Genomic DNA, 54,547 nt, shown 5'->3' on the forward strand with positions numbered 1-54,547 from the left:
GCAGGTTGTAGCCGTTCTGCTCCCAGAATCCCGGGTCGTCGTGCTTCTGCATGCTGAGCCCGCGCACCCACTTGGCGCTCTTCCAGAAGTACAGGTGCGGCACGAGCAGACGCGCGGGGCCGCCGTGCTCGGGATCGAGCGGCTTGCCGTCGAACGAGTAGGCGATCCACGCCTTGCCGCCACGCAGGTCCGCCATGGGCACGTTGGTCGTGTATCCGCCGTAGGAGTGCGCCATGGCGTACTCGTACGAGGTGTCGATGCCGGCGAACAGCGTGTCGATCGAGACGCCGCGCCAGGTCGTGTCGAGCTTGGACCACCTCGTCACACAGTGGATGTCGGTGTGGACGTCCTCGGCCGGCAGCGCGAGGAACTCGGACCAGCTCCAGGAGGTGACCTGGCCCGACTCGGTGCGGATCGAGAACGACCACTCGCTCTCCGGGATGCGCGGGGTGGGCCCGGCCGACAGGACGGGGAAGTCCGCCGTGAGGTACTGACCGGGTGGGAGTCTCGGGTCGGACTCCCGCCGCCGCCCGCCGAATCCGCGTGTGAACTCCGCCATGACCGTCTCCGTCTCGTCGTTGGCTCAGGCTAGCGCCGCCGCCCGCGGCGCAGAACCCTCTGCTCCCATCGAAGTCTGCCGCGTTCTGCCGAGCGCGCACGGCACCCGTGTCGAGGCGATGCTCGACACGGGTCGCACCCCGCGCATCCGCCCGGCTCTAGCCTGTGAGGGATGCGGCCGTGCAGACGGACGGCCGGGGAGACGGAGCATGTCGCAGGTACGCAGCAGCAGTCGGAAGGTGTCCCACGGGGCGGGATTCTGGATCGTCGCGGTCGCCTTCCTGCTGGTGATGGCGTACTCAACCGTGCCGACCCCGCTGTATCCGCTGTACCAGGAGCTCGATCACTTCCCCGTGTCGATCGTGACGGTGATCTTCGCCGCCTACGCCGTCGGTGTCGTCTTCAGCCTCTTCTTCCTCGGGCACATCAGCGACTGGACCGGGCGGCGACGGATGCTCGTGATCGCCGTGCTCGTGTCCGCCGTCTCTGCCGTCATGTTCCTCGCCGTGATGAGCGTGCCGGGCCTGATCGCCGCTCGGCTGGTCAACGGCGTCAGCGTCGGGATCCTCACCGCGACGGCGACAGCGCACCTCGGCGAGCTGCGCCAGGCGGCGCGGCCCGACGAGAACGCGATCATCGCGGCATCCGTCGCGGGGGCCGCGAACATCGGAGGCCTCGCACTGGGGCCGCTCATCGGCGGGCTGTTCGCCGAGTTCCTGCCCGATCCGCTCGTCCTGCCCCACGCCGTCTTCCTGGTCGTGCTGCTGCTCGCGGCGGTCGCCCTGCTCGCCGTCCCCGAGACTGTCGCGACGCCGGAACCGCGTCCCGCGTATCGTCCGCAGCGTCTGGCGGCGCCGCCCGCATCCCGCCGGATCTTCATCGCCGCGGGCTTCGGCGCCTTCGCCGGCTTCGCTCTGTTCGGCCTGTTCACCTCTCTCGCCCCGACCTTCCTCGCCGGCACCTTCGACCAGCACGATCACCTCGTCGCCGGAGCGACGACGTTCTCGGTGTTCGGTGCGGCGGCCGCGGCGCAGGTGCTGCTCGCACGCGTGCCGGTGCGCGTGCAGCTGGGCATCGCCCGCATCGCGTGCGCCGTAGGACTCGTTCTCGTCGCCGCGGGCGCCGTCCTGCCGAACCTCGCACTCTTCCTCGTCGGCGGCGTGGTGTCGGGTGTGGGCGTGGGGCTGCTGTTCAAGGCGTCGATCGCGACCGCGTCGGCCCTGGCAGACCCGTCGCGGCGCGGTGAGACGCTCGCGCTCATCTTCCTGATCGCCTACTGCGGGCTGGCGCTCCCGGTTCTCGCCGTCGGCGTCTTCTTGACCTTCGTCGATCAGACGGTGGTCCTTCTGATCTTCGCAGCGCTGGTGTTCATCGCTACGGTGGTGGCGGCCACGATGATGCGAGCGAGAAAGGCACAGGCATGAACGATCCGACTCAGATCAGAACGGATGTGCCGCCCAGCGGCACGGGATGCGTCGAGTGCGAGCAGACGGGCAGTTGGTGGCTGCATCTGCGCCGCTGTGCCGCCTGCGGCCATGTGGGGTGCTGCGATGATTCGCTCGGCAAACACGCCACAGCCCATTGGCGCGCCACCGGGCATCGCATCATGCAGAGCTTCGAGCCCGGTGAGGACTGGTTCTGGGACTACGAGTCCGAGACGATGGCCTCAGGTCCCGAGCTGGCACCCGCCCACTCGCACCCCGTGTCGCAGCCCGCGCCCGGCCCGGCCGATCGGGTACCCGCCGACTGGCAGTCGCTGCTGCAGGACTGACCGGCCCGCGCGCCGCGTTCAGGCGAGGTTCGCCGCCACACGCACGATGAGCGCGGTGACCTCGGCAGGGTGAGTGTGCATGAGCAGGTGCGGGCCCTCCAGTTCGAGGATCTGGCGGGCCCCCGCGCGCTCATACGCCCAGCGCAGAGCGTCGGGGTTGACGATCCGGTCGGCGAGCCCGATCACGCCCCAAGCGGGTGTCGTCCGCCACGCCGCTGCCTGAGCCGGCTCGCTGAGGACTGCGGCATCGAGCGGGCGCTGGGTCACGGCGAGTACGTCGGCTTCGTCGTCGGGCAGCCCGGCGGCGGCGAGGAAGGCGAACTCCCTCTCGTCCACCGAGATGTCGCGGCGCGTGCCGTCGCCGAGCTCGGGGTAGGCGACCTCACGGAAGAACTCGACCGCCGGCGCCGCGGGGAAACGCGCGTGGATCTCCGCCGCGCTCTCGCCCTCATCCAGCACGTATCCGCTCACGAAGACCACAGCGGCGACGTTGTCACTGCGCCCTGCCACTCCGACCACGGTTGCGCCGTAGGAGTGACCGACGAGGACGACGGGGCCAGGGATGCGGGAGACGAACGCGCTGACGTAATCGGCGTCGGCGGCGAGGCTCCGGTTGGAGATCGCGGGCACCCTCACCTCGAAACCGGCGCCCTGGAGCCGCAACGCGACGGGCGACCAGCTCGCCCCGTCCGCGAATGCACCGTGCACTAACACGATCGTCGGCATCTCGGCCACCACGATCACCTCGTCTCGCATCTGATGGCTTCGACGCTAGACGTGCACGGGTCGCGAGAGCTGCGTCCGGGTGTCCCCTCTTGTCTCGACGACTGTCGAAGCGTCACGCGCCACGCCGCCTAGGAAAGCATCGACGAGCCCGTTGAATGCGTCCGTCGCCTCGAGGAACGGGAAGTGCGACGACGCCGCATCCCGCTCGAACACGTGCACGAGGGCACCCGGGATGCGCGCGGCCAGGTCGCGCTGCGAGCGGACGTCGACATGGCTTCCCTCGCAGCCGATCACGAGCACCGGGACGTCGATGCGTTCGAGCACGTCCGTCCAGTCCTGTGCCGCGTGATCGACCAGCAGCGGGAGGGCGGCGTGCACGGGCGTGTGCCGGATCTGCTCCGACACCACGCGCCACACGCCCTCATCGACCGGTTCGCTGAACATGGATCTGACGAAGCCCTGCACGACGTCGCCCTTCTCATCCGCGGCGATGGATGCGGCGAGCTGGGTCAGCCCGTCGATAGGCAGGATCGCTCCGGTCTGGGCCGAGCGTTCCGCGGTGGTCCACGGCCACGCGATGACCGCGGCGGGCTGGTCGACGAGGACGAGCGAGCGCACGCGGGCGGAGCCGAACAGTTCGAGGTAGGACCAGATGACGGATGCGCCCATGGACCACCCGAGAAGGTCCGCCCGCTCGACCCCGAGCGCGTCCAGCACGTCGCGGAGGTCGGCCGCGAGGCGTGCGATGCGGTAGCCGTGATCAGGCTTGTCGGACAGCCCGTGACCGCGCATGTCGTAGGCGATCACCCGGCGCGAGTCGGCGAGTCCGGCGAGCTGACCCTCGAAGAGCGCCGCTGTCTGACCCCAGCCGTGCAACATGACGAGAGGGATGCCGTCCCCACCGGTGTCCGAGACACGCAGTCGCACGCCGTCCGAGGTCGTCACCACCGCGCCTGCCATCAGATCCTCCCCGAGTGCTCCCAGTAGGCGGCGAGTTTCAGCGCCAGATGGAGCGTGCTGCGCGACAGGCCGTCATCGAGCGCCTCGCGCACCGGTTCCGGCATGTTCTCGAGCCGGTAGTAGAGCGTGGTCCGGTGGATGTGCAGCACGTCGCAGACCTCGCGGACGCGGCCCGCGCCGTCGAGGAACGCCTCGATGGTCTGCCGACGCAGCGGATCGGTGTCGTTCAGCAGCACGTGCGCCGCCGGTGAGAACCGGGCGAGCCGGCTGGGATCGGCGATGATGTCGGAGATCAGCAACCACGGTCCGATCTCCTCCGCCGCGGCCCGACCGCCCAGCGAGGGAAGCACCTCGGCGACCGCCGCGGCGGCGATGGCCCGATCGGCGACCTCGCGCAGGTCGTTGTCCTCCCGCGTGAGGCTGGCGGAGCCGATGGCGCGAAGAAGCACATCCGCCGAGGCCGTCTCGGCAGCGATCGCCGCATCCGTCGCATCGGTGTCGGACGCGTGCCCGAGAAAGAGCAACGAGGCGCCGTCCTCTCCCAAGAACGTGAGGCGCACCCCGGGAAGGCTCTCCAGCGCGCGCCCGAGCGCCGCCCGCTGCACCACGCCGGTGTCGTACCCGACCGCCACCGCACGCACGACGCTGCCGGGTCCCCGTTCCACGCCGTAGGAACGTACCGCCGCCGTCAGTGCGTCCCGGCGGGCGAGCACGTCCGCAGCGAGCAGATCGCGCATGACGGCGGTGCGTACCGACACCGTCGCCGTGCGCGAGTGGGTGATCAACAGGTCGCGTGAGACGGCGACGGCCGCGTCGATCGCGCGGTAGTCGTGCTCGGTGAGGGCGGGCATCCCGCCCGTGATGAGCCACAGAACGCCGACCGGCTCGTCATCCGTCCAGATCGGGATGGCCAAGCGCTCGCGGGCGTTGAAGCGGGTCAGGTCGATCGTGAGCGGGCGTCGCGACTGCAGCAGCCGCAGGCTCTCGAGGTACGCCCGCTCATTCGGAGCGGTCTGGCGACGAAGCAGGGCACGTGCCCGAACCTCGTCGATCTCGTCGCCCTGCGCGGACGCCGCGACCGGACGGTAGGCAAGGTCGTTGATCACGACGGAACGTCCGAGGGTCTCGGCCAGTTCGTCGACGACGTCTTGCAGGTTCATCGCGGAAGGTCCGCACGGACAGGGGAAGACGCGGGGGGATACGTCATGGGTGCTCCTTCGTGAGGATCGACACCGGGAACGCTACCGAGGGAGCTCAAAGGGCTGGGAGGCCCGCGTAGTACCACTTTCCGTCGCAGTCAACCGCTCGACGAGCCGTGAGAAGACAGTCGCCGCCAGCGACTGCGGCGGCGCTGCCATGACGGTCATGATGTAGCCAGGGAGCGAACGCACGCCGAAGTTCTGAATCTCGACCTCCAGCGTGCCGAGCCCTTCGACGATGATCGAGATCTGCGCATCCTCCGGCCCCGACACGTCGTGACGTTCCCAGATACGCACGAAGTCCTCGTCGTGCGAGAGCTCCTCGATGATCTCCTTCAGACGGGGCGAGCCCGGATCCGCATCGCGCCGGAGTGTCGCCACGGCGGCCCTGGTCATGGTCTCCCACTGAACGAGAGTGCGCTTCATCCGGTCGTTGAAGAGGTTGATGACGACGTTCTGTCCCGCCGCCAATCCCCCGAAGCCGAACGCCGTGGCCAGCGGGTTGGCCACGACGACGTCGCGGTGCCGGTCCGACATATACGCGGGCGTGTGCGTCCACTGCGCCAGGACGCGCGCGATCTGGTCGGCGACCGCCGCATCCTCCGGCACGGGCAGCGCGGGGGTTCCGGCGGCGAGGCGTCCGAGGTATGCGCGGGATTCCGCATCCAGGCCGAGAACGCCCGCGAGCGCGCGCAGCACCTGGTCGGAAGGACGAGCGCCACGCCCCTGCTCGAGGCGGAGGTAGTACTCGGCACTGATGCCGGCCAGCTGCGCGACCTCGTCGCGACGCAGTCCCGGCACGCGCCGGCCTGGAGCGCGGTCCAGGCCCACCTCTTCGGGCTGGCGGACATTGCGTCGGGCGCGTAGATAGTCGCCTAGCGCGACGCGTTCTCGTTCCATGGCTCTCCTCCCCGCAGAGAAGAATGTACGTGATGGAGCGGGCGCTCCACATCCCCTGTGCGATCCGCCCGTATCCCCCGATACCGACGAAACCCTCACCAGGTGTCGGGCGGACGTTCGTCCGGTGTCGGAGCGCTCCCACGCCAGGTCGCGCCATACTGGCGACGACGGCGCTCCCGCGACCGTCGGAAGGGAACCCGATGGCCGAGAGCGTGCGCCGCGCCGATCCCTCCTCGTTCGTGCCGGGAGCGGTTCAGCAATTCGGCTCACCGTTGTCGACGCACGCCGTGTTCCTGGTCCTGCGCGTCGCGCCAGGAGCGGATGCGCTCGCACGTGTGCGAGGAGTGCTCGCGGACCTCTCGGGCACGATCAAGGCGGTCGCCTTCCGCGATCCCTCGGCGACGCTGACCTGCACTGTCGGGATCGGAAGTGAGATCTGGCCGCGCCTCGTGGGAACGCCACGCCCCTCGCAGCTCCGCCCCTTCATCCCGATCGTCGGCGAAGCGCACACCGCACCGGCGACGGCGGGCGACCTGCTCTTCCACATCCGCGCCGACCGCGCCGACATCTGCTTCGAGTTCGAGCGGCAACTCATGGACGCGCTCGGCGACGCGGTCACAACAGAGGACGAGACGGCCTGCTTCCGCTACTTCGACCGACGAGACGTGCTCGGATTCGTCGACGGGACGGCCAACCCGGTCGGCGACGACATCGCCGGCACCGTGCTCGTCGGCGATGAGGACCCCGACCACGCGGGCGGCACGTACATCGTGACGCAGAAGTATCTGCATCCCCTCTCCGCCTGGCGCGCGCTGCCGACCGAGGCGCAGGAGGCGATCATGGGCAGGTCGAAGGCCGACAACATCGAGCTCGACGATGCGGCGAGCGGGCAGAAGGCCCACAAGACGCTCGCGACGATCGTCGACGACGAGGGCGTCGAGCACGACATCCTCCGCGACAACATGCCGTTCGGCCGCCCCGGCGCCGCCGAGTTCGGCACATACTTCATCGGGTGCTGCCGGGACCTCTGGGTGATCCAGCGGATGCTCGAGCGGATGTTCATCGGCGACCCGCCCGGTCTGCACGATCGGCTGCTCGACTTCTCCTCCGCCGTGACCGGCAGCGTGTTCTTCGCGCCGCGCCCCGACGTGCTGGACGGGCTCGACGACGACCCCGTGGACACCCCCGCCGCGACGACACCTCCCCCGCGCGCCGCGGACTCCTCGCTCGGCATCGGCGGGCGCTCCTGACGATCGGAAGGACTCTCTCATGGATCACCTCTATCGCGACCTCGCGCCCATCACGGACGCGACCTGGGACACACTGGACGACGAGGCGCGCACGCGGCTGCAGCCGGCCCTCGGCGCCCGACGCCTCGTCGACTTCGTCGGCCCGCTCGGCTGGCAGCACTCGGCGACCACCCTCGGCCGCGTCGGAACAAGCTTCTCGACGCCGTTCGCGGGCGTGACAGGGCGCTCACGCCAGGTTCTGCCGCTCGCCGAACTGCGCGCGGACTTCGCACTGTCGCGCAGCGAACTCGACGATGACGCCCGCGGTGCCGTCGACACGGACTTGACGCCCCTGGACGAAGGGGCCGTCGCACTCGCGAGCGCGGAGAACGCCGCGGTCTTCCACGGCTGGGATGCAGCGGGGTTCGTCGGCATCGTCCCGTCGTCACCGCATGCGCCGCTCAGCGGCGCCGGAGAACCGGGTCGGCTCGCTCCCCTGGTCGCCGAGGCGATCGCGACGCTGTCGGGCGCCGGGGTCGGCGGACCGTACGGCCTCGCCGTCGACACGGCGACGTGGACCGAGATCTCCGGCGGGAGCGACGCGGGTGGCGCCGTGCTGCAGCGTCACCTGGAACGCGTCCTCGGCGGTCCGGTGGCATGGACGCCCGGCATCACGGGTGCGGTCGTAGTGAGCCTGCGCGGCGGCGACTTCATCCTGGAGTCCGGTCAGGACATCTCGCTCGGATACACGGCGCACAGCCGGGACGCGGTCGAGCTGTACCTGATCGAGAGCCTGAGCTTCCGCGTCGCGACGCCGGAGGCGGCGATCGCGATCCGCTGATCCGATCAGGCGGCGAGCACTCCCGACGCGGCGAAGGCCGCCTGCTCGCTCATGCGGGCGAGCTCCCCCTCGTCGCGGCCGATGCGCCAGAGCTGGATCAGCGACTGGGACAGCGCGACGACGTTGGCCGCGGCGGCGGCGACATCCTGGTCGGACCGGTCGCGCCCCGCCGCCTCGGCCAGAGCATCGGCCATGCGCTGCTCCATCTGCGTGAGCGTGTCGGCGGCGATCCGTGCGACCTCATCGTCGGATCCGAGCTCGGCGATCGTGTTCAGCATGAGGCAGCCGCGACGATCCGGGTGCGCCGCACAATCGGCGCGCACGGCGGCGAGGTAGGCGCGGACGGTGTCGGCCACGTCCCGTCCGGGAGCGAGGGCGGCCTCGACGAAGTCGACGCGTCCGGCGCAGTAGCGCCGGAAGATCACCAGGAACAGCGCCCATTTGCTGCCGTACGCCTGATAGAGACTCCCGTTGGCCACACCGGTCGCGGCTGAGAGATCGGTCAGCGCGGAGCCCCGATACCCGCGGGTCCAGAACTGTTCGGTGACCGCGTCGAGGAAGAGCTCTTCGTCGAAGGATCGGGCGCGGGGCATGGCCCCCACCGTATCGTGCGTCGAGCGGTGGTCGGTTCAGCGTTTGCCGAACCAGCCGGCCAGCACGACGTGTCCGAGCGGCAGCAGGGAGAGCAGCATGAGGACCGATCCGAGCACCTCGTCGGAGGGACGCAGGAGGACGCCCGCGATGAGGGTGCCGGAGAAGATCACACCGCTCACGGCGCGCGCCGCCAGCTTCTCGGTGCGCGCGAAGCGTCGCTCGAGACGCGAGAAGTCGACCGTGAGGCGCCCCTCCTCGAGGCGCGTGATGAGAGCGTCCGCGCGCCGCGGCAGGCGCGCGGTGATCGCGGCGACCGAGGCCATCTCACCGAGCATGTCGCGCATCAGGTTGCCGCTCTCGGCCCGCAACAGCTCGGATGCGTACGGTTCGACCGCGTCCCACACGTTGAACGCCGGGTCGAGCGTGCTGCACACCCCCGAGGTGATCGACATCGAACGGATGATGAGCAGGAAGTTCTCGGGCAACTGGAACGGCATCTCGCGGGTGACATCGCCGAACTGCTCGGCGAACTCGCGGAACTCCCTCGGGTCGACGTCGCGCAACTCGGCGAATCCCATGCCGCCGAACCGCGCGAACAGCGTGGTCATCGCGCGTTCGAGTTCGACCGTGTCGGCGTCGGGCAGGAGCACGCCGACCTTGCCGATCCCCTCGACCAGGCGCTTGCTGTCGCGTGCAGCGACGGCGATCAGGAGGCCGCGAAGGCCGTCGCGCAGAGTGTCGGGCACCTCCCCCATCATCCCGAAGTCGATGAACGTCAGGCGGAACCCGCCCTCCACGGCGGCATCCGGCGTGACGAAGACGTTGCCGGGGTGAGGATCCGCGTGGAAGAACCCGCGGCGGAACAGCTGATCGAACATGACGCGGGCGAAGAGCTTCGCCACCTGCGCCGGGTCGATGCCCGCCGCCCGGAGGGCGTGCGCATCCGAGATCTTGATGGCCGTGACGTCCGCCAGGGTGAGGACGCGGCGTGTGACGCGCTCCCACACGACGACGGGGGCGTCGACGCGCGGCTCCTCGGCGACGTCGGCGGAGAAGCGCTCCGCCCAGGCCGCCTCGTGGAGGTAGTCGGTCTCGGCCAGGCTGGTGGCGGCGAACTCCTCGACCAGCGCCGGCGCGTCGACACGCTCGGACACCACGCGGATGCGCCGCAGCCAGCCGCCCACGCGGCGGAGCGCAGCAAGGTCGACCGCGACGATATCGTCGATGCCGGGGCGCTGCACCTTCACCACGACCTCGGCGAAGCCGACGTCTGCCGCCAGAGCGTCGTGCAGTCGGGCGCGGTGAGCCTGTCCGAGCGAGGCCGCGGCGACCGGCGCCTCGTCGAAACGCGCGTAGGCGCGTTCGAGCGGCATGCCCAGCTCCGCTTCGGCCGCGGCGCGGATCGCCGTGAACGGGAGGGGCGGCACTTCGTCCTGCAGCCCCTCGAGCTCCTTCGTGATCTCGGGCGGCAGGACGTCCAGTCGAGACGACAGGAACTGCCCGACCTTGATCATGAGACCGCCGAGTTCGAGTGCGAGCGCGTGGAAGCGACGGGCCAGCCGCGTCATCCGCCGCGGCTGGCCGCGCATCGCAAGGCGCGTCAGACCCAGGCGCGGCAGCACGAGTTCGAACCACCACACCTGGACGAGGGCGCGTGCGGCGAAGCGGATGATCCGGTTGTAGCGTGCCCGAGTATCGGTCACGACCGGGTCCGCTCCGCCGTCACCTGCCGGCGGCACCGGGTTCAGTCCTCGGCGAGGATCGCGTACAGGCGTCGGCGCGTCTCGCCGAGCGCGTCGACCGCGGCCTGGACCTGCTCCGGCGAACCGGTGCGGGCGACCTGCGCGACGACCTGCGCAAGCTCCATACCGGCCTTCGGCAGCGCCGTCATGCGTCCGCTGTCGCGCATACCCGGGGCCTCCCAGGGCGCGTCGGACTCGGCGGCCTCCTCCGCCTCGGCGGCACCCGCCTCGGTGAGCGAGTACGTCTTGCGTCCGCCCGCCTCCTCGGCGACGATCAGCCCCTCGTCAGCCAGTAGCTGCAGCGTCGGATACACAGAGCCGGCGCTGGGCTTCCACGCCCCGCCGCTGCGCTCGGCGATCTCACTGATGATCTGGTAGCCGTGCATGGGCTGCTCGGCCAGGAGAAGCAGGACGGCGGCGCGGACGTCGCCGCGTCCGACCCGGAAGCCGACCTTCTTGTCGACCGAGGACCGCATCTGTTCCATGGCGTCCCAGAGACTTCCCGGCAGCCCGCCACCGAATCCTGCACCCGCGAATGGATTGCTCATCGTGACCTCCTCAGATCGTGAACGATACTTCACGATATATCGTTCAAGTCGCGAAGGACAGGTGCCTCAGAAGACTCCCAGCAGGCAGCACGCGGCTCCCCGAACCGATACGAGTCCGTGACTCGTCAATGCATGCGTGTCGATCGATCGGCGCAATAGCGTTCCAGTTATGAAGCGGAAACTCCTGTTCTCCACCGTGGCCCTGGCGGTCGTCGCGCTCTCCGGCTGCGCCGCGACGCCGGCACCAGCGCCGTCCGTGCCGACCGGCATCGCGGCGGCCACGACAACCGCGACCCCCACGCCCGAGCCCGAACCGGCTCGGCTCGTGATCGGCATCCAGGCCGTCGCGTACACGCACGACGGAGAAACCACGGTCGTCTCATACACCGAGGCACCGCAGTTGCAGGACCTCCTGCGCTCCATCAGCGATCAGGATCCGGCGCAGACCACGATCGATGGCCCTCCCGGGTACGAGATGCAGATGACGCGCTATGACTACGACGGGATCTCCCTCATGTCGGGTCCCGACGGCCGCGCGAGCATCGCCGTGGAGACCGCGACCTTTCACGGCGTTCCGGTCGCGACGCAGGAGGGCATAGCCGTCGGCTCGTCGCGGACGGAAGCGATGGATGCGGGAGCCCGCGACGGCTTCGACGAGAACGGCGATGGTGTCGCGGACTGGCTCGATCTCGGGTCGGTGGAGATCTCCGGCACCCAGTCGCTGGTGAACCCCGGCTCCGTCGACATCCAGTTCGTGATGCTCGGCCTCAACGGCGATACGGTGCGCGAGCTCCAGGCGCCGGGCAACGACTTCTCGGATCTCTGACGCGCACGGGTCAGACCGCTCAGAAGGGCGGTTCGGCATCCGCGGGCACCCCGGACGCCCTCCCCGCGGATGCGGGGACGAAGCGCGGTGTTCGTCGCTCCGGTTCGACGCGGTAACGACGACCCGCGGGTGATGTCCAGACGATCGCGCCGTCGGGATGCTGTCGGGTCTGCCATCCGCCGTGGTGCTTCACGGTGTGGTGCCCCTTGCACAGCGGGGTGAGATTATCGGCGCGCGTCTCGCCGCCGTGCTCCCACGCCACCGTGTGGTCGATCTCACAGCGATCGGCAGCCATCCGACACCCGGGCGCGGTGCAGCGTGCGGCCCGCCAGCGCACGAGGCGCTGCAGGTCGGCGGGCGGGCGGTATCGCGTACGCCCCACGGAGAGCACGACCCCCGTCTCGGGGTGGGTGAGCACCCGCATCCATCCGTCCGCGGATCCGCAGAGGGTGCGTGCGGTGCGGATCGGGATGGGGCCGACGCCGTCGAGTTCGGCCGGCGCGCTCACCGCGGCGTCATCGTCGAGCAAAGAGAGCACCGGCACGGTGACGGCGACGGTCGCGCGCACGCCCCGCACCGCCGCGGGATGATCGCCCACCTCTCCGTCGACCAGCAGATCGCCGAGCAGGTCGGCGCGCACCTGATCGAGAGTTCGCGACGCGAGCACGGGGTCGATCTCGTCGCCGACGCTGGTCTCGGCGAGGTCGCCGATGGCGGCTTCCTCCCTTTCGGCCGCCAGGAGAGCAGAGCCCATCGCCGTCAGCCGGTGGAAGATCGCCCGAGCCTCGACCGCAGGCAGGTACGCCGACAGCCACGCCATGCCGTCGCTGTCGGCCTCGACCGAGACGCGCCGCATTCGCGCCGCGTCGTCGTGGCGCTGCTCGAGTGAGACGGCCCTGGCGCGTTCGACGAGGGCGCGGACCGCGGAGCGGAACTGACCGACCGGCATCCGCTCGGCGAGTTCGAGCGAAAGCGACGCGAGCTCGCCGCGCAGCGGCGCCTCCGCCACATCCACCGCGTCGACCAGGATGCGGGCGTGCTGCTCGGTGATCGCACCGCGCCCCAGTGCATCGAGCACGCGGTCGTACCGCTCGGTGAGCGCGACCGCCTGCGACACCAATCGCTCGGCCGTCGACTCGGTGACGCGCAGAGCCTGCGAGATCTCAAGTCGGAACGAACGCTCGGCGATGCCACGGTCTCCCCCGCGCGAGGCCGACTCGACGAGTGCTGCCGACCGCGCCTCGGCGATCGCGACGGCTCGCTGGGCGGCGAACGACGACACGAGAGATGCCATACCCACGACCTGGTCGATCAGATCGGGCTCATCGAGCTCGGACGGCGGCGCCTCCCACGACCGCGCGATGCGGCGGTCGTCGTCGAAGGTGTCGTCCTCGTCCATACCCCGAGGCTAAGCGGGACCTCCGACATCGCACCCTGACTTACACCCCCGCGCCGATGACCGTCAGAAGCCGCAGCTTCTCGGCACTCTCCGAGCCCGGTGCCGCCGTGTACACGAGGAGCGAGTGCGACTGCGCCGGGTCGAGCAGCGTCTGACATTCCAACTCCAGCGCCCCCAGCTCCTGATGCACGAAGCGCTTGGTCGCCCGCGGGCGCACGCCCACCTCGCCCAGCGACCAGATGTCGCGAAACTCCGGGCTCCGCGCATCCAGCTCCGCCACCATCCGCGACGCGCGGGAACCCTGGCCGCGTCGCGTCGCGATCTCGCGAAGGCCGGAGACCCACAGCCGCGAGAGGAAGTCGTGTTCATCAGGGTCATAGATCCGGCGGGCGGCCGGATCGGTGAACCAGCGGTAGCCGATGCTGCGGGCCGAGCCCGCCAGTGACGCCGTGTTCCCGGTGAGGGCGACACCGAGGGGCGTCTGGCGGAGGGTCTCGCCGAGCTCCGAGACGATCTCGGCCGGTGTGTCGGTGAGGCGGTCGAGGATCCGCAGCATGCCCGGACTCACGTGTTCGCTCGAGACGCCGACCACGGGAGGGTGGTGGCCCGCCAGGAGGAAGAGATGATCGCGCTCGGCGAGGGTGAGGTGCAGGCCCTGCGCGATGGCCGCCACCATCTGCGCCGACGGATGCGGCCCCGTCGCGCGCTCGAGGCGTGCGTAGTAGTCGGTCGACATATGGCAGAGCGCTGCGACCTCCTCCCGGCGGAGCCCGGCGGTACGCCTGCGGCTCCCCCGAGCGAGGCCCACGTCATCGGGCTGCAGCGCTTCGCGTCGCCGTCTCAGAAACGCGGCGAGCGCCTCGCGATCGATTTCCATGCGCCCTTCCTACCGTGATGCGCAGCCCGCAGCCACGGACCGTCGGTCCACCCCAGGCGTATGCGAGACGTGGATCGACGGGTCCTGGATGCCCCCGGCGGCGGGCACGATGCTCGAATCACCCCGACCGAGGAGCCTCCATGACCCGTACCGTCCCCCATCTCGACCTCCCCGACCTGACGGGTCGGCGCGCCCTCGTGACGGGCGGCAGCGACGGCATCGGCCTGCGCATCGCCGCCCGGCTCGCCCGCGCCGGCGCCGAGATCGTCCTGCCCGTGCGCAATCGCGCGAAGGGGGATGCGGCCACCGCCCGCATCCGCGCCGACGCACCGCGCGCCCGCGTGACCCTACGGGACCTGGATCTGGCGTCGCTCGCATCGGTCGCCGCGCTCGGCGAGAAGCTCAGAGCCGAGGGCGCGCCGCTGCACTTGCTGATCAACAACGCCGGCTTGATGTCGCCGCCGTCGCGGCAGCTGACGGCGGACGGCTTCGAGTCGCAGTGGGGCACCAACCACCTCGGTCACGTCGCCTTGGTCGCCGAGCTACTTCCACTGCTGCGCAAAGGACGGGCGCGCGTCGTGTCGCAGGTCAGCGTCGCCGCGGCGAGCGGCCGCATCCGATGGGACGATCTGAACGCCGAGCGCAGCTACGACGCGATGACCTCGTATCGACAGTCGAAGATCGCACTGGGACTGTTCGCCCGCGAACTGCAGCGTGAGAGCGCGGCACGAGGATGGGGGGTCACGAGCGTCCTGTCGCACCCTGGTGTCGCTCCGACCAGCCTGCTGGCCGCGCGGCCCGAGCTGGAACGCGCCGCCGACACCCGCGAGGTGCGTCTCATCCGGTGGATGTCCGCACGCGGACTCTTCGTCGGGACCCCGGACTCGGCTGCACTTCCCGCCCTGTTGGCGGCAACCTCTGCGGACGTGGTCGGAGGCCATCTCTACGGCCCGTCGGGTCCGGGAAGGGTCGGCGGCGCTCCGGGCGAACAAACGCTCTACCGGCCGCTGCGCGACGACGAGGCCGCCCGCCGCATCTGGACCGTGTCGCAGGAGCTCACGGGAGCGGCGTTCCCGACCGATTAAGCCTCGTCGCGGGGCGGGTTGTGCATGAACTCGATGCGGATGCCGTTCGCGTCTTCGAGGAACGACGCGTAGTACCGCTCGGTGAACCGCGGATACTCCTTCGGTGCACGCACCGGGACCCAACCCGCCGCGACCGCGATCTCGTGCAGGTGCTCGACCTCGTCGCGCGAACCCACAGCGAAGGCCAGGTGCTGCCACCCGACACGGCCGTGCACGTGAGGCCCGGAACCGCTCTCGCGCGGAGGCATAAGGATGAGTTCGGTCTCGCCATCGCGCCACCAGGAGACCGAGGTCTCGGCATCGGCCCGTGTGTACCCGAGCGCGGCCATGATCGGATCGAACTGCACGACCGCTCTCGGCACGTCCTCGACGGTGATTCCCAGGTGATCGAAGATCGGCATGCGTCGATCCTCGCAGCATCCGCCGACACGGCCCACGAGGCCCTGCTGCGACAATGGATCGTCGGCGATCGGAAGGCACCTATGAAGCTCGAGCACCTGGTGAGGTTCGTCGCTCTCGCCGAACACCTGCACTTCCCGCGCGCGGCGCAGGCGCTGGGAGTTCCGCTACCCGCGCTCTACAGCGCCCTCGACAAGCTCGAGGAGGAAGTCGGCCACCCTCTCGTCATCCGCGAGGCCCCCACTCGGCTCACCCCAGCCGGCACGCTCCTGCTCGACGAAGCGCGCGCTCGCATCGCCGACGCGCCCGCGGCGGTGCGCACGAAGAGCCCCGGCGGCGGCAAGGCCAAGGCGTCGAAGGGCAAGGGCCGCGCGCCCATCGTGAAGGGGCAGCCGAAGCCCTACAAGAAGCGCCAGGGACGCTAGCCGCGAGCCTCCGGCAGTCCTAGCCTGACGCCATGGGCCTGCTCCGCTACTCGATCAACGTCACACTCGACGGCTGCGTCGATCATCGATCTGCGATCCCGGATGAGGAGCTGCACCGGCGCGCGGCGGAGTACATCGCGCGGGCGGACGTGCTGCTGTTCGGTCGCGTCACGTACGAGATGATGCAGGATGCGTGGCGCCCGCCCGCATCCGACGCCCTCCCCGACTGGATGAAGCCGTTCGGACGCACGATCGACGCCGCGCGCAAGTACGTGGTGTCGAGCACCCTGGAGAGGGTCGACTGGAACGCGGAGCTCGTGCGCGGCGATCTGGCCACGGCCGTGCGCGCACTGAAACGGGATGCGGACATTGCCACCGGCGGAGTGATGCTTCCCACGGCTCTCGCCGAGCTGGGCCTCATCGACGAGTACGAGTTCGTCGTGCACCCGCGTGTCGTCGGCCACGGTCCGCGGCTCTTCGACGGCCTGACGACGCCGCTGGATCTGCAGCTCACTGAGCGGATCGAGTACGGCTCGGGCGCCGTGGCGTCGCGGTACGTGCCCCGCGCTACAGCTCGGTGAGGCGCCCGGACTCGACGCGCCAGTTGCGGTCGGTGTCGACGGCGGCGAGCATACGGCGATCGTGCGTCACGAGCAGGAGCGTCCCTTCGTAGGACTCGAGCGCCTGTTCGAGCTGCTCGATCGCGGGCAGATCAAGATGGTTCGTCGGTTCGTCGAGCACCAGCAGGTTCACGCCCCGCGCCTGCAGCAGCGCCATTCCCGCGCGCGTGCGCTCGCCCGGCGAGAGCTCGTCGACGGCTCGAGTGACGTGGTCGGCCTTCAACCCGAACTTCGCGAGCAGCGTCCGCACCTCGGCGGCCATCTCCGGCACCAGATCGCCGAAGGCCTCGGCGAGCGGTCGGGAGCCGGAGAGGAGCGCCCGGGCCTGATCGATCTCACCGATCTGCACGTTGGCGCCGAGGGCGGCGCGCCCCGCATCCGGCTGCTGACGACCCAGCAGGCCCCGCAGGAGAGTCGACTTGCCGGCGCCGTTGGGTCCGGTGATGCCGATGCGCTCGCCGGCGTTGACCTGCAGTGAGACCGGGCCGAGGACGAAGTCGCCCTGGTGGAACTCGGCGTCCGACAGGGTCGCGACCACCGTGCTGGAACGCGGCGCCGAGCCGATCGTGAACTCGAGCTGCCACTCCTTGCGGGGCTCCTCGACCTCTTCCAGCCGCGCGATGCGGCTCTCCATCTGGCGCACCTTCTGCGCCTGCTTCTCGCTCGACTCCATCGACGCTTTGCGTTTGATCTTGTCGTTGTCGGGCGACTTCTTCATCGCATTGCGCACGCCCTGGCTCGACCACTCCCGCTGCGTGCGAGCGCGCGCGACGAGGTCCGCCTTCTTGTCGGCGAACTCGTCGAACTTCTCGCGCGCGTGGCGACGTACGGTCGCCCGCTCCTCGAGGTATGCGTCGTAGCCGCCCCCGTAGAGCCGGTTCGTGTTCTGCGCGAGATCGAGCTCGAGCACCCGCGTGACGCAGCGCGCGAGGAACTCCCGGTCGTGGCTGACCAGCACCACGCCGCCGCGGAGACCCCGCACGAACGTCTCGAGCCGCTCGAGGCCGTCCAGGTCGAGATCGTTGGTCGGCTCATCCAACAGCACGATGTCGAAGCGGCTCAGCAGGAGAGCCGCGAGGCCGACACGCGCCGCCTGGCCGCCCGAGAGCGAGGTCATCTGCGCGTCGGCGTCGAGTTGGAGTCCGAGATCGGCGAGCACAGCCGGTACGCGCTCCTCGAGGTCGGCGGCGCCGCTCGCGAGCCACCGCTCCAGCGCCGTGGCGTATGCGTCGTCCGCCCCGACGGCGTCGGGGTCGGCGAGGGCGGCGGCGGCCGCATCCATCCGCACGGTCGCCTGGGCGCAGCCCGTGCGACGCGCGATGTACGCCGACACGGTTTCGCCGACGACGCGCTCGTGCTCCTGCGGCAGCCACCCGACGAAGGCATCGGCGGGTGCGAGCGAGACGCTCCCACCCTGCGGCTGGTCGACGCCCGCCAGCAGGCGCAGCAGCGTCGACTTGCCGGCGCCGTTGGCGCCGACCACGCCGACGACATCGCCGGGGGCGACCGTCAGCTCGACGCCCTCGAACAGGGTGCGATGGCCGTAGCCGCCGGCGAGCTGATGGGCGACGAGCGTTGCGGTCATCCTTCGATTCTCCCAGGCGGAGGCGTCAGTCCGGCACCGCGTCGCGGGCGCGCTGCGCCTCGTTCGCGGCTGCCTCCGCGGCGGATGCGGCTTCTCGTAGCCGATCCTCGCGACGTGCGAGCTCGGCATCCGCTGCGTCCGCATCCGACTGGAGCCGCTCGAGCTGCGCGCGCACCTCCGCGATCCGCTCCTGTACCAGGTCGGCGTGCTCGCGCGCCTTCTGCTCGGCGGCCTCGGCGGCCGACCGCTCCCGTTCCGCAGCCGTGGCGGCGCGCTCCGCCTCCCGCGCCGCGCGTTCCGCGGCCTTGCGCGCACGACGCACGGCCAGCTCGTCCGGATCGGATGCGGGGCGCCCGACCGGACCACCGGGAGGCGAGCCCGCCACGATGTCCGCCGCGTCGATATCGTCGAGCGCACCGGCATCCAGCGGCTTGCGCAGGCGGCCCGTGAGCACAGCCGCCGCGGCACGCGCATCCATGACGGCCGCGTTGATCGTCTGCGCGACGGCCTCGCGTGCGGAGTCGGCGAGCGGATGCCCCGCCTCCGCAGCGAGGGCGGCGGCGCGTTTGGCGAGAGAGGCCACAAGCTGCTGGCGTTGTGCGCCGAGCCGGCGAAGCTCGGCCGCATCCAGATCGTCCTGGGCCTCGCGGAGCGCGGCGGCGAGTTCGACGGCCTCGGCCAGTTGCCCGTCGGCGACGAGCAGGTTGACCGCCCATGCAGCGACGACGGGCTTGCGCAGGGCTTTGATCTGTGCGGCGTCGGCCGGATCCGCCCTCGCAGCCTGTTCGTCACGGGCCGCGGTGAATGCGTCGGGCGGCAGCCGGTAGAGCGCAGCGGCGACCTCGTCGACGGAGCTCCCGGATGCGGCGGCCATGGGCCCATTCTGCCGCGAGGCTGTGGCCGCCTGTCGTGGTTGCCCGCCTCGAGCTCGCGGCCCGAACTCCTGCAGAACGTGATCCATCGCGCCTCTACGAGCCCGCAAGGCACCGGATTGCAGGAGTTCGGGCGCGGGCGCCGGGCGCACGGGAGACGCCGGACGCGCTACACAACTCAGCCAGGATCGGGGCGGGCGGCCCCGCACGTTACAGAACGCGACGGCACCGACTGAGTTGTGCCCGCGGCTCCGTTCCCTCACACGGATTCCCCGGCGACCGGACGCACGGCCCGAACCCACGAACTGCAGGAGTTCGGGTGCGGGAAGCGGGAACGCCGAAGGGCCGGGCGTCCGCAGGCGCGCCGGCCCTTCGGCGACGTATGCGGAATCAGTCCCAGTCGAGGTAGTCCTCGATCGCCCACGACACGGCACCCGTGTGGGTCGCCGGGAAGAGGTGCTTGCCACCGTCGATGTTCACGACACTCACCAGCTCGGGCGCGGAGGCGCGCAGGTCCTCCCCGTTCGACGGGGGCGTGATGCGGTCGTCCGCGCCCTGCACGACGAGCACGGGAACACCGGCGGCCAGCGCGGGAAGCTCACCCAGCGCCTCGCGGGCTGCGCGCTGCAGGCCGTCGACCTCGGCATCACGGAGGTCCTCCGGCGCGTCGGAGAGATCCAGCTCGTCGGAGCCGGCCGAGCCCTCGACACCGAGCAGCAGGACGCCGTTCACGCGGTCGTGGTGGTCGATCGCGACCAGGCGGGCGACCGTGCCGCCGAAGGCGTGTCCGCCGATCCAGGCGTGGTCGATGCCGAGGTGATCGAGCACGTCGACGACGTCCTGCGCGAGATCGTGCAGTGAGACGGCCGCATCCGAGGGACGACGCGTGCCGATGCGCACGACCCGGAAGTCCTCCTGCGCGACGGAGTGCCCGAGGGCCTCGAGGTAGCCGATGTTCAGGCCCTGCGCCGGCAACAGGACGAGTCCGGGGCCGTCGCCCTCGACCGCGAACGGGATGGCGCGGCCGTCGGGCTCGAAGATCTGGGTATCCGTCATGCGGGAGTCCTCTCGCGGAAGGCGGGATCGAGACGGCGATCGGGACCCCGGGCACCGAGTGCCGCTGCGGTGATCGCCTCGGAGAATTTACCAGCCGCGGATGCGGTCGCCTCAGCGCCCGGCGCGCCGCAGCTGCCCGCCGACCACCACAAGCAACGCTCCCATACCCGCGGCGAAGGCTGCGACGCCGTAGGCGAGCACGGACGTGAACAGCGAGGTGCGCAGGGCGGAGGCAGTGGACAAGGCGGCACTCTGTTTGCGCAGATCCGTCTCCTCCTGGCTCCCCTTCTCGACCTTCTGCAACGCCGCGCTGATGTCGGCGTAGGTGCGGCCGCCGGCGCCGCGCTCGGCGTTGCCCTTGATGACCTGCGCCTCGATGTAGGCGGTGACCGGGCCCTGGACAGGCGCCCCGGCGAGCGCGGGGGCGTTCGGCGGCACGGTGATCTTCTCGGCGCGCAGCTGGCTCGTCACCGTGGTCCAGGCCGCAGCGCCCACGGCGGCGAACAGTGTGCCGGCGGCGATGGCGTACCCGCCCGCGCGGCGGACGGAGGAGAGGTCGGAGCGCATGCTCATGCGGGTCCTTTCGACGAAGACAGTTGTGTGCATCCTCCCAGGCCGACGGATGCGGCGCGCGAGCCGCGGCCGTGTGATTCGGTCGGGCGCACGATACCCACGACCTAGGACCACCACCCTGAGATCAGATCGTGGATGAGATTGACGAATCCGAAGACGGCCACCGCAGCACCGAGAACCCACCACCAATCCTCTTTGACCGACAGTCGGCGCCCCTGGTACGCGACGCCTCGGCTGCTCAGCGCCTCGTTGAGGAGATCACTCGCGACGTCGTCTGAGCGCTGCAGGCGATCATCGCGCCAGCGTTCCCACCGCAGCAACCGCTCAGAGAGGGCGTCCACCGTGGTCAGCAGCCGCTCCCACAGCGCCGGATCGAGTGTCGCGAGTTGGCCCGGGAAGTAGAGGAACAGGTAGTCGTCGACGAGTTCGACGTCGAGACGAGCCGCCTCGTCGACGAAGACCGCCATCGTGTCGGGCGAGAAGAGATACAGCGCATCCGTCTCGTATCCCTCCGGGCAGTAGAGCGTGAAGAAGCGGTCGAAGTCACCCTCGAGCGACAATCGCTGGTCCTTCGCAAAGGCGATCGGCAGCCTCGGCCGACCGATCGCATTGTTGCCGTGAGCGTCGAGCACGATGTGCGGCAACGCGACCGGAAGCCGCATCGCCGCGTAGCCCCATCGGTAGGTGCTCGTGCTCCTGCCCGAGCCCGTCGTGCACGTGTGGTTGCCGATCTCCAGGGCGTACCCCTGGCGCCGGCGGAGGATGTCGGTGACGAACGCGGATGACTGCCCCGGCCGCGTGAAGATCATCCCCGGCAGGGGCGGAGCCGGCGCGTACGGCTCATATGTGAACCCGTTGGCCTCGGCGAAGCCGTTCAGTCGGTAGGAACGGACGCCTGACCGGCGCCGGATCGCGCTCACGAGCACGACGACGCCGATCACCGGCGGTATCGCGAGCGGAAAGAGGATGACGATCAGCCCCCAGTCCCCATCGGCGAAGAACGACCCGTCGATGATCACCAGCCACATCACGAGAAGCGCCAGCGGGAAGGCGATGAGCAGCGCGACGCGCGCGAGGACGCCGGCCAACGGGGGACGAACGGATGACGGAAGCAGGCGCCGGTAGTCGCGGAGCCGTCGGCGATCGATCCGGGAGGTCAACGGGGCGGTGTCGACGATCACGCGCGCCATCCTAGGATCACCGCGTTCATGTCGCCGCTCGCCCCGCGGCCGCCCGCCGTCTAGTTTCGCGGATCAGGCCCCGTCGCCCCGCGCGGTCGAGAGGATGCCGTTCACGATCGCGCGCGTCGCCCAGCGGCTGCGCTCCTCGGGGCTGCCCGCGGTGAACAGCGCCGCTCCCGCCGCGTGCAGCTCGGGATGGCGGCGCGCCTCGGCCGCATCCAGGATCTGGGTGAGGTCCGACAGCTCCTGCCCGCCGCTCGCGCGCGCCGCCCACTCTGCCGCGGATGCGGTGGCGTGCTGCAGGAGCAGATCGACGCCGCGCGTCGCATCCTCACCGTCGACCCCCGCCGAGCGCAGAAGCCGCATCAGGAGCTCGAGCAGGTCGAGATAGTGGGTGCCGTCCGGCCACGTGATGAGCGCCGCGGATGCGAGCCCCGGCTGGCCCGCCAGCAACCGCGCATAATCGTCGAGCACGCGCTCGAGGCGATCGCGCCACGGTTCGCTCTCACTCCACGCCAGGTCGAGCTCGGCGAGGTAGCGGTCGATCAGGAGGGCGTTCAGCTCCGTCGTGTTCTTGACGTAGACGTAGAGCGAGGCGGGCCCGGTGTCGAGCTCCGATGCGAGCCTGCGCATCGTCAGCTTGGCGGCGCCCTCCTTCTGCACCACAGCGACGGCGGCGTCGATGATCGCCGCGCGTGACAGCGGCGGCTTGGCGGGACGCGCGCGACGACTCACGGGCTCGGGGCGACTCATGGTTCGACTATACGCACTTGATCGTTACGAACATGTTCGTAACGATCAAGTTCGTGCTGATTGGAGAACGCATGTCTCAGACCCACCCCGCCACCACTCTCACCACCAAGGGCGTGTGGTTGACGCTCATCGTCGTTCTCCTGGCGGATGCCATGGATCTCGTCGACTCGACCATCACGAACATCGCGGCGCCGTCGATCGTGGCCGATCTGGGTGCGGATGCGAGCCTGATCAAGTGGCTGGGCGCCGCGTACGCCCTGGCACTCGGTTCGCTTCTCGTTCTCGGAGGGAAGGTCGGAGACAAGTTCGGCCAGCGCGGCACCTTCCTCGTCGGGATGAGTGGGTTCATCGCCGCATCCGCCGTCGCGGGGCTCGCTCCCACGCCGGAACTGCTCGTGGCCGCGCGCGTCGGGCAGGGCCTGTTCGGTGCGTTCCTCATCCCCCAGGGCATGGCGATCATGACGGCCACCTTCCCGAAGCCCATGCTGCAGAAGGCGTTCGGCGTCTTCGCACCCATGCTCGGCGTGTTCGCGGTCGCGGGCCCCATCGTCGGGGGACTGCTCATCGACGCGGACCTCTTCGGGCTGCAGTGGCGGCCGGTGTTCCTCATCAACCTCGTCCTGGGCGGGATCGCCCTTGTGATGGCCGTGAAGTATCTGCCCCACGTTCCCGCGCGCCCCGCCACCCGCATCGACGTGCTGGGCAGCGTGCTGCTCGTGGTCGCGCTGTTCGCCGTGCTGTTCGGTCTCATCGAGGGCTCGAGCGAGGGATGGAGCGCGCTCGCGATCGCGGCGATCGCGGTGGGAGCCGTCGTCTTCGTCGGATTCGTCTGGCGTCAGGCCCGAACGAGCGAGCCTCTGCTGGCTCGCAGCCTGCTCGCCAACCGCGGCTTCACGGCGGGGCTCATCGTCGGGCTGCTCGTCTTCGCCGCCTTCAGCGGATTGATGTACGTGATCTCGCTGTTCTTCCAGTTCAGCCTCGGATACACGCCCACCCAGACCTCGCTCAGCCTGATCCCTCTCACGATCGGCATCATGGGCGGCTCCGGCATTGCGGCCGGACTCATCGTCAAGCTCGCCCGTCGTCTCGTGGTGCTGGGACTCGTGGCGGTGCTCGTCGGAATCGGCCTCATGCTGCTGTTCGTCACGATCGCGGGCACCGGCGTGGCATGGTGGCAGCTCGCCGCGTCGACGCTGTTCATGGGCATCGGCTCGGGTATCTGCTTCAGCTCCGTCTTCAACACCGCGCTCGGAGACGTCGATGCGCACGATGCGGGCTCCGCGAGCGGTTCGCTGAGCGCCGTGCAGCAGGTGGCGAACGGCATCGGATCGGCGCTCGTGACGAGCATCTTCCTCACGCTCCTTCCCACGGGGGACGTCGGAGCGGTGTCGACGACACTCGTGGCGTTGCTGGTGGTCGTCGCCGTGTGCCTGCTGGCGGTGCCGCTTCTCCCGCGGACCGCAGTCGCCGAGGTGGAGTGAGGATCAGGACGCACCGATGACCATGAGGCGGTCGGGGTCCGGGAACGGTTCGAAGCCCACGCGGGCGTAGAGCTCGTGCGCGTCGAGGGTCGAGAGCATGACGCGTTTCAGACCGAGCGGGCGCGTCGCATCCACCACGGCGGAAGCGAGGGCCTTCCCCAGTCCGAGGCCGCGCGCCTCGGGTGCGACGTACACGTCGCACAGCCACCCGAAGGTGACGCCGTCGGTGACGACGCGGGCGTAACCCACCTGCACACCCGTGGGGGCGTACGCCCCGAAATTGACGGATGCGGCGGCCGCGCGCTGCACCACGTCGAACGAGCGCCCGATCGCCCAGAACGCGTCGGTCGACAGCCACTCGTGCACCTGCCTCAGATCGAGGCGGTCATGATCGGTGTCGATCTCGTAGTCGTCAGCCAGCGGAATGCGAACGCGAGGGATGAGGGCGTCGGTGCCCAGCCGGGAACGGTAGTCGTCACTCACGCAGCCAGCGTAGGGCTATGCACCGATCGGATGCGTTCGGGACGGAAGCCGTAGCCGACCAGACGCGGCAGCAGACGTCGCGCGATCGGGATCGCGATACGGAGCACCATCCGCTCCCGGCGCGTCGGCGGGTTGTGCAGGATGCGGGCCCGCGGGCGTCCGATCGCGCGGTGGACGATCTGCTGGAGCCGCTGCATCGCGCGAGTGGGCAGGGCCCTGCGACGCTGCAGCGCGGCACATGCCCGGTCGATGGCGGCGGGCCCGTCGCCGAGTACGGGGGCGAGAAGGCGCGCGGCGGCGACCGCATCCTGGATCGCGTAATTGATGCCGACGCCGAAGGCGGGCGACATGGCGTGTGCCGCATCGCCGATGAACAGCAGGCCGGGCTGCCACCATCGCCGCAGGTGGTTGATCTCGACCGACAGCAGCTTCACGTCGTCGAAGGAGGCGACGGCATCCAGTTCGGACGCGATCGGCGGCGCGGCCCGCGCCACCCGCATCCGGAACGCGTCGATGCCCTCCTCGCGGGTCCCGCCGAATGTGCCCTTGCCGACCACGAGTCCGCACTGGAAGTACCCCGGCCGCGGAATGGTGATGAGCATGCCGCTGCCGCGAAAGTCGCGGAAGAAGTCGGCGTGCTTCTCCAGCACGACGACCTCGACGCCGGCTCGGGCGAGGAGCAGCCCCAGCATGATGCCGGCCGGGCCTCCCCCTGCGATGCAGACCTGGGTGCGGAGGGTGCGCATGCGCTCAGTGTCGCCGATGCGGAGACCCGGGGCCAGGGTCAGGCGACGCGTTGCTATGTTCGGAGGGTGAGCGCATCACCCTCGAGGCCGTCGCCGCGAACGGACGCGGCACCGATGTCGTTCACGTTCCGCGAGTTCGCACGAGGGGCGTTGAGTGCCTGGCTGTGGTTTCTCCTGTTCTCGACGCTCGCATCGACGGCGATGTTGCACTGGGGTGCGCTGATCGCGCTCATGTACGCGGTGCCGTGGTCGCTCGCCGCGCTCCTCATCGGTTCACCGCTGGCGTACGGTCTGGGATGGATGCTGCGCACCGCCGCCTCGATGCCCCTTCACCTCGTTGCTTTCACCGTCTTCGGTGCGGCGATCGGGGTCGGCACCACGACCGTCGCGTTCGCCGCGCCCTGGTCCGATCTTTCGGGCGACGGGATGAACGCGGTGTCTGTTCCTGCCGTGGCGATGTGGATCGCGGCGACCGTTGCCGTTCCGCTCGGCTGGCGCTTCACGTCGAAGCGTGCGCTGCGCAGCGACGCCGCAGAGCTCGGCGTCACGTCCCGCACGTAGATCCCGCGACGACGGCGTACCTCAGCCCGCGCCGTCAGCCGACAGCGAGCAGGTGGGCGGTGGGCCGGTAGTCGATCTTCCAGTCGACGTAGACGCCGGCGACGCCGTCGGCCGTGCAGCGCAGACCGACGGACACCCATCGCACCTCGCCGTCCTGGTCGAGAGCGAAGCCGAGGGCGACGCGGAACTCGTCATTGCCGCAGGAGCATTCGGCCTGTTGCACCTCCTCGACGTCGTCGAAGTGGTCATCCGAGTCGGCGAGCGCGGCCTCCTCCCCGCAGACGGCGCAGATCGTCGCCGCGACCCCGACCTCGTCGTCCAGGACGACGGCGAACGTCTCATTGCCGCAGGTGCACACAGAGAACGCGACCGTGTCGACGGGGTACCCGCCCGCAGAGAACTGCTCGATCGACCGGCGCAGTTCGTCGCGCTCCTGCTGTGTCGTGCTCATGCCGCGAGGCTACCGGCGCGGGCGGGTCAGGAGCCGACGCCCCCACGTCGCCGGCGACGCGAGATGATGAAGTCATGCCCTCTCGCCGCCGTCCGGACGTCACATCCGTCGAGCTGGTCGGTGGACCGGAACCGATGACCGTCGGCATCCACGACTACGACCCGAGCTGGCCCGTTGCGTTCGCGGAGCATCGCGACCGCATCCGTCTGGCGCTCGCGGGCCGGCAGATCCAGATCGCGCACATCGGATCGACGTCCGTGCCGGGCCTCGCCGCGAAGCCGATCATCGACATCCTCGTCACCGTCGACGACATCACCGCGGAAGAGGACTACCTCGACGCGCTCCTCGGGGCCGGTTACGCGCTGCGGGTACGGGAGCCCGGCCACCGCCTGGTGCGCACGCCCCAGCGCGATGTTCACGTGCACGTGTACGAGCAGGACGCCCGCGCCGTGGACGAGTACCTCCTGCTGCGCGACCGGCTGCGAGAGGATGCGGCCGATCGCGCGCTCTACGAGCGGATCAAACGTGAGCTCATGCAGCGCGACTGGGACGACATGAACGCCTATGCGGATGCGAAGACCGCCGTCATCGATGCGATCAAGGAGCGTGCCCGGGAGGCACGGCACTAGCCACCGGTACCGTTCTCAGGAAGTGGTCGATGCCGCCGGATCCGTGCGCTCGGCACTGTCGACGAACTGCCGGAGATCGTCGATCTCGGGAAGGTCGACCCAGAGCCGGATGCCGCCGTCCTTCGTGCCCGCGCCGTTGACGACGACGGCACCGCCCAGGCGGTCGATCAGCGGCCCCGCCTCGCGCGCGGCGCCGGCGGGGAGATATCCCACGCCGCGTCCGTTCGAGGTGACCGAGATGCCTCCTCTGTCGCGGCGCGAATGTCTCGCACGACGCAAGACGTAGGTGCGACGCTCGTCGCCGTGCCGCTCGCGGTCATTCACGATGTAGTGCGTCCGCTCGAGCGCCACTGGCTGCGAAGGCAGGTGCCGCAGGTCCGGCAGATCAGCGTGACGGCCGACACGACCCGTCGTGATGTGCAGCAGTTCTTCCCACCATGTCGGCATGTGCGCCCTCTTCTCGGTTCGATATGCCATCACCGAGGCGGAGCACTACCCCACTGTGTCACGCCCCGCTGGACGCCCCCTGACCGACCAGCGAAGGTGATCGGTGAGATCGTGAGCCGCCCGGAGCACGATTCTGCGCCGATGTGCCCGATCCGGCCCGCGAGCGCCGGAAGGCGCGTACGGTGAGGCACATGTGGACAGTTCTTCTCATCTTGCTCGTTGTATGGGTGGTGCTGTCGGTCGTGGGTTTCGCGTTCGAGGGTCTGCTCTGGCTGGCCGTCATCGGCATCGTGCTCTTCGTCGGCACGCTCATCTTCGGCATCATCCGTCAACGCTCCCGCCGCAACCGCAGCTGACCCGTCTCGTCAGGCCGACGGAGCGATCTGGCTGCGCTGTTCGATGAGCGGGCAGCTGAACACGTCGCGCTCGCCGAGCCCGACGCGGTTGATGTAGCGGACGATGATCGCGTAGGACGCGAACAATCCGGTCTGCACGTACGGCACGCCGTGCGCGCGACAGTACTCCGCGATCATCGGTGCCGCCTTGCGCAGATGCGGACGCGGCATCGACGGGAACAGGTGGTGCTCGATCTGGTAGTTCAGCCCGCCCATGGCCGTGTCGAGCACGCGGTTCCCGCGGATGTTGCGGCTCATCATCGCCTGGCGGCGCAGGAAGTCGATCGTCGCGTCGCGTGGGACGATCGGCATCCCCTTGTGGTTGGGGGCGAAGGAGACGCCCATGTAGAAGCCGAAGAGCCCGAGCTGCACCGCCAGGAAGACGAACGCCACGCCCGGCGAGAGCACGAGGAACACGAGCAGGGGAAACCCGAGCAGGCGTACCGCGAGGAAGCCGATCTCAACCCATCGCCGGTCCAGTCGCCCTCGCTTCGCCACCCGCGCGACGCCGGATGCGTGCAGCGACACCCCTTCGAGGAGCAAGATCGGGAAGAAGAACATGCCCTGGTGTGCGCGGAGCCAGGTGACGACGGCGCCTCGAGGGGCGCGCTTCTCCGGGGCGACCACGATCACCGGTAGCTCGATGTCGGGGTCCGCCCCCAGCTTGTTCGGATTCGCATGGTGGCGGGTGTGCTTGTGCTGCCACCAGCCGTAGCTCATGCCGACCAGAAGATCGCCGAGCACCAGGCTCGCCCAGTCGTTCCATTTACCGGAGACGAAGATCTGGCGATGAGCCGAGTCATGGCCGAGGAACGCGATCTGCGTGAACAGCATCGCCAGGAACGCCGCCGTGAAAAGTTGCCACCAGGTGTCACCGATCCACACGAACAGCAGAAGGCTGGCGGCCAGCAGCATCGGCAGTCCGATCAACTTCGTCCAGTAGTACCCGTATCGTCGCCGGAGCAGTCCGCGTTCACGCACCATCTGGGCGAGTGCGGTGAACTCGCTCGCGCCGCGAGCACTGGGGGCGGTTCGAGGCATGGTCGCGCGAAACTCGTTCATGGTCCTCGCCGCTCCCCATCACGAGCGCGGCATGCGCTCGTGACCGCCTTCGCCGTCCCACTCGGACAGCTGCACCGCATCCGCATCCGCCTGCCCCGACGCACGGAAGTGCACGGATTCGGCGAGCGCCACCACGGCCGCTGCTCGTGTGTGCTCGTGGTCGACTGCGTCCTTCATACGCACTTCCGCAGCGTCGCGCACGGCACGCGCACGCTCGCCGATCTCGGCCAGTCGGTCCATCAGGACGGCGGCAAGTCCGTCACGCAGCTCCTCGAGGTTTGTGTTGGCGATCTCGAGCCGCCGATCCGACACCGTGACCTCCACCGTCGGGTATCCGGCCCTCGTGAGGAAGTCGCGGGTCTCCCCGTCGAGGATCGCCGCCACCTCGTCCTTCTGCGGACGTCGGGTGAACACCGTCTCCACGGTGTAGCGCTCGGGGGCGTCATCGGTCATCAGAGCCGCAGGCAGCGAACCCACGAGCACCGATCCCAGGCCCAGCGTGGCGGCGTCTGCGCCGCCCGTTCGTGTCTGTGTCTCCATAGCCGGACGTTACGCCTGCCACATGTACGCCTCACAGGTTGGGTGAAACGTGGGCGCGCCGCGCGACCCGGGATCACATATCTTGTGGATGTGACCGGCAGATGGGTGCGACGAGTGCTCGTCGTCGAGGACCAGGCAGCCATGCGCCTTCTCGTCTGCGAGACGCTGAACCAGCACGGGTTCGAGACGCGCGGGGCCGAAGGCGCAGCGGAGGCCACGCGCCTGTTCGCCGAGTTCGACCCCGACGTGCTCCTCGCCGACATCGACCTCGGTTCCCGCCCGTCCGGCGCCGAACTGGCGGCCGGGCTCGTGGCGCTCGCGCCTCACCTCGGAGTGGTCTTCCTCAGCAGCTATCCGCGCGCCGCAGCCGGAGCGACCGCGATGGGCGTGTCGGGCGCGGTCTTCGTGTCCAAGCTCGCCCTCTCCTCCACCGCCGAGCTCGTCGACGCGGTCGAGGCGGTCATGTCGACCCACCCTCCCGCCGGTCCCGCGATCGGCGACGGCGAGGACTCGCTGAGCAGGCTGACCCGGCATCAACTCGAGACGCTCTCTATGGTGGCGCGCGGTTGGTCCAACGACGAGATCGCAGCCCGGTCGCACACATCCGTGCGCGCGGTCGAGCGATCGATCAGCCGCATCTTCGATCGCCTCGGCCTGACGGGCGACCCGGCGCGGAGCCCTCGGGTCGCCGCCGCCGCAGTGTACGTCGCCGCGTTCGGCCCCGTGCGGTGAACCGCCTCGCCCGCGCCGCGCGGGACGCGCTTCTGTCCGGACGCTTCGTGTCGCGCTGGACCTTCCTCGTCGCGGGCCTGCTGTCCGTCACCGTGATGAGCCCGGACCCGATGAACTTCAGCGTCGGCGCACTCGGTGCCGGGTCGGCTTCGACCGTCGCGTTCCTCGCCGGCCTCGTCGCCACCGCCATCGGCGAGCGCCGTGCCGCCCGCCGATGGCGCCCGTGGATCGTGACGGGCGGCGTTCTGACTTCCGCGATCCTCCGACCCCTCGCATACGACGCCGTCGCCGATGCGGTCGGTGCCGCCGTGCCGCCCGCATGGCAGCTGCCCTTTCGCGTGCTCACGAACGCGACGGTCTGGATGGCCTCGCTGACGGCTCTCGCCATCCTCACCACGCACGTCGCCGGCCTGCGGCTGACGAACGCTCGCCTGCGGTCGGTGCAGCACGCGCTCACACACGCCCGCGAGGATGCCGATGCGTTCGAGAGCGCAGCCCGGAACCTCGTGCGGGCGGCGAGCGAGGAGCTGAGAGGTCAGCTCCGCGCGCTGGCTACTGAGCAGTCCGGCACCGAATCGCTGCGCGCATTCAGCGAAGACGGCCTGCGACGGTGGAGCCGGCGCCTGGCCGATCTCGCCGCCGCGCCCGCGGAGCCCGTCGTCGCCATGCCGATCGAGCACGTTCGGATGCGGCCCTCGCTGCGGCTGCCTCCCCCCGGCATCGTGGCCTTCACCTATGCCCTCTGCGTGCTGCCGTACGCTCTGCGCAGCGTGCCTGTGCTGCAGGTAGTGGCCGGCATGGCGCTGCTCGCCGGCGGCGCCGTCCTCGCCGACGGTCTGCCGCGCCTGCGGGCTCTCCGCCGGCGCCGCATCCCGACGTTCCTGGCGATCGGAGCGGGCGTGGGAGTCGGTCTGGGCGCGCTGGCGTGGGCGCAGGGGATCCCGCTTGCCCTGTCGGCCGTGCCGGTTCTGGTCTATCCCGCCCTCGCGGCGGCCTGCGCGCTGTGCGCCGGTGCCGCCTCCGCGCTCAGGGTCGAGGAGCGACGTCTGACCGCGACCGTGCGCGTCTCGCAGCGGATCGGACGCGTGGGGACGTCGACGGCACGCGCGGCACTGGAAGACGCGGCGCGCGAACTGCACCGCGACGCGCAGGGGGCGTGCGTTCGCGCGCTCGCCGCACCGGATCGCTGGACGCCGACCGCTCTCCGCGAGGTGCACGACGAGGTCGATCCTCTGCTCGCCGGGCTGCCCGACGTCTTCGACCGGCCGCGCGACGGCGCGTCCATCCAGTCGTTGGCCGACCTCGTCGAGACGTGGCACCCGGTCGTGGATGTCCGCATGCGGATGAGCCCGGACGCGCAGACGGCTCTGGACGCATCGGCCGCTGCGCGCGACGACGCGTTCGAGATCGTTGCGGAGGGTTTACTGAACGCCGTCAAACACAGCGTTCCCGCGGCGGCCACGATCGATCTGGACGTCGTCGCGACGGGTGCGGGCCCCCGGCTGCGGGTGCAGGTGCGCTCGCCCGGAAGCCTGCCGCGCGAAGCGACGCTGAGCCGGTCGTCGGCCGCCCGGGGGCGCGGAGCACGGTTGCAAGCCGACGGGTCGGGAGCGCTTCTGGAGGCGGTGATCGATCTCGGCGCAGCCTCCGCTGTCGTGTCCACCGAACATCCGCCTCACGCGCCGACATCCTCGTCGTAACGTCTGCAATCGCCGGCCCGCGGCACGCAGATGGAGCATCCGATGAACACGCACGACCTTCCCTCGCTGATCCCCGCCGCTGTGGGGCTGATGATCTCGCCGCTTCCGATCGTGGCGATCGTGGCGATCCTGCTGTCGGCCCGCGGCAGGGCCGCCTCTCTCGCGTACACCGGCGCGTTCCTGGCCATCACTCTCGTGTTCACGGCACTGGGTGCCGCGACGACCGCCGGCGCATCGTCGTCGGGAGGATCGGCGGCGTCGAAGATCGTCGTGCTCGTACTGACGATCCTGTTGACCGTCGGATTCACCGTCCTGGCCGTCACCAGCTGGCTGTCGCGGCCGCGAGGCGGGGCCGCGCCGCGCACGCCGGGTTGGCTCTCGGCGATCGACTCGATCACCCCCGCCCGCGCCGGCGGTCTCGGTCTACTCATGGCCGTGACCAACTCGAAGAACATTCCGCTCGAACTGAAGGCGGGGGCGACCATCGGAGCGGCGCACCTGCCGGCAGCGGCGGCCGTCGGTCTGTGTATCGCCTTCGCCGTAGCCGGCTCACTCGCGCTGATCATCCCGACGCTGCTCGCCACCAGCGGATCCGCCACCGTCGCCAAGGGTCTCGAGCGGCTGAAGACCGAGATGATCGCGCACAACGCCGTGATCATGACGGTGCTGTTCGCGGTCCTCGCCGCGAACGAGGCCGCTCACCTCGTCCACCAGCTGTTCTCCTGACCCGGAAAGGAACGAACATGTCCCACCCCAACGACACCTCGTCCACCGGCACTCGGCTCGCGCATGCGCCCGCCGGTTCGTTCCGCGGACTCGAGCTGGGCCCGGTGCTCGCGTGGCGCGGCATCCGCTTCGCCGAGCCGCCCACGGACGACGCCCGGTGGCGCGATCCGGTTGCGGCGAAGCCCGTCGCGGACGAAACGGATGCCACGCGCTACGGTCCCGTCTGCCCGCAGAGCGTGAACCCCGCCGTCCCGCTCGGCGACGACGCCGTCATGGACGAGGACTGCCTCCGGCTCAACGTGTGGGCACCCGCATCCGAAAGCCAGCGCGAGCGCCCGGTCATGGTGTGGGTACACGGTGGCGCGTACACGTTCGGGGCCTCCAGCCAGCCCCTCTTCGACGCGACCTCGCTCGTGACGCGCGGCGACGTCGTGGTGGTCACGGTCAACTATCGTCTCGGTGCTTTCGGCTTCCTCGATCTCGCTTCACTGCTTCCCGAGCAGGGCTTCGACCGCAACCTCGCGCTGAAGGACGTGCTGCTCGCCCTCGAGTGGGTGCAGCAGAACATCCGTGCCTTCGGCGGAGACCCCGGCCGCGTCACGGTCTTCGGCGAGTCCGCCGGCGGCGGGCTCGTGACCACGCTGCTGGCCACACCGTCCGCGCGCGGACTGTTCCACCGTGCGATCGCGGAGTCCTCCCCTGCATCCAGCGTCTACGGCGCCGAGCGCGCACGCGCGGTCGCCGCACGTTTCACCGCCGCACTGCGCATCGACGAGACGCGCCCGGATGCGGCGGACGCGCTGCGTGCCGCAACGGCCCAGCAGATCGTCGAGGCGGGCATGGAGGTCTACGCGCAGGTGCCCGACGCCGACCCTGGCGTGCTCGCCTTCGCACCGGTCATCGACGGCGACCTGCTGCCGGAGGCACCCGCCGTCGCGCTGCGGGAGGGTCGGGGACTTGCCGTGCCTCTGCTCATCGGGACGAACAAGGACGAGGCGTCCCTGTTCAAGTTCATGAAGTCGCCGCTGATCCCCATCACCGACGAACGCCTGCGCGACATGTTCGGCGACATGGCCGCGGACAATCCCGCGCTCGAGCTGCCGACGTTCGACGACGTGCGCACCGCGTACGAGCACGCGCGGCAACGCGCGATCGGGCTCGGAATCGCCCGGGACATCGGGTTCCGCATGCCGAGCGTGTGGATCGCGGAGGGGCATTCGCGGGTGGCCGATGTCTGGCTGTACCGCTTCGACCACGCGGCCCCCTTCCTGCGCCTGATCGGGCTCGGAGCGACGCACGCCACGGAGCTGCCGTACCTCTGGGGCAACCTGACGAGCGGACCGAAGGACCCGACGTTCCGCCTCGGCGGCCGCCGGGTGGCCGAGAGCATCTCGGCTCGCATGCAGCAGCGGTGGACCGCCTTCGCGCACGGTGAGTCGCCGGATGCGGACGGCACGGCCCCGTGGGAGTCCTACTCGATCGATCAGGGGCGCAGCACACTGGTGATCGACCATCAGGATCGCCTCGTGTCAGATCTCGATGCGTCACTGCGAGCCGCGTGGGGCGACGAGGTGCTCACCTTTCATTGACGGGGAGGCAGCGAGGGCATCAGACGATGGCCGCAGCGGACGTGACATGCTGCTTGATGTAGCGGTCCACCGGGACGGATGAACGCCGCTTGATCTCGTAGGCCTCCGCGCTGAAGACCGAGCCGAACCCGTGGTCGAGCACCTCCGGACCGATCACGACCCGACCGCCGAAGCTCTCGGCGGCGGCCCTGATCTCGTCGGTGTACGTCTCGACGCCTCCCGGCAACACCGTCATCTCAGCGAGCACGACGCGTTCGTAGAATCTGTCGTCTATGTGCACGATCGCGCGTCCCGTCCGCCACCGACGCCGACGCGCGGGATGGATGTCGTTCTCCCGCTGGTATCGCGCGACGTCCTCGTCGCTCCGTCGGCGGATTTCGTCGGCCTTCGACGTGAAGACATCGCGGAATCTCGTGAAGACGTCCGGCTTGCGCTGCAGCCGGTCGTAGGCATGCGCCCCAAGACTGATGACCGAGCTCGAGTAGTCGCTCACACGCACCCTCGAGAGATCGCACTCCCCCGTCAGCACAGCTTGGTACTCCGCGCGCCCCTGCGCGATCACGGCGCCGATGTAGCCCAACACGAGGTTCGCGGGCACCCCGGCGCGATCGATCACGGGCGCGAGTTCGACTGCCTTCTGTGCGGCGGTGTTGGCCCAGCGGCGAGCGAAGCGCTCACCGTTCGAGGCGATCGCCGCCACCGCCCGCGGGAGGGTGTTCTCCCATGCGCGCCGCTCGAGCAGGTCGATCACCGGCCAGAACTCATCGGCGGCGAGCAACTCCTCGTGCGAGACATCGACGTCGACCACGACGGCTTTCCGGGCCACGGACAGACTCCCGTGGAAGAACGCCAACGCCTCGTCGAGTGACGCCGCCGCCGCAAGGGCACCTTCCCACAGCAGCCACGGACCGTGGCGCGGACCGCGCACCGCGAAGGTGCCCAGGACCACTCCACCTGGTCTCCCCGCGTCGACCGCACCGAGACGACGAGGATCGTCGACACGGAGGAAGAACTCCTCCGTGCGGGTTCGCGGGGTGGTGAAGAGCGTGCGCGTCACCACCCCGGCGCCGAGTTCGTACGACTCCGGGGGCAGGAAGGGGTGCACATCCCGCACTGTACCGATCCGAACGGGACGCACTGTGTCCGGGTCGTTGCCGCACGAGCTTTCGATTCACGGTGTTGGCTGTCCACCGGTGACGTGCCGTTGATCACTTTGTCTGCTTATCGGGTTACGATCGCCGCAACGGCGCGGTTTTGCAGGTCCGCGCCCATGCAGAACGCGAGGAACCCCGGTGCCCTTTAGAAGCAAAGCGACACTCGAAAGCTGGCTCGAGGAGTTCCACCGCTTCCGCCAGGCGGGAGACCTCATCCGCGTCGCGGTGCAGGACGGGTCCGAGGGCGGGGACACGGGCCTCGTGATCGTGCCGCTGCACAACGCGGACATCTCGCTCTACCTGGAGCCGATCGAGGTCGGAGACTCGCGGTGGCGCGTCACGATCGAACCGCAGGCCGAGATAACGGTACTCACGAGCTTCGAGATGCAGCGCCTCGCCGCCGAGCTCTCGGTCGCGGCCGAGCTGTGCGCCTTTCTGGAGGCCAAGTCCGTGGGGCACGAGGAGGGCTGACGCTCCCGGGCGGCGAACGCGCCGCGAGCAATGAGCGATGCAGCCGGCCTGAACCCGGATGCTGTCGCCTACCCTTCGGTCGACGCGGCGTAGACGTTGTGCGAGATCGCGACGAACCCCTCGGTGGCGGACTCACCGTCGGGAAGGACGACAAACCTCTGAGGCCCGCGTCCCGACGCGGTGAGCTGCCCGCCCGCATCCCCGCATCCCGTCGCCCACCCGCCATCGCTCGGAGCGAAGACGCCTGAGCGCGGCCACCGCATCCGCCCGACTCGCCCCGGTCTCACGAAGATCGCCGATGCGACCCACGAAGCCACCCTCCGTGGCATCCATCTGTCGCCAGAGGACGCCGTCGTAGGGCTGCGTGCATCCGCTGAGCGCCAAAGCGGCGAGGCCGAGCACGGCGACCGCGACCGCACGACGGACCATGTGTGAAGACGATGCGGCGCACAAGAGCACGGGTCGGTAGCGTGGCGGTATGGATGTGAGCTGCGACGTCTGCGAGACCGCGCTCGTGCACAACGACGGAAGGCCTCCGCACGACATCGCCATCCAGCTCACGAGTGACGAGCTCGAACGTCGCGTCAACGACGGCCGGATGCGCTTCATCCGCGGTGACGTGCCGCTCGGCGACATGCTCGCGCTGGCGGAATCCGACCTGAAGTTCACGATCGTCAGCTACCTGGAGTGCCTGGCGTGCGGTCGCACCTGGTTCTGGGGGCTCTGCATCCGTGGAGCTCCGATCTATCGGCCCGTCGATGCGGACGCGCCGTTGCGGGAGCGGTGGGAAGAGGTGCCGCCCCGCGAACGGTGGGCACGCGACGCCGCATTCTGAGCTAGACGGCCGGCGCCATCCGTTCGACCGGGAGCCACAACTCACAGGTCGCCGTGCGGAAGTCTTCGCTGCGTTCGAGCACGGCGACGATCGACGGGCCGGGGCGCAGTTGCCATGGGTTCGACGGGAACCAGTCGGTCGCGGATGCGGCATACGCCTCCTGCAGGGCATCCGGGTGCGGGCCGGAGGTCCGGAACACGACCCAGGTTCCCGCATCCGCCTCGATGACGTCGAGGTCGGCGGGAGCATCCGCATCGGCGCCGAGCGCGACACCGTGCAGATAGGTCAGCTCGCTCCCCTCGGAGTAGTCGGGGTCGACATCCGCGCTGACCTGCAGGAGACCCGCGGGCTCGGAGCTGCTGATCGACTTCAGGCGCGCGTGCGCCTCGACGGGCAGCGACGCGATGTGCGCCTGGATGTGTGGATTGACGCCGTCGTGGATCAGCGGCACGCGTGCGGCGTGACCAGCGAGGCGGAAGGCGGGGCGTTCGATGAGTCGGGCGTCCATGGCGGAGCTCCCTTCGACGGTCAGGCGGAACCTGAGGATGGATTGCGGACGAAGGGGTCCGCCGTCGCGACGAACGTCGCCGTGGCTCACGCCGTGCACCGCACGGAACGCTCTGCCGAAGGCTTCGACGGACCCGTAGCCGAAGCGCACGGCGACCGTGAGCAGATCGTCGCCGTCGATCACGTCGGCGGCTGCCACCGTCATCCGTCGGCGTCGCACATACTCCGACACGGGCATCCCCGCGAGCGTCGAGAACATCCGACGCACGTGGTAGCCCGTCGTTCCCGCGGATGCGGCGAGCGCCTCGACATCGATCTCGTCGGCGAGTCGGCGTTCGATCTCGTCGACCAGGCGATTGAGCACTTCGATCATGGCGGCTCCCTTCGCGACCCACTCTCGTCGGGAGCGAATCTGCGCGCCCGATCGTTCCGGACCGATTCTGTCGCCCGGGTCCGTGGAGTGGGCTCCCCGGGCGCTGAGCGAGCCGCAGATGAGACGGAACGTTACGCGGAGGTGGAACCTCGGAGCACATCCACGATGACCTGCGGGTCGACGTCGATGCTGCCGACGGCGATCGAGCGCTTACGCCGCTTGCCCGCATCCTGCCGGGTGAACTCGATGCGCGCCGCGTGCAGGCCGGACGCGGGGATGATCGCGGCACTCGTTCCCTCGCGGGGCCACTCCTCGGCCCGGATGCGGGGTGCCAAGCCGGAAGGACGCACGATCGCCGGAAAAAGCACAGCCCAGGGGGTGATCGTCACTGCGATCTTCGGTAGACGCGGCCGTCGACGCAGCTGCCGCACCCCCCGAGCGCCGAGCACGACGGGAATCGAGACGAGCAGGATGGAGCCGAGGATGAAGGGCAGCGCGTTTCCGTCCACGGCGGTCGATGCAGCGATGAGCGGCACCAGCGTGATCACACCCCACACGAGGCTGAGCGCCACCAGCGCAGCGCCCTACTTGCGCACGAGCCGGCGCAGCGTCTGCTCGACGGCGACTCGGCCCGCTTCGTCGTCGTGCACGACCAGCGTCGCGTCGGGTGTCACCGCCGCTCCGGCCCGTGCTCTCCAGCCCCGGCCATCCGCTGCTTCTCGAAGGCGAACATCAGATCCGGCGACCCCTGGCCCTCGGCGGCAGGCCCGTGTGGGTCGGGATGCCCCGGGTGGAAGAACTCGACGACCCGGAATCCGCACTTGTTCACATAGAAGTGGATGTTGCGCGTGTCCTCGTAGGGGGTCATGGTCTCCCAAACCTCGGCGTCGGGGTATTGGTTCTCCAGCGCAAGCCAGATCGCTGCGCCGAGACCGTTGCCCTGCGCCTCCACGTCGACGAAGAGCAGGTCCAGGGATCGACGTTTGCCGCCCTCGGTGGACGAGACGACGGCACCACCCACCGGATCGCCTCCGGAGCGCACCTCCCAGGAATCCGCGCCCGGCTTGTCCATGCTCTCGAGGATCTCGCCGACCGAGATGACTGGCTCGTCGAGACCGTCTGGACCGTCCGTGTCGGGTCGCGAGTAGGCCTCCGCACCCGCGTCGAACGAGGCTTGCAGGCGGGCGATGAACCGATCCCGCACGTCCGCGGTGACGGTGACCAGCTCGAGAGAAGCCATGCCTGATCCTCGCACCTCCTGGGATGAGACCCAGTCAGTAGTTGAAGCGGAACTCCACGAGGTTGCCCTTCGTCAACTCTCTTCTTCGTCATCCGCGAGGTATGCGGTCCCGTACACATCGCAACCGAGCCTGCTCAAGTCGCTGACGAGGTCCGCCTCCAACAGGAAACCACCCTGCGAGCTGTCGGAATCTCCCGACCACCACAGGACGGTTTCCCCGCTCTCGCGAATCGCGGCGAGCGCGCCGTGGATTGAACCCACCCGCTGTACCAACCTGCGCAACGCGGCGAAGCCGGTTGCGTCATCCGAGTCGCCGTCGTCTTTCTCGGTGACTGACCAGAAGGTGCGCTGATAGCGCAACCGCTCCGGCGCAACGTCTCGACCAGCGCGCCCTGCACGAGTCAGAGCCCCCATGTCACCTGAGTTGTCAGGCTCGAATCCGAGCGTCGCTGTGACATCGGCGACGGAAAGAACGTCGGAGTAGATGCTCAAGGTCGCGCGATTGCTCCGAATCATGCAGCAAGGCTAGTTCTGTCCAGACGCTGTTCGGGAGTGGAACTCCTCCACGACGGATGCGCCGATGCTCAGTTGTTGAAGCGGAACTCCACGACGTCGCCGTCCTGCATGACGTAGTCCTTGCCCTCGAGCCGGGCCTTGCCCTTCGCACGGGCCTCGACGACCGATCCCGTCGCGACGAGATCGTCGAACGAGATGACCTCGGCCTTGATGAAGCCCTTCTCGAAGTCGGTGTGGATGACGCCAGCGGCCTGCGGGGCCTTCCAACCCTTACCGATGGTCCAGGCGCGCGCTTCCTTCGGCCCCGCGGTCAGGTAGGTCTGCAGGCCCAGCGTGTCGAATCCGATGCGCGCGAGCTGGTCGAGACCCGACTCGTCCTGTCCCGTCGATGCGAGCAGCTCAGCCGCTTCCTCGGGGTCGAGGTCGATCAGCTCCGACTCGATCTTCGCGTCGAGGAACACCGCCTGCGCGGGCGCGACCAGCGCTGCGAGCTCGGCCTTGCGGTCCGCATCCGTGAGAACGTCCTCATCCACGTTGAAGACGAAGATGAACGGCTTCGCGGTCAGCAGGCCGAGTTCCTTGATGGGAGCCAGATCGATTCCGGATGCCGACAGCAGCTGCCCGCGCTCGAGTGCGTCCTTCGCGGCCTGCGCCGTCTCGAGGACGATCGGCTCGAGCTTCTTGCCGCGCACTTCCTTCTCGTAGCGCGTGATCGCGCGCTCGAGGGTGTCGAGGTCGGCGAGCTGCAGCTCGGCGTTGATGGTCTCCATGTCGTTCTTCGGGTCGACGTTGCCGTCGACGTGCACGACATCGGAGTCGGCGAACCCGCGCACGACCTGCGCGATCGCGTCGGCCTCGCGGATGTTGGCGAGGAACTTGTTGCCGAGCCCCTCCCCCTCGCTCGCGCCGCGCACGATGCCGGCGATGTCGACGAACGACACGGCGGCCGGCAGGATGCGCTCGCTGCCGAAGATCTCGGCGAGCTTGTCGAGGCGCGCATCGGGCAGGTTGACGACACCCACGTTCGGCTCGATCGTCGCGAACGGGTAGTTCGCCGCGAGCACCTGATTCTTGGTCAGGGCGTTGAACAGGGTGGACTTGCCGACATTCGGCAGCCCGACGATTCCGATGGTAAGAGCCACGGGCATCAAGTCTAGGCGCCCCACGGCTCGGCGCCCGCCGGGGTGTGTGTGCGGCGGCCGGCTGGGGTCCTGCGCCACATCGGCAGGCTCGCCGCATCCGCCGGTCGGCGCGAGCCGCATCCGCCGCGCCGGCTCGACCGCATCCGCCGCGCCGGCTCGTGCTGCCTCCGCCGTCACGGCCCGGCCGCATCCACCGGTCGGAGAAACGCGCGAATGTCGGAGGATGCGGCGCGAAACCTCCGACGGAACGCCGAATCTCCGACGCCCGGACGCCGGAAGCGGCCACAACCCAGAAGCAAACCAGCGCGCCGCACGCGCACGCTCGCCGCAGCCCCCGTCGGCTCCTCCGCATCCACCGGTCGGAGAGTCACGCGAACGTCGAAGAATGCGGCGCGAAACCTCCGACGGAACGCCGAATCTCCGACGCCCGGAGGCAGCCGCAACCCCGAAGCCGGCGCGCACGCCACTCGCACGGGCCGCCGCGCCCGCCGGTCGGCCGCATCCGCCGTCGGCCGCGGCCGCATCCGCCGGTCGGAGAATCACGCGAACGTCGGAGCATGCGGCGCGAAACCTCCGACGGAACGCCGAATCTCCGACGCCCGGACGCCGGATGCGGCCTCAACCCCGAAGCCCCCACGCCACACGCTTGGGTGCACCCCGCGCGCCGCGCGGGCTCGCCACATCGGCAGCGCAGCCCCCGCCACACCCGCCAGGGGCTGTGGCGCGAGCCGCATCCGCCGCGCGGCCCCCGCCGCATCCGCCGTCACGGCCCTGCCGCATCCCCGGTCGGAGAAACGCGCGAACGTCGGAAGATGCGGCGCGAAACCTCCGACGGAACGCCGAATCTCCGACGCCCGGACGCCGGAGGCAGCCACAACCCCGCGCCACCCCACACTGCCGCCGCGCATGCCCTGACCCCGGCGCGCCTCACCGCGCACCGCACGCATCCGGGTGAGGGTGAGGGCGTGTCACTGGATTTCACCGCGATCGACTTCGAGACGGCGAACTCCTCCAGCGCTTCGGCGTGCGCGGTGGGTCTTGCCCGCGTCCGCGACGGGCGCATCGTCGCGACCGCGGGGTGGCTGATCCGACCGCCCGAGGGCCACGACCGCTTCTTCGAGCTGAACATCGGCATCCACGGCATCCGCCCGGAGCACGTCGTGGATGCGAAGGGCTGGAGCGAGCAGCTCGACGACATCGCGGCCTTCGCCGGCGCGGACGTGCTCGTCGCGCACAACGCCGGGTTCGACATGGCGGTGCTGCGGCGCGCGTGCGCCGCGACCGGCGACATCTGCCCGCCCTACCGCTACGCCTGCAGTCTGCAGCTCGCGCGCCGCACATACGACCTGCCGAGCTACCGGCTGCCGATCGTCGCGGCCGAGGCGGGCTTCGCGGAGTTCCGCCACCACGACGCGACAGCGGATGCGGCTGCCTCCGCCGCCATCATGATCGATGCCGCGCGGCGCTGGAACGCGCCCGACATCGACGCCCTCGCCGACGCCTCCCGCATCCGGATCTGCGAGATCGAGACGGCGGTCGCGGCGGCCGCCTGACCGGCGATGTCCGGAGCTCGGGGCATGCTGTGCACATGGACCCCGTGATCCTCCTCGTCGCCGCGTTGTGCCTCGCCGCCGGCATCGCCCTCGGCTGGTTCGCCGCGCACTCGCGCGCCTCCGGGCAGCAGGGCGCGCTGTCCGCCCGCGCGGCGGCCGCGGAGTCCGCCGCGGCGGCCGCGCGCGCCGAGCTCGAGCGGCAGGGCGGACTGTACCGCGAGTTCGTGGAGCGGCAGCGCGCCGAACAGCGCGAACGCGACGATCGCGATCGTCGCGAGAACGCCGTCGTCGCCGCCCTCGCCCCGGTCCGCGACACCCTCGCTCAGGTGCGACTCAAAGTCGACGACCTCGAGCGGGAGCGCCACGCCCAGTACGGGGCTCTGGCCGAACAGCTGCGCCGCGCGCAGGAGACCGACGACCTGCTGCGCGACACGACCGCATCGCTCTCTTCCGCCCTGCGCTCGACGAGCACCCGCGGCGTGTGGGGCGAGGTGCAGTTGCGTCGTGTCGTCGAGGCGGCGGGCCTCACGCGCCACGTCGATTTCGACGTGCAGTCCTCGATCAGCTCGGATGCGGGCTCCGGCCGCCCCGACATGATCGTGCGGCTCCCCGGCGGCAAGGCCATCGCCGTCGACGCCAAGGTGCCCCTCGACGCGTTCATCGAGGCGCAGGCGATCCCCGACACCGCCCAGGGAGAGGATGCGGCGCGACGCCGCGCGCTCCGCGACAAGCACGTCAAGGCCCTCCGTGCCCACATCGATGCGCTCGCGAAGAAACAGTACTGGGCCGGGATCGAATCGAGCCCCGAGTTCGTCATCTGCTTCGTGCCGAACGAGGCGCTGCTGGCGACCGCTCTCGACGAGGATCCCGCCCTGCTCGACTACGCGTTCCGCCAGCGCGTCGCGCTCGCCTCACCCGTGAACCTCTGGGCGGTGCTGCGTACGGTCGCCTACACGTGGACGCAGGAAGCCGTCTCCGACGACGCCCGCGAGCTCTTCACCCTCGGCACGCAGCTCTACGAGCGCCTCGGCGGACTCACCAAGCACATCGACGACCTGCGGCGCGGCATCGAACGCACGGTCGACGGCTACAACCGGTTCGTCGGATCGCTCGAGAGCCGCGTCCTGGTGACCGCACGACGCTTCCCCGGTATCGACGAGACCAAGCTGGATGCGGTCGCCGCACCCGCCGCGCTCGAGTCCACCCCGCGCCGGCTCAGCGCCCCGGAGTTCACCGCTGCTCTCGACGAGGTGCGACGCGCCGCATCCGACGATGCCGACGAACCCGCATCCGCCGACGAGGCACACCTGCCGACGTCCCCCGCCTGACGCGGCCGTGTTCGCCCGTCGCGGATACGCCTGCGCCCGCGCGCGTTCCCGGCGACGATGAGCCTATGAAGCTCCTCGTTCTCGGCGGCACCGCATGGCTCGGGCGTACGACGGCCGCATCCGCGATCGCCGCCGGCCATGACGTCACCTGCGCCGCCCGTGGCACGGACGTTCCGGACGGGGCGCGGCACGTTCGCCTCGACCGCGACATCGCCGACGGCCTCGCGCCCCTCCTCGACGCCCGGTGGGATGCGGTAATCGACGTCTCGCGTCAGCCCGGCCAGGTGCGGCGCGCCACGCGCCGGCTGCGCACCGACCGTTATGTCTTCGTCTCGACCTGCAACGTGTACGCGAGCCAGGCAGACATCGGCGCGGCGGAGTCGGCGGCGCTGCTCGAGCCCCTCGACGCCGACGTGATGACCGACCCGGAGGACTACGGGCGCGCCAAGGTCGCCTGCGAGGATGCGGTGCGTGAGGTCTTCGGCACCGACCGATCGGCCATCGTTCGACCCGGGCTCATCGGGGGTCCCGGCGACCCGACCGGGCGCAGCACGTACTGGCCGCGCCGCTTCGCCGCACCGTCGAACCCCGAGGGTGTTGTGCTGGCGCCCGACGCACCCGGCTTGCCGACCGCGCTGATCGACGTGCGCGACCTCGCCGACTGGCTCGTCCAACTCGCGGAAGGCACCGGATCGGGTGCCTTCAATGCGCAGGGCGAGCCGCATCCGTTCCCCGCGCACCTCGAGGCGGCGAAAGCTGCCGCCGGGCACCGCGGCGAGATATTCAGCGCGGCGGAAGAGTGGCTTGCCTCGCAGGCTGTCAACGAATGGGTCGGGCCGCGGTCGCTTCCGCTCTGGCTGCGGGATACGGACTGGTACGGGATGAACGCACGGTCGACCCAAAGAGCGGTGGCTGCCGGATTGGAGCGACGTCCGCTGGAATCGACCCTCGCCGACGTTCTCGGCGGGCCGGTCGTGTCGGGAGCAGGGCTCACCGACGAGGAGGAACGGGAGCTGCTCGCGCAGCTGCCGGCGTAGGTCAGGCGCCGCCGGGCACGAAGCTCAGCAGGAGGAGCACGACCGCGGAGACACCGACGAATGCGCCGATCGCCCACCACGGGCTCGGCTGGTGCCCCTCCTCGCGGCGAACACGGAAGAGCACGTCGGGGCGGCGCGCGGGGTCGGGGTTGTTGACGGCCACGGCGTCGGCGACGACGGCGAGCGCTCCGGTGTGCGGATGCGCGTTCTCCTGGGTTGCGGACATCGTTCGTCCCTTCGTCTCGGTGCAGAGATCGACATCGACGGTGATACGACGTCCTTCATTCTGCCACCTGCTCCCGTGGCCGCCCCGGAGGCTTGCGCTCCTCCCCCGCATCCGTGTCTCATTTCTGCACGCCACACGCCCCCAAACCGTGTCCTACTAGACCTCTACTCGGGAAAATCGGCGGTCGCCCTGACCACTGAAGGACTGCGCGCATTGGCGGCGGCGTCGGGCGGGTCAGGGCCTGATGCGGCACCGAGGCGAAGAGCTACTCCCCTGGGTCAGAGACTGTCTCGGGCGCGCATCGAGGAACTGGTTCGACGTCACAGCGAAGGCGAGAGTGTTCGAACGCTTGCCGCTGAGGTTGGTGTCGCAGCGTCCGCACTTGTTCGGCTCCTACGAAACGAGGGACTCGTCATCGAGAAGCGGAAGGTAAGTGATGCGCTCGTTCGACAGCTAGCTCGTGAGTACGAAGCGGGTGCAACCATGCGCGGGCTTGAGCAGAAGCATGGGCTGTCGCACGGTGTCGTGTTCAGGGCGCTGCATCGAGCACGACGCGAAGACGTGGTTAGCTCTTAGGCCGCTTCGAAATGTAGCTGTCGTCGTCTCGCCAGAGATGCTCGATGACCTTGACGAGGTGGTACTCGTCCAGTTGAGGCTTTGCGACGGGCAGTACTCGAAGGACTCGGGTACGACGCCCGCTACTCAGTTGCGTCGAGGCACGGACTTTGTAGCGATCGAGGATCTGGTTGGGGAGGCCGTTGAGGCTGGCTCGCAAGGCAACAACAGCACGGCCTGCGCTGTGAGGCAGAGAGTGGAAGGCGGCGGTCATGGCCTTGCGGTACTCAAGCGCTTCATCGTCGCTCATAGCCACTGCAGGTGCGTAGAAATCGTGCAGGTCGCGCTGTGCATTAGCGGGCAAACTGGCGAAGGTGCTGCCCGTGTCACGGATCCAAAGCCCCGCGAGGAAGTGACGGGTCGTGAGGTAGTCGCGGGTAGTGAGTCTCGGCATACGGACTCTTCACTATGGCGGAGCCGGTCAAAAAATCAAAGCATGAGCATGTAATCGCGGCATACGATCTACGCCAACCTTGCCTGGTGCAGTCCACTGAAACGGAAACCCACCAGTTACCTAGAAGGAAAACTCGTCTCCCTCAGACTCTACGATAACGGCACTAACAGCTTCAGGCGCGCTCCCTTCTGATAGTGGAGTCATCCACGATTTGACGACAGACATCGTTCGACTGTTCGGCTCATACCGTGGGGCTAGTTCTCCAACTTTCAACATGACCGGTATCTGCGCCGCAACCCCGGCGAGGATGCAGACGCCAGTCGGAAGAATTGGTAGGGACTCGAACGACACTCGATCGAGATACGCCACGGCCTTCTCGACCGCTTTGATATCCAGGTCGTTAACCAGTCGATGAAGGAAGTAGTTATGAAGCTGGGAAATAATCGTCGGAGAGATATCGTGCGGTCGTTGACTCGCAATCGTGAGGAAAACCCCAAACTTGCGTCCTTCCTTAATAATCTCTTCAAATGTCTCGAGACGGTAATCTCTCCAGGCTTCGCTCTCTCGGCTTGACTCAAGAGAGAGAATATTATGAGCCTCATCGATGATGAGATTCAGAACAGTCTCATTGTGTGGATCCTCGAGCTTCTTCTTGTCATAGAGATGCTTGCAAAGCAGCATTGGGATGACTTTACGCATGGCCAGGTTAACGTTGCGGAGCGACACCACGACGAGCGGCTGATCATACGTGGCCTCACTTACTGTTATGAGCTTCTTGATGTCAGGTACTCGCTCCTCCATGCGCTTAATCAGCGGCGACAGGTGTTCTCGATTCGAAAATCCACTGATTATGTCGCTGTAGTACTGGAGGACAATCTTGAAACGGACGAGATCGATACCTGGTTGAATATGCGAAAAGTCAATGTTCAGATTCGCAACCGGATCCCGTACGTATGTCGGCCAGGCGTCTCCCTCGGAGGTATTCTGGTACGGACTTCCCCAGCTTCCCCAGAAGTAGACCCGTTGGGTTGCGTTCCAGTGAAGCTCCTCGCGGTAACGCTTGATCAAATCTGCTAACTCGCCGGACGGATGCTCTCCGAGACACGTCTGAACCTCTTCGAGCAAGTTCAGCACTGTTCCACGGTCGATCGTTAGATCCGTAGATTTCGTAGCCTTCAAGACCATGTCCGCAAGCAGACCCATGAGATCCTCAGGTTCAGCAAGCTGACGGTCCCAGAAGTCATTCTTCAACACACGGCTGAGGAATGGAGCTTGCGTCTTCTCAGTCGCGTCCAGCAGCACTGTCCAGAATGTTGGATCCGTCACGGCAGACGCGGGAAGGGGAAGTTTGTCTCCATCGCCTCGATCAGTGCGCAATCGATACTCCAGCTTATCAGTTGCGCTGATCACCGCTGTAGACTTGCCTTCGGGGTTATCAGCACGGTTAACGTACTCACCGTTAAAGTCAATGAGCAGGAATTGGGCGCGATCGTGGAAGCCCGGAGCACTCGCATATTTGTCGAAGAGCTCGTAGTAGAGCTTGGCAAGCGAATAAGACTTGCCGCTTCCAGTATTTCCGAAGATGCCTACATGGCTAGCGAAGATCGAATCAACGCCGATCTTGACCGGTTGAGTGGGCTCGATGGCGAGCGTTCCAAGCTGGATCGCTTGATCTGGGTCTGGAGTGAAAGTGTGGATCGCTTGGAACTCTTGCTCGGTAAGAATGAAGCACTCGTTGTCGAGCAACGGCATTTCGCGCACGCCGCGATTGAATGCGCCGTTCTCGAAGTAGCCAACTAGGCTGACCTCGAGTTGACGTGAGAACATATCGGTACTTCGCTTGTAAGCGCGCGACGCTGAGGAGTCCTCTTCGACCCTCTCGCCATCGACCGACGCAACTAGTTCGATGAACCCCTTGGCTATCTTAATATAGCTGCCGACGGAAACATTGCGGACAACATCTCCCCGGAAGAGCAGATGCGAACTGTTTTTGAGCTTGTTTACGGTGACACGAACACGGCGGCCTTCAACAGAGGTCACTTTACCAATGCTGAAAACTGCGTCCTTCTGGAGGGTAGCCTCCTCGTCAAACATCCCCAAGTCCGCCCGAGTCGTTTAGCCTGAGTTCAATAATGTGGTCTGCCGACGGAGCAGGCTCATTGAGTATGGGTGCAAGATAGTCGTCTACCAGCACATCTAGCGTGATCAGCCGCTCGTCGCCGCTTGCCGGCTCACGTGGTTGCACTAGTAGTACGTTGCCGTTTCTGACCTTCTCATCGGGAAAAAGTGACTTTGTCTCGGCGTACGACTCACGTGAGTAGCAGAACACGATCACCTGCAGAGTCGGGTTAGTCGATGCCGCTCGCAATACCAGATCTAGTAAATGTTCGTCTCGAAACGAGAAGCCATGGGCAAGTAGAGTGCTATTTTCCTTTTCAAGTTCGTTAGAAAGTCTCCTTAGCAGTTCGTAATAGGTCTTGTTCAGTACGGTAGTCGCGAACTTCGTCTTCTCCGGATTGACGATGTTCAACTGGTCGTAAGCTGAGACGAACTCTCGAATGGCCGGACTTAATGCATGACCCGCGGCAGCCGCGAGCAAGTCGGCTGCCACGATCTGGTTCTTGGACCCTATTTGAATTAGATCCGCTTTTGCCGCCTGATACTTCCGATCCAAAGCTTGAGTCAGCTCCAGATCATGATCGAAATAGATCTGTTCACTCCTCTGCTTCCACGCCGCGGAGCCATGAATCTTGAAGAGGTTCATCACCGGGATCTCGGAACGATACTCATATCGGGTGCCTTGCCGAAAGCGAATCGTGCTGAACTCACCAAGATCGAGCCGCGGGTTGATCTTTCCCACGAAGCCATCGTTGACGTCAATCTCAAGTAGCTCCAGAGCGACTTCGAACGCCATGTCCACGTTGGTCGTGAAGAGATTTGCCTGCTTGCTGAGGATTGTGCTCCGGCGTTTAAGGAGAATGCGATTGATAAGCGCAACAAAGCGACCATAGGACTTGATCAGAGGCTGAGCCGAAGCTTCATGGTTGATCAGCTTCAAGTTTGGACGTAGTACCTTCTCAAAGAAGAACCCCTGAACCGATGCCCGGGCTAACTTCGCCTCCTCTGTCTCGTTACCGAGTTCGGTCAACACCTTCTCGATGGGTCCCAACTGCTCGAAGAAGCTCGATGAAGTACCAGCACCGATCAAGAAGTTAAGATGGGAATCCTGGACAATCGTCCGAAGTTGCTCAACCGAAAGGCCTTCCGCCGGCGAGGTTGGACCCCCAGAAGCGGAAACACGAAGCTCAGTGCGCTTGGCTATCTCACTCATACTGCCCCTGATTATAGAAATCTGAGAGTTTTCTGTAAAGACCTCGACTTCGATAGCGGTAGCTGCAGTTTGCGCTTCGTGAGCGAGCAGACCGAGCTAGAGGCATCGGTACACCCAACAGAGATGACCACCCGCCTCCCAACACGTACCCAAACGAAAACCCCTTGACGGACTCTGGAAACAAGGAACAGGTGTCAGGCGGAAGAATCGATCACCACTGACACGTCGCGCTGTGCCGCGCTCCAACAAAAATCACCCCTGGTCAGAGGTGATTTCCTATCAATTGTTCAGGCTTGGCTGTCCTACTAGACCTCTATTCGGGAAAATCGACGGTCGCCCTGACTCCTGATGGGCTGCGTGCATTGACGGCAGCGTCGGGCGGGTCAAGGCCGGTCGAGGCACCGAGGCGAAGAGCTACTCCCCTGGGGCAGAGACTGTCTCGGGCACGCATCGAAGAACTGATTGGACGCCACCGCGAAGGCGAAAGTGTCCGAGCGCTGGCCGCAGAGGTTGGTGTCGCAGCGTCCGCGCTCGTGCGGCTCCTCCGAAGCGAGGGACTCATCATCGAAAAGCGGAAGGTGAGTAATGCGCTCGTTCAGCAGCTGACGGTTGAGTACGACGCGGGTGCGACCATGCGCGAGCTTGAACAGAAGCATGGACTGTCGCATGGCGTCGTGTTCAGGGCGCTGCATCGAGCACGACACGAAGGCGTGGTCAGTTCTTAGCTCGCGGTGAGACGTCATTGTCGTCCTCACGCCAGAGGTGCTCAATGACCTTGACGAGGTAAGCGCTAGGCATCCAGCGCGATGGTCCAGGTCGCCTTGACTTCTCTGGCGATCACGGCGAAGTCCACAGTTGCCCGTACTAGGTCACGCTCCCACCCACTGAATCCGGAAAGCTCGCGCTCGATCGCGCGATCTTCGGTCGCGTACGATTCTCGGATATCGCGCGGCCGAGAGGGGCGGAGCGCCCTGAGTTCCTCACGTAGCCCAACGGTTTGATCCGCCGCCTCGAGGAGAACGTCCTCCACAGGTCGGTGCGACTGTTGTTGGATCGTGTCGCGCTCCACCTTGTCCAGAAACTCCTCCCCGTCGAGGCTCTCAACCGCGACGCCATCCGGATTCGGGATACCGCGACTGGAGTTGTTCGGGTCAAACGTCCAACGCACGTGAAACCCTGGGACGCTCGCACGTAGGAGCTGATCGGGTCCGACAAACACTGATGATCGGAGCAGCGAACCTTGCGTGAAGCGATCGTACAGTTCCTGCTTCTGCCAGGTGGTCGGGCAGGCGTACGTGACGTTGGCGTCGCGCCCCAGTTCGACTTGGAGCCGACGAAGTGTCCTTATCTGATCGAATTGGTGCGTCGGGTCCGGGTGTTGCTCCCGAACTAGGAAGCCAAGGTGTTGAGTCCCCTTCGGCCAAACGGGCGAGCGATGCCCGGGTCGAAAGTACTGCGGCCTCTTGTACTGAATGAATACGTTGAGCAGGCGCGTCGTCGGCGATACCGGAATGTTGTGGGCTGCTTGCGCCGCAGCGGATACGCCACGAGCGCCAGGCGCTGCACCGAACAGCCGCCTATAGAGCCGGCTCCGCGGATCGACTCGCGTAGCGAAGTCATACCCCACGATTTTCTCGAGAGCCTGACCTGGGCTATACAGTCGAACTCCCCCAGTGCGTCTGGTTTGTTCCATGATCAGTGCTGCGTTGGCGAGCGTCTCGTACTCCTTCTCCTCGAACTCCGCCCACACCCCCACAGCACTACCTCCGCTCTCTGCCGCCGGCTCAGCTACATGGAGTAGAAACCGCGGCCAAGATCCTTCCGCCGCTGGATCTTGCCCTTCACTACCGCGGTTTCGATCTCCCAACGTAGCTCGTGCCTCCAGCGAAGAACACCAGTGCTCGACTCGATCTCGCCATCAGCGAGGACGGGGAAGTCCCGCTCGATCGCGGCATAGATGTCAGCGATAGAGACGGGCTCGCCGCCACGCTCGGATCGGACGACCTTCGGAATGACCGCAGCAAACGTTTGGCGCCTCGTCATGGCATCGACAGTAGCGCGCTTGCCCACGTGCGGTCTCCGGGAGTGGCAGCCAGCCCCACCAGGTGGCGCCTACCCACGTCAGTTCAGCACGGTGGTGATCCCCACCCGTGCCGCCCGCAGAGCGCAGCGTCGCGGCGCCGTCAGTCTTGTGGACGCGGTGCTCGACTGTTTTGCTCCCTTCTTAGGTAGGGTGATCGGAGCTGAAGAGTTAGGAAGTTCCCCGTGGCGGATGATCCGGGTCCGCTGACCAGCGCACCCGGTGCGCCACTGGTCAGCTCTATCTACACAACCGACCTGGGCGAGATGTATCGAGCCACCGTTGAAGACTTCCTCGCGTCGAAGCACGCGCATAGCCTCAGGGGCAAGGTGCAGCTTGTGTTCACCTCTCCGCCGTTTCCGCTGCTCACACCAAAGGCGTACGGGAACAAGGTGGGCGAAGACTATCTGAAGTGGCTGAAGTCGCTTGCACCAAAGCTCAGACGGCTACTCACATCGGACGGTTCGATCGTGATCGAGCTTGGCAATGCCTGGGAACGAGGCCACCCCGTGATGTCGACACTTCCCCTAGAGGCCCTCTTGGCGTTTCGGAAGGCCGGCAAGCTTTTCGTGAACCAGCAGTTCATCTGCCACAACCCTGCGCGACTTCCTTCCCCCGTCCAGTGGGTCAACATCGACCGGAGTCGAGTTAAGGACTCGTACACTCACGTCTGGTGGATGTCTCCGACCGAGCGACCTAAGGCCGACAACCGCAAGGTGCTCGTGCCGTATAGCGCTTCGATGAAGAAGCTGATCGCAAACAAGAAGTACAACGCCGGATTGCGAGGCTCGGGGTTCAACATCGGCGAAACGTCCTTCCTCAAGGACCACGGCGGTGCCATACCACCCAGCGTCCTCTCATACGCCAACACGCATGCAGGGACGCCCTACCGCAAGTACCTGAAGGCTCACGGCTTGACGCCGCACCCTGCCCCAATGCAGGCAAAGCTCGTCGAGTTCTTCGTCGAGTTCCTCACAGACCCGGAGGATCTGGTCTTCGACCCCTTCGGCGGGAGTAACACAACCGGCGCCGTGGCGGAGAGGCTAGGTCGGCGATGGGTAGCCACTGAGCCGAAAATGGACTACATCCTTGGGTCGCAGGGGCACTTCCCGAAGTTCAACCCGCTCGCCGCGCCGAGGATTCGAAGGGCGAAGCATGAAGACGGTTGACTTCGCTCGATAGACTCGGGCCGAGAAGCGGAGTCTCGACGGAGTGCAAATGAGCCAACACAGTGTGAGTCTCCGCGACGTGCCGTTTGAGGAGAACTACTCGACGAGCGGCACATCGATGCTGCGTGAGTTCTACACCCCTGCGCTGTCGCACGCCTCGCGCTACGACCGCGCGGCAGGCTACTTTTCGTCGGCCATCCTGGCGCTCGCTCCTGCCGTCTTCGGCGAGTTTGTGGAGCGCGGAGGAAAGATGCGGCTGCTCTGCTCGCCGAACCTGAGCGAGGCGGACGCCGAGGCGATCCTGACGTTGCCCGAATCGCACCGACCTACGCCCGTGGAGGTTGCGGCCAGTTCTCTTGCCGCGCTCGCGCACGGCACTCGCGTTCAGGCGCGCGCTGTGGCTTGCATGCGGTCGTTAATTGATGCAGGCGTCCTCGAAGTGCGATTCGCGACGGTTGGTAAATCCGGGCTGTACCACGAGAAGATCGGGGTGTTCGGAGACGACTCGGGCAATCGCGTCTCGTTTAGCGGAAGCGCCAACGAAACAGCCGCGGCGTGGTCCGGGCTTGCCAATTTCGAGGGCATTGAGGTGTTTCCCGAATGGCTCGGCGATTCGGAGGCCCGCCGTTGCGCACGTCACGCCAACCAGTTCGACGAGACCTGGCATGGGCTGCGCCGCAATCTGAACGTGACGACGGTCGAAGATGCCGCCAGAGTAATCCGCGAGCACGTACCGGCTGAGCCACTGGACGAGATCGTGGCTGCTCTGCGCGAGGCGCTTTCAGAGGCGGAGTCCCATCCGGACACCATTTCGCTGCGCACATACCAGTCCGAGGTGCTCGACTCGTGGGAGAAGGCCGCTCACCGAGGCATTGTCGCTTTTGCGACAGGTGGAGGCAAGACCCGAACAGCGCTGGAAGCGGTGCGGCGCTGGACCAGGCAAGGCAAGCCAGCGCTCATCCTCGTGCCTTCCGAGTTGCTCCATCGCCAGTGGGAAGCGGAGGTCAGCGAGATGCTCGGCCATCCACCGCTTCTTCTCGCGGGCGCGGGTCATGGCCCTGAAAGCTGGAGTTCTCGCCTCTCCGATTACACTCGCGCAGACACCACGCTTGGACAGCGGGTCGCACTCGCCACATACCAGACCGCCGCGTCCGGTCGCTTCCTTGAGCTCGTCCGCGACGGCGAACACCTTCTCGTCGTCGCGGACGAAGTGCACGCGATCGGGGCACCCGACACGAGGCGCCTACTTGAGCAGCTCAATGCAGGCGGGCGCTTGGGGCTCAGCGCGACGCCCCAGCGTTACGGTGACCCCGTCGGCACGCAGGCCATCTTCGATTACTTCGGCGATGTCCTGAATCCCGAATTCACGTTGCGCGACGCACTCGACGCATCCGTACTCGTACCTTACGACTACGACTTCTTCACGTGCCAGCTCACAGAGGACGAGCAGGAGTCGTGGGACGCGTTCACTGAGAAGGTCCGCACAGAGATCGCGCGGAACAAGGGCGATCTCACGGAGTACGCCCGTCATCTGCTTCGTCAGCGCGCCAGGATCTCGAAGCGAGCTCACCACAAGGCGCGAATTGCGAGGCACGTCATCACGGAACATTACCGGGCTGGCGACCGTTGGCTGATTTACTGCGGCGACGTCCAACATCTCCGGGACGTGCGTGCCGAGTTGGAGGGACTGGGTACCGACCTCTTGGAGTATCACTCCCAGGGTCAGAGCGGGCACGAGGCGACGCTGGAGTTCTTCGGCACTCGAGGAGGTGTGCTCCTCGCGATCAAGTGTCTCGACGAGGGCGTCGATATCCCGATGATCAACCGGGCCCTAATCCTCGCTTCGTCCACTAACCCCCGCGAGTACATCCAGCGACGTGGCCGCGTCTTGCGCCGGTCGCCTGGCAAGTACAGCTCGCACCTATTTGACGTCATCGTCACCGGAACGGACGGTAAGGCCATTACGGCAAGCGAGGTGGTGCGCGCGATGGAGTTTGCTCGCGACTCTCGCAATGTCGGTCCCGAGATATACCTTGAAGACCTACTTCCCGACGGTATGACCACCGACGGATTCGATGTCGAAGACGATCAGGCTTGGAGAGAACGATGAGCACCTCGCAACGACCTTCACCGCGCCAGGAAGCCCTGGCCGCAATCCTGCAGACTCGCGACCTGCTCGATGCCGCCCTCCTCAGCGCCGATGCCTGGGAGAAGCTGATCACGCTGGCCTGGGACAACCGCACCCATGTCGGCGACCGGCGCGAGATTCGTCGCGACGTGCGCGGCATCCTCCTTGCATCCGCTCGAGCGGACCG

The 54,547-nt window shown here is 67.8% G+C and carries 60 protein-coding genes (2 of these 60 cut by a window edge); 25 read left to right on the forward strand and 35 right to left on the reverse strand.

The genetic code is table 11. The features are described 5' to 3' along the window. On the reverse strand, positions 1-559 hold the 5' portion of the coding sequence (locus ACYVJS_RS14670) for a sulfite oxidase-like oxidoreductase (RefSeq protein WP_460740601.1). It extends 35 nt beyond the left edge of the window; 559 of the gene's 594 nt are visible here — the first part of the coding sequence; its start codon is at positions 557-559; the stop codon falls past the left edge of the window. 208 nt (positions 560-767) lie between these two features. Here ACYVJS_RS14670 and ACYVJS_RS14675 point away from each other — a divergent pair, with 208 nt between their 5' ends. Both ACYVJS_RS14675 and ACYVJS_RS14680 read left to right on the forward strand, forming a co-directional pair. Continuing rightward, positions 768-1,982, forward strand: a complete 1,215-nt coding sequence (locus ACYVJS_RS14675) for an MFS transporter (protein ID WP_460740602.1) — start codon at positions 768-770, stop codon at positions 1,980-1,982. Further along, positions 1,979-2,329, forward strand: coding sequence for a UBP-type zinc finger domain-containing protein (locus ACYVJS_RS14680; RefSeq protein WP_460740603.1), 351 nt, complete (start codon positions 1,979-1,981; stop codon positions 2,327-2,329). Before ACYVJS_RS14675 ends, ACYVJS_RS14680 begins: the two co-directional genes overlap by 4 nt. Before the next feature lie 18 nt (positions 2,330-2,347). Here the strand turns inward: ACYVJS_RS14680 and ACYVJS_RS14685 are convergent, their stop codons facing one another. From ACYVJS_RS14685 to ACYVJS_RS14700, 4 genes are all read right to left on the reverse strand, one after another. Next, positions 2,348-3,085, reverse strand: coding sequence for an alpha/beta hydrolase (locus tag ACYVJS_RS14685; RefSeq protein WP_460740604.1), 738 nt, complete (start codon positions 3,083-3,085; stop codon positions 2,348-2,350). Positions 3,086-3,100: 15 nt separating this feature from the next. After that, a complete protein-coding gene (locus ACYVJS_RS14690; protein ID WP_460740605.1) occupies positions 3,101-4,015 on the reverse strand; it encodes an alpha/beta fold hydrolase in 915 nt (304 codons plus the stop codon). Then, positions 4,015-5,175, reverse strand: a complete 1,161-nt coding sequence (locus ACYVJS_RS14695; RefSeq protein ID WP_460740606.1) for a helix-turn-helix domain-containing protein — start codon at positions 5,173-5,175, stop codon at positions 4,015-4,017. The genes ACYVJS_RS14690 and ACYVJS_RS14695 overlap by 1 nt, the downstream gene beginning before the upstream one ends. 81 nt (positions 5,176-5,256) lie before the next feature. Further along, entirely contained in the window at positions 5,257-6,114 is an 858-nt protein-coding gene (locus ACYVJS_RS14700) for a helix-turn-helix domain-containing protein (RefSeq protein ID WP_460740607.1), read from the reverse strand. Between the two features lie 200 nt (positions 6,115-6,314). On the opposite strand from ACYVJS_RS14700, the gene ACYVJS_RS14705 reads away from it, so the two are divergent. Further along, complete coding sequence (locus ACYVJS_RS14705) at positions 6,315-7,364, forward strand: Dyp-type peroxidase (RefSeq protein ID WP_460740608.1); 1,050 nt, start codon at positions 6,315-6,317, stop codon at positions 7,362-7,364. Positions 7,365-7,383: 19 nt separating this feature from the next. Then, the gene (locus ACYVJS_RS14710) at positions 7,384-8,184 is read left to right on the forward strand and encodes a family 1 encapsulin nanocompartment shell protein (RefSeq protein WP_460740609.1); all 801 of its coding nucleotides are present in this window, start codon (positions 7,384-7,386) and stop codon (positions 8,182-8,184) included. Positions 8,185-8,189: 5 nt separating this feature from the next. Here the strand turns inward: ACYVJS_RS14710 and ACYVJS_RS14715 are convergent, their stop codons facing one another. From ACYVJS_RS14715 to ACYVJS_RS14725, 3 genes are read right to left on the reverse strand one after another with little or no spacing between them, the layout of a single operon-like run. Next, a complete protein-coding gene (locus tag ACYVJS_RS14715; RefSeq protein WP_460740610.1) occupies positions 8,190-8,777 on the reverse strand; it encodes a TetR/AcrR family transcriptional regulator in 588 nt (195 codons plus the stop codon). A 36-nt stretch (positions 8,778-8,813) separates the two neighbouring features. After that, positions 8,814-10,481, reverse strand: a complete 1,668-nt coding sequence (locus ACYVJS_RS14720; RefSeq protein WP_460740611.1) for an ABC1 kinase family protein — start codon at positions 10,479-10,481, stop codon at positions 8,814-8,816. A 41-nt stretch (positions 10,482-10,522) separates the two neighbouring features. Then, the gene (locus ACYVJS_RS14725; protein WP_460740612.1) at positions 10,523-11,068 is read right to left on the reverse strand and encodes a PadR family transcriptional regulator; all 546 of its coding nucleotides are present in this window, start codon (positions 11,066-11,068) and stop codon (positions 10,523-10,525) included. 169 nt (positions 11,069-11,237) lie between these two features. Between ACYVJS_RS14725 and ACYVJS_RS14730 the strand changes: the two genes are divergently transcribed. Next, the gene (locus ACYVJS_RS14730; RefSeq protein ID WP_460740613.1) at positions 11,238-11,894 is read left to right on the forward strand and encodes a hypothetical protein; all 657 of its coding nucleotides are present in this window, start codon (positions 11,238-11,240) and stop codon (positions 11,892-11,894) included. Positions 11,895-11,913: 19 nt separating this feature from the next. On the opposite strand, the gene ACYVJS_RS14735 is transcribed toward ACYVJS_RS14730, so the two are convergent. Together ACYVJS_RS14735 and ACYVJS_RS14740 are read right to left on the reverse strand one after the other, a co-directional pair. Then, positions 11,914-13,293, reverse strand: coding sequence for an HNH endonuclease signature motif containing protein (locus ACYVJS_RS14735; protein ID WP_460740614.1), 1,380 nt, complete (start codon positions 13,291-13,293; stop codon positions 11,914-11,916). A 40-nt stretch (positions 13,294-13,333) separates the two neighbouring features. Further along, the gene (locus ACYVJS_RS14740; protein WP_460740615.1) at positions 13,334-14,170 is read right to left on the reverse strand and encodes a helix-turn-helix transcriptional regulator; all 837 of its coding nucleotides are present in this window, start codon (positions 14,168-14,170) and stop codon (positions 13,334-13,336) included. Between the two features lie 140 nt (positions 14,171-14,310). On the opposite strand from ACYVJS_RS14740, the gene ACYVJS_RS14745 reads away from it, so the two are divergent. Further along, positions 14,311-15,255: an SDR family oxidoreductase gene (locus tag ACYVJS_RS14745; RefSeq protein WP_460740616.1), complete on the forward strand. Its 945-nt coding sequence runs from the start codon at positions 14,311-14,313 to the stop codon at positions 15,253-15,255. Here the strand turns inward: ACYVJS_RS14745 and ACYVJS_RS14750 are convergent. Then, a complete protein-coding gene (locus tag ACYVJS_RS14750) occupies positions 15,252-15,656 on the reverse strand; it encodes a VOC family protein (protein ID WP_460740617.1) in 405 nt (134 codons plus the stop codon). The two genes, ACYVJS_RS14745 and ACYVJS_RS14750, sit on opposite strands and share 4 nt — an antisense overlap. Here ACYVJS_RS14750 and ACYVJS_RS14755 point away from each other — a divergent pair. Next, on the forward strand, positions 15,639-16,079 hold the full coding sequence (locus ACYVJS_RS14755; RefSeq protein ID WP_460740618.1) for a LysR family transcriptional regulator: 441 nt from the start codon (positions 15,639-15,641) through the stop codon (positions 16,077-16,079). The genes ACYVJS_RS14750 and ACYVJS_RS14755 overlap by 18 nt on opposite strands. Positions 16,080-16,111: 32 nt before the next feature. After that, positions 16,112-16,660 carry a dihydrofolate reductase family protein gene (locus tag ACYVJS_RS14760; RefSeq protein WP_460740619.1) on the forward strand — a complete coding sequence of 183 codons (549 nt, stop codon included), beginning with the start codon at positions 16,112-16,114 and terminating at the stop codon, positions 16,658-16,660. Here the strand turns inward: ACYVJS_RS14760 and ACYVJS_RS14765 are convergent. The 6 genes from ACYVJS_RS14765 to ACYVJS_RS14790 all read right to left on the reverse strand — a co-directional run bounded on the left by ACYVJS_RS14765 (position 16,647) and on the right by ACYVJS_RS14790 (position 22,719). Further along, positions 16,647-18,284, reverse strand: coding sequence for an ABC-F family ATP-binding cassette domain-containing protein (locus ACYVJS_RS14765; protein ID WP_460740620.1), 1,638 nt, complete (start codon positions 18,282-18,284; stop codon positions 16,647-16,649). The genes ACYVJS_RS14760 and ACYVJS_RS14765 overlap by 14 nt on opposite strands. 25 nt (positions 18,285-18,309) lie before the next feature. Next, positions 18,310-19,158, reverse strand: a complete 849-nt coding sequence (locus ACYVJS_RS14770; RefSeq protein ID WP_460740621.1) for a transposase — start codon at positions 19,156-19,158, stop codon at positions 18,310-18,312. 388 nt (positions 19,159-19,546) lie between these two features. Beyond that, the gene (locus ACYVJS_RS14775) at positions 19,547-20,212 is read right to left on the reverse strand and encodes an alpha/beta fold hydrolase (RefSeq protein WP_460740622.1); all 666 of its coding nucleotides are present in this window, start codon (positions 20,210-20,212) and stop codon (positions 19,547-19,549) included. Between the two features lie 111 nt (positions 20,213-20,323). Next, a complete protein-coding gene (locus ACYVJS_RS14780; RefSeq protein WP_460740623.1) occupies positions 20,324-20,785 on the reverse strand; it encodes an aromatic ring-opening dioxygenase LigA in 462 nt (153 codons plus the stop codon). 104 nt (positions 20,786-20,889) lie between these two features. Further along, entirely contained in the window at positions 20,890-21,966 is a 1,077-nt protein-coding gene (locus tag ACYVJS_RS14785; RefSeq protein WP_460740624.1) for a hypothetical protein, read from the reverse strand. Positions 21,967-22,038: 72 nt separating this feature from the next. After that, positions 22,039-22,719 carry a TetR/AcrR family transcriptional regulator C-terminal domain-containing protein gene (locus ACYVJS_RS14790; protein ID WP_460740625.1) on the reverse strand — a complete coding sequence of 227 codons (681 nt, stop codon included), beginning with the start codon at positions 22,717-22,719 and terminating at the stop codon, positions 22,039-22,041. A gap of 71 nt (positions 22,720-22,790) precedes the next feature. Here ACYVJS_RS14790 and ACYVJS_RS14795 point away from each other — a divergent pair, with 71 nt between their 5' ends. Further along, entirely contained in the window at positions 22,791-24,200 is a 1,410-nt protein-coding gene (locus ACYVJS_RS14795) for an MFS transporter (protein WP_460740626.1), read from the forward strand. A 3-nt stretch (positions 24,201-24,203) separates the two neighbouring features. On the opposite strand, the gene ACYVJS_RS14800 is transcribed toward ACYVJS_RS14795, so the two are convergent. Continuing rightward, on the reverse strand, positions 24,204-24,683 hold the full coding sequence (locus ACYVJS_RS14800) for a GNAT family N-acetyltransferase (protein WP_460740627.1): 480 nt from the start codon (positions 24,681-24,683) through the stop codon (positions 24,204-24,206). Then, on the reverse strand, positions 24,680-25,429 hold the full coding sequence (locus tag ACYVJS_RS14805) for an FAD-dependent monooxygenase (RefSeq protein ID WP_460740628.1): 750 nt from the start codon (positions 25,427-25,429) through the stop codon (positions 24,680-24,682). Before ACYVJS_RS14805 ends, ACYVJS_RS14800 begins: the two co-directional genes overlap by 4 nt. A 66-nt stretch (positions 25,430-25,495) precedes the next feature. Here ACYVJS_RS14805 and ACYVJS_RS14810 point away from each other — a divergent pair, with 66 nt between their 5' ends. Then, the gene (locus tag ACYVJS_RS14810; RefSeq protein ID WP_460740629.1) at positions 25,496-25,990 is read left to right on the forward strand and encodes a hypothetical protein; all 495 of its coding nucleotides are present in this window, start codon (positions 25,496-25,498) and stop codon (positions 25,988-25,990) included. A gap of 34 nt (positions 25,991-26,024) precedes the next feature. On the opposite strand, the gene ACYVJS_RS14815 is transcribed toward ACYVJS_RS14810, so the two are convergent. Further along, complete coding sequence (locus tag ACYVJS_RS14815; protein ID WP_460740630.1) at positions 26,025-26,441, reverse strand: hypothetical protein; 417 nt, start codon at positions 26,439-26,441, stop codon at positions 26,025-26,027. Positions 26,442-26,515: 74 nt separating this feature from the next. On the opposite strand from ACYVJS_RS14815, the gene ACYVJS_RS14820 reads away from it, so the two are divergent. Continuing rightward, positions 26,516-27,070 (forward strand): GrpB family protein, encoded by a 555-nt coding sequence (locus ACYVJS_RS14820; protein ID WP_460740631.1) that lies wholly within the window; start codon positions 26,516-26,518, stop codon positions 27,068-27,070. A 15-nt stretch (positions 27,071-27,085) separates the two neighbouring features. Here the strand turns inward: ACYVJS_RS14820 and ACYVJS_RS14825 are convergent, their stop codons facing one another. Then, on the reverse strand, positions 27,086-27,517 hold the full coding sequence (locus ACYVJS_RS14825) for a hypothetical protein (protein ID WP_460740632.1): 432 nt from the start codon (positions 27,515-27,517) through the stop codon (positions 27,086-27,088). Positions 27,518-27,708: 191 nt separating this feature from the next. On the opposite strand from ACYVJS_RS14825, the gene ACYVJS_RS14830 reads away from it, so the two are divergent. Next, the gene (locus ACYVJS_RS14830) at positions 27,709-27,873 is read left to right on the forward strand and encodes a hypothetical protein (protein ID WP_234075051.1); all 165 of its coding nucleotides are present in this window, start codon (positions 27,709-27,711) and stop codon (positions 27,871-27,873) included. Positions 27,874-27,882: 9 nt separating this feature from the next. Here the strand turns inward: ACYVJS_RS14830 and ACYVJS_RS14835 are convergent, their stop codons facing one another. Further along, a complete protein-coding gene (locus ACYVJS_RS14835) occupies positions 27,883-28,974 on the reverse strand; it encodes a fatty acid desaturase family protein (protein WP_460740633.1) in 1,092 nt (363 codons plus the stop codon). An 18-nt stretch (positions 28,975-28,992) separates the two neighbouring features. Beyond that, positions 28,993-29,514 (reverse strand): hypothetical protein, encoded by a 522-nt coding sequence (locus tag ACYVJS_RS14840; protein WP_460740634.1) that lies wholly within the window; start codon positions 29,512-29,514, stop codon positions 28,993-28,995. Between the two features lie 90 nt (positions 29,515-29,604). Here ACYVJS_RS14840 and ACYVJS_RS14845 point away from each other — a divergent pair, with 90 nt between their 5' ends. Genes ACYVJS_RS14845 through ACYVJS_RS14860 form a run of 4 tightly spaced genes read left to right on the forward strand, consistent with a single transcriptional unit; the run spans position 29,605 to position 34,261 of the window. Next, positions 29,605-30,246, forward strand: a complete 642-nt coding sequence (locus ACYVJS_RS14845) for a response regulator (RefSeq protein ID WP_460740635.1) — start codon at positions 29,605-29,607, stop codon at positions 30,244-30,246. After that, entirely contained in the window at positions 30,243-31,946 is a 1,704-nt protein-coding gene (locus ACYVJS_RS14850; protein WP_460740636.1) for a hypothetical protein, read from the forward strand. The genes ACYVJS_RS14845 and ACYVJS_RS14850 overlap by 4 nt, the downstream gene beginning before the upstream one ends. Before the next feature lie 42 nt (positions 31,947-31,988). Beyond that, entirely contained in the window at positions 31,989-32,672 is a 684-nt protein-coding gene (locus tag ACYVJS_RS14855) for a GAP family protein (RefSeq protein ID WP_460740637.1), read from the forward strand. 17 nt (positions 32,673-32,689) lie between these two features. Further along, entirely contained in the window at positions 32,690-34,261 is a 1,572-nt protein-coding gene (locus ACYVJS_RS14860) for a carboxylesterase/lipase family protein (RefSeq protein ID WP_460740638.1), read from the forward strand. Positions 34,262-34,280: 19 nt separating this feature from the next. On the opposite strand, the gene ACYVJS_RS14865 is transcribed toward ACYVJS_RS14860, so the two are convergent. After that, the gene (locus ACYVJS_RS14865) at positions 34,281-35,366 is read right to left on the reverse strand and encodes a hypothetical protein (RefSeq protein WP_460740639.1); all 1,086 of its coding nucleotides are present in this window, start codon (positions 35,364-35,366) and stop codon (positions 34,281-34,283) included. Between the two features lie 187 nt (positions 35,367-35,553). On the opposite strand from ACYVJS_RS14865, the gene ACYVJS_RS14870 reads away from it, so the two are divergent. From ACYVJS_RS14870 to ACYVJS_RS14880, 3 genes are all read left to right on the forward strand, one after another. After that, positions 35,554-35,886: a hypothetical protein gene (locus tag ACYVJS_RS14870; protein WP_460740640.1), complete on the forward strand. Its 333-nt coding sequence runs from the start codon at positions 35,554-35,556 to the stop codon at positions 35,884-35,886. A 180-nt stretch (positions 35,887-36,066) separates the two neighbouring features. After that, positions 36,067-36,321 carry a hypothetical protein gene (locus ACYVJS_RS14875; protein WP_460740641.1) on the forward strand — a complete coding sequence of 85 codons (255 nt, stop codon included), beginning with the start codon at positions 36,067-36,069 and terminating at the stop codon, positions 36,319-36,321. 43 nt (positions 36,322-36,364) lie between these two features. Then, positions 36,365-36,721 (forward strand): hypothetical protein, encoded by a 357-nt coding sequence (locus ACYVJS_RS14880; protein ID WP_460740642.1) that lies wholly within the window; start codon positions 36,365-36,367, stop codon positions 36,719-36,721. A gap of 1 nt (position 36,722) precedes the next feature. On the opposite strand, the gene ACYVJS_RS14885 is transcribed toward ACYVJS_RS14880, so the two are convergent. From ACYVJS_RS14885 to ychF, 5 genes are all read right to left on the reverse strand, one after another. After that, positions 36,723-37,601 carry an AraC family transcriptional regulator gene (locus ACYVJS_RS14885; protein ID WP_460740643.1) on the reverse strand — a complete coding sequence of 293 codons (879 nt, stop codon included), beginning with the start codon at positions 37,599-37,601 and terminating at the stop codon, positions 36,723-36,725. Between the two features lie 131 nt (positions 37,602-37,732). Then, positions 37,733-38,173, reverse strand: a complete 441-nt coding sequence (locus tag ACYVJS_RS14890; RefSeq protein WP_460740644.1) for a hypothetical protein — start codon at positions 38,171-38,173, stop codon at positions 37,733-37,735. Positions 38,174-38,271: 98 nt separating this feature from the next. Next, the gene (locus tag ACYVJS_RS14895; RefSeq protein ID WP_460740645.1) at positions 38,272-38,841 is read right to left on the reverse strand and encodes a GNAT family N-acetyltransferase; all 570 of its coding nucleotides are present in this window, start codon (positions 38,839-38,841) and stop codon (positions 38,272-38,274) included. Positions 38,842-38,913: 72 nt separating this feature from the next. Continuing rightward, complete coding sequence (locus tag ACYVJS_RS14900; protein ID WP_460740646.1) at positions 38,914-39,357, reverse strand: hypothetical protein; 444 nt, start codon at positions 39,355-39,357, stop codon at positions 38,914-38,916. Between the two features lie 68 nt (positions 39,358-39,425). Beyond that, positions 39,426-40,499, reverse strand: a complete 1,074-nt coding sequence (gene ychF / locus ACYVJS_RS14905) for a redox-regulated ATPase YchF (protein WP_234075039.1) — start codon at positions 40,497-40,499, stop codon at positions 39,426-39,428. Positions 40,500-41,464: 965 nt separating this feature from the next. Between ychF and ACYVJS_RS14910 the strand changes: the two genes are divergently transcribed. The 3 genes from ACYVJS_RS14910 to ACYVJS_RS14920 all read left to right on the forward strand — a co-directional run bounded on the left by ACYVJS_RS14910 (position 41,465) and on the right by ACYVJS_RS14920 (position 44,417). Beyond that, complete coding sequence (locus ACYVJS_RS14910) at positions 41,465-42,052, forward strand: exonuclease domain-containing protein (RefSeq protein WP_460740831.1); 588 nt, start codon at positions 41,465-41,467, stop codon at positions 42,050-42,052. 35 nt (positions 42,053-42,087) lie between these two features. Continuing rightward, positions 42,088-43,380, forward strand: coding sequence for a DNA recombination protein RmuC (locus tag ACYVJS_RS14915; RefSeq protein ID WP_460740647.1), 1,293 nt, complete (start codon positions 42,088-42,090; stop codon positions 43,378-43,380). A 65-nt stretch (positions 43,381-43,445) separates the two neighbouring features. Next, positions 43,446-44,417: an NAD-dependent epimerase/dehydratase family protein gene (locus ACYVJS_RS14920; RefSeq protein ID WP_460740648.1), complete on the forward strand. Its 972-nt coding sequence runs from the start codon at positions 43,446-43,448 to the stop codon at positions 44,415-44,417. Between the two features lies 1 nt (position 44,418). Here ACYVJS_RS14920 and ACYVJS_RS14925 read toward each other — a convergent pair whose 3' ends face one another. From ACYVJS_RS14925 to ACYVJS_RS14950, 6 genes are all read right to left on the reverse strand, one after another. After that, positions 44,419-44,643, reverse strand: coding sequence for a UDP-N-acetylmuramyl pentapeptide phosphotransferase (locus ACYVJS_RS14925; RefSeq protein ID WP_274285745.1), 225 nt, complete (start codon positions 44,641-44,643; stop codon positions 44,419-44,421). A 565-nt stretch (positions 44,644-45,208) separates the two neighbouring features. After that, a complete protein-coding gene (locus ACYVJS_RS14930; RefSeq protein WP_460740649.1) occupies positions 45,209-45,652 on the reverse strand; it encodes a hypothetical protein in 444 nt (147 codons plus the stop codon). A 120-nt stretch (positions 45,653-45,772) separates the two neighbouring features. Next, complete coding sequence (locus ACYVJS_RS14935; RefSeq protein WP_460740650.1) at positions 45,773-47,746, reverse strand: ATP-binding protein; 1,974 nt, start codon at positions 47,744-47,746, stop codon at positions 45,773-45,775. Further along, positions 47,739-48,983: a hypothetical protein gene (locus ACYVJS_RS14940; protein ID WP_460740651.1), complete on the reverse strand. Its 1,245-nt coding sequence runs from the start codon at positions 48,981-48,983 to the stop codon at positions 47,739-47,741. Before ACYVJS_RS14940 ends, ACYVJS_RS14935 begins: the two co-directional genes overlap by 8 nt. A 790-nt stretch (positions 48,984-49,773) precedes the next feature. Further along, positions 49,774-50,739, reverse strand: a complete 966-nt coding sequence (locus ACYVJS_RS14945) for a hypothetical protein (RefSeq protein ID WP_460740652.1) — start codon at positions 50,737-50,739, stop codon at positions 49,774-49,776. Positions 50,740-50,771: 32 nt separating this feature from the next. Further along, positions 50,772-51,053: a hypothetical protein gene (locus ACYVJS_RS14950; protein WP_460740653.1), complete on the reverse strand. Its 282-nt coding sequence runs from the start codon at positions 51,051-51,053 to the stop codon at positions 50,772-50,774. Positions 51,054-51,248: 195 nt separating this feature from the next. On the opposite strand from ACYVJS_RS14950, the gene ACYVJS_RS14955 reads away from it, so the two are divergent. The 3 genes in view from ACYVJS_RS14955 to ACYVJS_RS14965 are tightly spaced (at most 49 nt apart) and all read left to right on the forward strand, a layout consistent with a single transcriptional unit that may run on beyond the window. After that, a complete protein-coding gene (locus tag ACYVJS_RS14955) occupies positions 51,249-52,232 on the forward strand; it encodes a DNA-methyltransferase (RefSeq protein WP_460740654.1) in 984 nt (327 codons plus the stop codon). A 49-nt stretch (positions 52,233-52,281) separates the two neighbouring features. Continuing rightward, positions 52,282-54,342: a DEAD/DEAH box helicase family protein gene (locus ACYVJS_RS14960; RefSeq protein WP_460740655.1), complete on the forward strand. Its 2,061-nt coding sequence runs from the start codon at positions 52,282-52,284 to the stop codon at positions 54,340-54,342. Beyond that, on the forward strand, positions 54,339-54,547 hold the 5' portion of the coding sequence (locus ACYVJS_RS14965; protein ID WP_460740656.1) for a hypothetical protein. 10 nt of this gene lie beyond the right edge of the window; the window shows 209 of its 219 coding nt (coding positions 1-209); the start codon lies at positions 54,339-54,341; its stop codon lies beyond the right edge, outside the window. The genes ACYVJS_RS14960 and ACYVJS_RS14965 overlap by 4 nt, the downstream gene beginning before the upstream one ends.

Source organism: Microbacterium neimengense (genome assembly GCF_054782995.1).

What these genes read in the sequence shown, in the direction of transcription:
- ACYVJS_RS14675 (WP_460740602.1), top strand. Translation starts at nt 768, where the DNA reads ATGTCGCAGGTACGCAGCAGCAGTCGGAAGGTGTCCCACGGGGCGGGA.
- ACYVJS_RS14680 (WP_460740603.1), top strand. Translation starts at nt 1,979, where the DNA reads ATGAACGATCCGACTCAGATCAGAACGGATGTGCCGCCCAGCGGCACG.
- ACYVJS_RS14685 (WP_460740604.1), bottom strand. Translation starts at nt 3,085, where the DNA reads ATGCGAGACGAGGTGATCGTGGTGGCCGAGATGCCGACGATCGTGTTA.
- ACYVJS_RS14690 (WP_460740605.1), bottom strand. Translation starts at nt 4,015, where the DNA reads ATGGCAGGCGCGGTGGTGACGACCTCGGACGGCGTGCGACTGCGTGTC.
- ACYVJS_RS14695 (WP_460740606.1), bottom strand. Translation starts at nt 5,175, where the DNA reads ATGAACCTGCAAGACGTCGTCGACGAACTGGCCGAGACCCTCGGACGT.
- ACYVJS_RS14700 (WP_460740607.1), bottom strand. Translation starts at nt 6,114, where the DNA reads ATGGAACGAGAACGCGTCGCGCTAGGCGACTATCTACGCGCCCGACGC.
- ACYVJS_RS14705 (WP_460740608.1), top strand. Translation starts at nt 6,315, where the DNA reads ATGGCCGAGAGCGTGCGCCGCGCCGATCCCTCCTCGTTCGTGCCGGGA.
- ACYVJS_RS14710 (WP_460740609.1), top strand. Translation starts at nt 7,384, where the DNA reads ATGGATCACCTCTATCGCGACCTCGCGCCCATCACGGACGCGACCTGG.
- ACYVJS_RS14715 (WP_460740610.1), bottom strand. Translation starts at nt 8,777, where the DNA reads ATGCCCCGCGCCCGATCCTTCGACGAAGAGCTCTTCCTCGACGCGGTC.
- ACYVJS_RS14725 (WP_460740612.1), bottom strand. Translation starts at nt 11,068, where the DNA reads ATGAGCAATCCATTCGCGGGTGCAGGATTCGGTGGCGGGCTGCCGGGA.
- ACYVJS_RS14730 (WP_460740613.1), top strand. Translation starts at nt 11,238, where the DNA reads ATGAAGCGGAAACTCCTGTTCTCCACCGTGGCCCTGGCGGTCGTCGCG.
- ACYVJS_RS14735 (WP_460740614.1), bottom strand. Translation starts at nt 13,293, where the DNA reads ATGGACGAGGACGACACCTTCGACGACGACCGCCGCATCGCGCGGTCG.
- ACYVJS_RS14740 (WP_460740615.1), bottom strand. Translation starts at nt 14,170, where the DNA reads ATGGAAATCGATCGCGAGGCGCTCGCCGCGTTTCTGAGACGGCGACGC.
- ACYVJS_RS14745 (WP_460740616.1), top strand. Translation starts at nt 14,311, where the DNA reads ATGACCCGTACCGTCCCCCATCTCGACCTCCCCGACCTGACGGGTCGG.
- ACYVJS_RS14750 (WP_460740617.1), bottom strand. Translation starts at nt 15,656, where the DNA reads ATGCCGATCTTCGATCACCTGGGAATCACCGTCGAGGACGTGCCGAGA.
- ACYVJS_RS14760 (WP_460740619.1), top strand. Translation starts at nt 16,112, where the DNA reads ATGGGCCTGCTCCGCTACTCGATCAACGTCACACTCGACGGCTGCGTC.
- ACYVJS_RS14765 (WP_460740620.1), bottom strand. Translation starts at nt 18,284, where the DNA reads ATGACCGCAACGCTCGTCGCCCATCAGCTCGCCGGCGGCTACGGCCAT.
- ACYVJS_RS14770 (WP_460740621.1), bottom strand. Translation starts at nt 19,158, where the DNA reads ATGGCCGCCGCATCCGGGAGCTCCGTCGACGAGGTCGCCGCTGCGCTC.
- ACYVJS_RS14775 (WP_460740622.1), bottom strand. Translation starts at nt 20,212, where the DNA reads ATGACGGATACCCAGATCTTCGAGCCCGACGGCCGCGCCATCCCGTTC.
- ACYVJS_RS14780 (WP_460740623.1), bottom strand. Translation starts at nt 20,785, where the DNA reads ATGAGCATGCGCTCCGACCTCTCCTCCGTCCGCCGCGCGGGCGGGTAC.
- ACYVJS_RS14790 (WP_460740625.1), bottom strand. Translation starts at nt 22,719, where the DNA reads ATGAGTCGCCCCGAGCCCGTGAGTCGTCGCGCGCGTCCCGCCAAGCCG.
- ACYVJS_RS14795 (WP_460740626.1), top strand. Translation starts at nt 22,791, where the DNA reads ATGTCTCAGACCCACCCCGCCACCACTCTCACCACCAAGGGCGTGTGG.
- ACYVJS_RS14805 (WP_460740628.1), bottom strand. Translation starts at nt 25,429, where the DNA reads ATGCGCACCCTCCGCACCCAGGTCTGCATCGCAGGGGGAGGCCCGGCC.
- ACYVJS_RS14815 (WP_460740630.1), bottom strand. Translation starts at nt 26,441, where the DNA reads ATGAGCACGACACAGCAGGAGCGCGACGAACTGCGCCGGTCGATCGAG.
- ACYVJS_RS14820 (WP_460740631.1), top strand. Translation starts at nt 26,516, where the DNA reads ATGCCCTCTCGCCGCCGTCCGGACGTCACATCCGTCGAGCTGGTCGGT.
- ACYVJS_RS14825 (WP_460740632.1), bottom strand. Translation starts at nt 27,517, where the DNA reads ATGCCGACATGGTGGGAAGAACTGCTGCACATCACGACGGGTCGTGTC.
- ACYVJS_RS14830 (WP_234075051.1), top strand. Translation starts at nt 27,709, where the DNA reads ATGTGGACAGTTCTTCTCATCTTGCTCGTTGTATGGGTGGTGCTGTCG.
- ACYVJS_RS14835 (WP_460740633.1), bottom strand. Translation starts at nt 28,974, where the DNA reads ATGAACGAGTTTCGCGCGACCATGCCTCGAACCGCCCCCAGTGCTCGC.
- ACYVJS_RS14840 (WP_460740634.1), bottom strand. Translation starts at nt 29,514, where the DNA reads ATGGAGACACAGACACGAACGGGCGGCGCAGACGCCGCCACGCTGGGC.
- ACYVJS_RS14855 (WP_460740637.1), top strand. Translation starts at nt 31,989, where the DNA reads ATGAACACGCACGACCTTCCCTCGCTGATCCCCGCCGCTGTGGGGCTG.
- ACYVJS_RS14860 (WP_460740638.1), top strand. Translation starts at nt 32,690, where the DNA reads ATGTCCCACCCCAACGACACCTCGTCCACCGGCACTCGGCTCGCGCAT.
- ACYVJS_RS14880 (WP_460740642.1), top strand. Translation starts at nt 36,365, where the DNA reads ATGGATGTGAGCTGCGACGTCTGCGAGACCGCGCTCGTGCACAACGAC.
- ACYVJS_RS14885 (WP_460740643.1), bottom strand. Translation starts at nt 37,601, where the DNA reads ATGATCGAAGTGCTCAATCGCCTGGTCGACGAGATCGAACGCCGACTC.
- ACYVJS_RS14895 (WP_460740645.1), bottom strand. Translation starts at nt 38,841, where the DNA reads ATGGCTTCTCTCGAGCTGGTCACCGTCACCGCGGACGTGCGGGATCGG.
- ACYVJS_RS14900 (WP_460740646.1), bottom strand. Translation starts at nt 39,357, where the DNA reads ATGATTCGGAGCAATCGCGCGACCTTGAGCATCTACTCCGACGTTCTT.
- ACYVJS_RS14915 (WP_460740647.1), top strand. Translation starts at nt 42,088, where the DNA reads ATGGACCCCGTGATCCTCCTCGTCGCCGCGTTGTGCCTCGCCGCCGGC.
- ACYVJS_RS14920 (WP_460740648.1), top strand. Translation starts at nt 43,446, where the DNA reads ATGAAGCTCCTCGTTCTCGGCGGCACCGCATGGCTCGGGCGTACGACG.
- ACYVJS_RS14925 (WP_274285745.1), bottom strand. Translation starts at nt 44,643, where the DNA reads ATGTCCGCAACCCAGGAGAACGCGCATCCGCACACCGGAGCGCTCGCC.
- ACYVJS_RS14930 (WP_460740649.1), bottom strand. Translation starts at nt 45,652, where the DNA reads ATGCCGAGACTCACTACCCGCGACTACCTCACGACCCGTCACTTCCTC.
- ACYVJS_RS14935 (WP_460740650.1), bottom strand. Translation starts at nt 47,746, where the DNA reads ATGTTTGACGAGGAGGCTACCCTCCAGAAGGACGCAGTTTTCAGCATT.
- ACYVJS_RS14940 (WP_460740651.1), bottom strand. Translation starts at nt 48,983, where the DNA reads ATGAGTGAGATAGCCAAGCGCACTGAGCTTCGTGTTTCCGCTTCTGGG.
- ACYVJS_RS14960 (WP_460740655.1), top strand. Translation starts at nt 52,282, where the DNA reads ATGAGCCAACACAGTGTGAGTCTCCGCGACGTGCCGTTTGAGGAGAAC.